This is a genomic window from Bacillus sp. 22446, from assembly GCF_052044955.1.
GTDB lineage: Bacteria > Bacillota > Bacilli > Bacillales > Bacillaceae > Bacillus > Bacillus altitudinis.
In genome coordinates this window covers 1-57,671 of sequence record NZ_JBQEOD010000013.1, presented here as the reverse complement: position 1 = coordinate 57,671, position 57,671 = coordinate 1, and the positions used below count along the sequence as shown (strand labels likewise).

Sequence of the window (57,671 nt, the reverse complement as noted above, 5' to 3'; positions counted from 1 at the left end):
TGACGGACAATGCCCTTTACGCCTTCTTTTTGTAAATAGACTTGGTTATAAAAATGAATGGGAATGATCGGTGCTTCTTCCATCAGAAGTGCCTCGGCATCATGCAGCATACGATTTCTCTTTTGTTCATCTGCTTCTTGGCTCGCCTTTTTGATCAGCTGATCATACGTATCATTTGACCAGCCTGTCCGGTTCATCGCATTTCCTGTTTGGAAGCTCTCTAAGAAATTGATTGGGTCTGCATAGTCAGCTAGAAATGAACTTTGCGAGAATTGGAATTTGAGTGCCTTTTGATCTTCTGCAAACACATTTGCTTCCATGTTTGCAAGCTTCACGTCTACCCCTAGCGCTTCTTTTAATTGCTGCTGAATGGCTTCTGCTTTTTTCTTATTTTCAGGCTTTGTACTATATGTTAATGTGACGGGCGGCAGCTTTGAATAGTTCTCTTCTTTCAACCCTTTTTCTAATAGTTTTACGGCTTCACTCGTATCATGTTTGACAAGGTCGCCGCCAGCTTCTCTGAAATCTTCACCCTTTGAATCTAAAATTCCTGGTGAAACGAAGGCACGTGCTGGCTTCTCTTCATTTTTCGTCACATACTTTACAATATCCTGAGGGTTGATCGCCATTTGAAAGGCTTTGCGAATGTTCTTATTTTGAAAAGGCTCCATGTTGACATTTAGGCGATAAAAAAACAGCCCTGCTTGATCTTCAATTTGCACATCTTTGCTTTTTAACAGGTCTTCACTTTGTTCTGCCGGAACGAAGGCCGTATCTAAATCTCCTGATTGATACATTTGATAATCTGTGTTTCGATCACTGATCATGAGCCACTTCACTTGATCCAGCTTGACCGTTTGTTTGTCCCAATACGTTTCACTTTTTTCCATTGTAAAGCTTTCATCATGCTTCCACTCTGTCAGCTTAAACGGTCCATTACCAACAAAGGTTTTCGCATCCTTGGTCCAGTTCGGATCCTTCTCCGCTACCTTCTCATTCACCGGGAAAAAGGCAGGGTTTGCGGTCATATTTAAGAAAGATTTCTGCGGGTATGCTAGCTTGACCTCTAGCGTTTGATCATTAACAGCCTTGACTTTTACATCTTCTTTCTTCCCTTTTCCGCTGTTAAACGCTTCGCCCCCTTCAATCATATAAGCTAAGAATGCCGCAGAAGAGCCCGTCTTTGGATCTAGCAGCCGCTTCCACGCATATTCAAAGTCACTTGCTTTGACTGGGTCACCATTTGACCACTTAATCCCATCCCTTAAATGGAACGTGTACGTTTTTCCGTCCTTTGAAATGTCCCATTTTTCCGCCATGGCAGCAGATGGTTCGTGCTTCTCATTCAGTCTCGTTAATCCTTCCATTAAGTTATTGAGCCCTTGCCAGGACACATTATTAAAACCAATGGGCGGATCAAATGATGTTGGTTCGTTTTCGTTATTTAATGTCAAAACTTTCTCATCGCCCTTGCTTGAAGATCCTTTGCCTGCTTGCTCATTGGCTGTACATCCTGCAAGCAGCATCACTGCGATAAAGCAAATACTGAGAATCCAACCTGTTTTTCTCATGAAAAACTCCCCCTTTGTGTTGAAGATAAAACCGTTTGCTTCGCTCGTTCATCTTGAAGCCAGCAATGTACTGCATGTGTAGGTGAACGCTGCGTTTCATGCGGCATAATATGATCACACACTTTCATCGCAGACGGGCATCGATCGGTATATGGACAACCTTTTGGCGGAGCAAATAAATCAGGCGGGCTTCCTTCAATAGGAATGAGCTCATCTTTCATATCCAGCCTTGGAACGGATTGCAGTAGCCCTTTTGTATAGGGATGCTGCGGACTGTAAAAGATATCTCGCCTTGTCCCAACTTCAACGATTTTCCCCCCGTACATGACGGCCACTCGATCAGCGACTTGTGCTACGACCCCTAGGTCATGTGTGATTAAAATAATCGTCACGCCTGTTTTTTTCTGAATCTCCTTAAATAGTTCTAAAATCTGCGCCTGTATGGTGACATCTAGTGCAGTTGTCGGTTCATCTGCAATCAGCACCTTCGGCTCACAAATAAGAGCCATTGCAATCACGAGCCGCTGTCTCATGCCGCCGCTGAATTGATGCGGATATTGCTTCAGCCTCTCTTTCGGCTGCGGTATCCCCACCAAATCAAGCATACGAAGCGCCTCTTCTTTCACTTCTTTTTTTGTCAGCTTCTGATGCACTTTTGCAGCCTCCATCAGCTGATCTCCAATTGTCAGTGTCGGGTTGAGTGCCGTCATAGGATCTTGAAAAATCATGGAGATATCGACACCACGTATGCTGCGCATGTCTTTTTCAGATAATGACAGCAAGTTGCGATCACGAAACCAAATTTCCCCTTGATCAACTTGTGCACTGTATGCAGGGAGAAGCCGCATGATACTTTGAGACGTCACACTTTTCCCGCAGCCTGATTCTCCTACAATGGCGAGGGTTTCTTTTTCATACACATCCACATTCACCCCGCGTACCGCTTGAACAGAACCGCCATATGTCCGAAAGCTAACATGCAGATCGATAATCCGAAGCATTTTTTTCATCACGCCATCACCTCTTCATCTTCGGATCAAGCGCATCTTGCAGGCCATCACCTAAATTATTAAAGCAAAACATCGTCAGCGAAATAAAAAATGCCGGAAAGAATAAACGCCACCAGTGACCGTTATCTGACAGCACTGTCGGCAAGGCATCATTGGCCATCACACCCCAGCTTGCAAACGGCGCTTGAATCCCTAAACCGAGAAAACTTAAGAATGCTTCAGCAAAAATCGCTGTCGGTACAGTTAGCGTCATCTGGACAATAATCGGTCCCATCGTATTCGGCAGTAAATTTCTGCGGATGATGCGCAAACTTTTTGCGCCAAAGGTTTTCGAGGCAAGGACATATTCTTGGTTTTTCAGCTGAAGGACTTGACCTCTCACGATTCTTGCCATCCCGATCCAGCCTGTGACAGTGAGCGCCACAATAATAGTGACAAGCCCTGGCCCCATCAGAACCATCAATAAAATGACGACGAGTAAATACGGCAGACCGTAAAGCACCTCGACGATCCGCATCATGACATGGTCATACTTCCCGCCCTTATATCCTGCAATACCGCCATAGATGACACCGATTGCAAAATCAATGAGAGCGGCCATCACGCCCACAAATAACGAAATGCGTGCGCCATACCAAGTACGTGTAAACACATCACGTCCAAGCTCATCTGTTCCAAACCAGTGAGCAGCTGACGGTGGCAAGTTTTGCATGGAAAGCCGCTGTTCTGTCACACTATTCGGTGCAAGGAGTGGGCCTAATATAGCCATGACGAAAAGAAAAATCAGCACCGATAAACTAAACATAGCGAGTTTATTTTGTTTTAACCGTCGCCAAGTATCTGCCCAATACGAAAGTGAGGGTCTTTTAATGGCATGGACTTCAGATGTCTTTTGTTCTTTAGGAGCAAACCATTCATCTGGCACTTCATGCGCTTGATTCATTTGATCATGCTGAAGGTGTATGCTCATGCCTTTCCTCCTTTCTGATGCAGCTGGATCCTTGGATCAAGCAGACGATATGTCACATCTACAATGAAAAGAAGGGTAATTAAGATGATGCTGTAAAAAACAGTGGTTCCCATGATGACAGGATAGTCACGGTTATTAATACTCTCAACAAAGTATTTTCCCATTCCAGGGATCGCAAAGATTTTTTCAATGACAAAACTGCCTGTCAAAATACTTGCGACAAGTGTGCCGAGGATCGTGACGACAGGTAAAAGTGCATTCCGCAGGGCATGTTTAAACACAATTTTATAAGGGGAAAGTCCTTTCGCTTTTGCAGTTCGAATATAGTCCTGCGACAGCACTTCAATCATGCTCGATCTCGTTAATCGGGCAATGATCGCCATTGGACCTACCGCCAGTGCAATGGTAGGAAGCACCATATGCATTGGACTTGTCCACATTGCTGTAGGAAAGAGCTTTACATTCACAGCAAGCTGCTGAATTAATAAGGTAGCAAAGATAAAGTTTGGTATGGATATACCGAAAACAGCAATCGTCATGGCGATATAATCAATCAAGCCATTATGCCGGAGGGCAGCCATGATTCCGAGCAAGATGCCGGAGATGACAGCAATCAAAATAGAGATAAGACCAAGTTCTAATGAGACTGGAAAACCTCTCGCCAATAAATCATTGACACTTTCAGAAGGCTTTTTAATGGAAGGACCAAAATCAAAAGTAACGATGGATTTTAAATAGATCATGTATTGAACATAGAGTGGTTCGTCTAAGTGATAGTAGCTTTCGAGGTTTCGCTGGACAGTTTCGTTTGTATTTCGTTCTTCATTGAAGGGCGATCCTGGGATGACCTTCATTAAAATAAACGTTAAAGTTGTGATGGTTAAAATTGTGGCAATCATGGCAATCAAACGCTTGAGCAAAAAGCTGGCCATCTGCTGTCTCCCCCTCGCTTAACAAAATGTTGTACGTGCGGCAAGCTCTGTCATGACAAGCATCGCTTGGTAGGCTTCTAATATATTCTCTGCTTGGTACGTCACCGTTGTTGTCCCTTCGATGATGGCCGTACCCGGCATTAAATTCGCCCATTCGGCTTGTCCATAATTGGCAAACTCGATTTTCAGCACTGGCTGCTCAGGAGGCGTGAGCGGCTTCATTTGATGAATTTGTTTCATGGCAGCTTCCACTTGCTGCGAGATGAGGGTGCTCACTTTCGCTGGTGTTAAGCATTTCACAGCAGATCTTGAAATGGTTTCTTTCACCGCCACTGTTTTCACGCCAGGCATTAGCTTTTCTGCTTCAAGTGCCGCTTGATCGTCTCCGCATACAAGAATGACCGGAACACCATAATAGCCTGCGACATACGCATTAAAGCCCATTTCACCAATCGGATGATCATTTATGTAAAAATGTCTGACACCAAAAATCATACTGTGAGACATCACACCTTTCATTGATGCCCTCGCATGGTAGCCTAAAAAAACAGCGGCATCATACGTTTGATCTAATCCTTGGACCATTGAATAAGGCTTTACATCACCTGATATGAGAGATGCTTCCTCATGCAATTCTTCAATCAACAGATTATTCATTTTAGAATGGCTATCATTCACTAAAATATCGGTCGCCCCATGTGTAAGAAGAGCTTCTACACAGGCGTTCACTTCACCTGTCATGATTTTTCTCCCGCGCTCATAATTGTGCTGGCGGCTATCAACAAATGTATGATCAGCTAGACCAGTAATTCCCTCCATATCGACTGATAAATAGAGCTTCATCCCCATCCCCCTTTAATTAAACTTAAAATTTGTGTATATTTTTCTAAATTTTCTAAAAAATTATATGAGAACTTGATTGATTTTTCAATACAATGTCTGAAAATAAGGAAATTAGACTCAGGTAATACAGGTCAAAAGCATTGATGCGAAAGGATTTATTTTACAGAAAAAACACCACTAGCTATGTCTTTAGTGGTGTTTGTCTGCTTCATCGATTTGCGATTTTAGCTGCGCATATTTTTTCATCGTTTGTGTAAACAAGTCATCGAACATTTGCGGTGCCTGCTGCTGAATGACTGCAGCCCCCTCTCCTGTAATCCCGCCTTTTGTTGCGACCCTGTTCACCGTTTCAGCAAATGTCAGTCCGCGTTCAACAAGAACCTGACCTGTTCCTAGCAGCGCATATGTTAAAAATTCATAGGCTTCTTCTAAAGAAAGCTCACTATTCCGAACAGCGGCTCTCGCCATTTCTTCAAAGATTGCTGCAATAAAGCCTGGGGAAGAGCTTGTCAAATTACTCGCCGCATCAAACCGGTCCTCTTCCACTTCCCTGACGATACTAAAAGCTGAAAGCAGGTGGTGGAGCCGTTCTTGCGCCTCCTGCCCAGCGGTTTCACCATACGCCACAAGGGATACACCCGTCCCTACGGCTGATGTCAAAGTGGGAATGTATCTAGAAACCGGCTGATTCGTATGTTGCATTAATTTGTCTAACGTGACAGCCGCTGCCACTGATACGATATGAAGAGATGTCTTTGCGGGGCTCAGCTGATCTATGACATCAAGTACAGCAAGCGGTGGTACACAAACAAACACGACATCACATGATGCAGAGATGTCATCTAAAGAGCAAATGTTGACATGCTGGTTCTTCTCTTTCAGCTGTTGCAGCCGCTCCGTTTCACTTCTTGTATGGATCATAAACTGACTGGCATGAAGTACTCCTTTGTCCAGCCATTTTTGCACCATCATATCTGCCATGCTTCCATATCCAATGATTCCAATAGTCTCCACAGTTTAATCTCCTCTATTTTGCTTAGATTCACTACTTATTTTAACAATTTCCCACAATGTTTTCATTTTTATCCCACACTTTTTTCTTACGATAAAGTCAGTATCCACCACATACAGTCAAACATCTTGAACACATACATGTAAAAATCGATGAAAGAGAGTGATCTTAATGACACAACACAAAGATGAAAAACACACTTCTTATGAATTACAAACCATTGAACAGCCGAAAAAAAAGCAGAAGAAGCCAAGTGGCTGGCTGAAGCCATTTGTCAGTGGGATTGTAGGCGGTACGTTAGCGTTAGGTGTTTACGTTCTAACTCCATATGCTCAGCATTCAGAAAATCATTCAACTGATTCGTCAACGAAAACAGCCGCTGTATCGACAAATGATACAAGTACAAATTCGTCAAAAACAACAGCGTCACAAACATCCAATTCGACCAGCAGTATTTCCAGTATGGTCGAAAACGTATCACAAGCCATCGTCGGCATTACAAACTATCAAACACAAAGTCAAACAACCACAGATTTTGGCGATATGAACACACCTTTTGATGGATCACAGCAAAATCAAAACAGCAGCAGTCAAGAGCAAGAAAGCGGTACCGGATCAGGGGTTATTTTTAAAAAATCCGGCAGTAAAGCCTATGTATTAACAAACAACCATGTGATTGAAGGAGCAAGTAAATTAACAGTCTCCTTGCATAATGGCAAGACAGTGGAAGGAAAAGTAGTCGGCTCTGATCCGCTAACTGATCTTGCTGTCGTGGAAATTAGTAGCAGTGGCGTTACAAAAGTCGCTGAACTTGGAGACTCCTCATCCCTTCGTGCAGGAGAAACCGTCATCGCAATCGGAAATCCGCTTGGTGAAGATTTATCAAGAACAGTAACGCAAGGAATTGTCAGCGGTGTCGATCGAACAGTTTCTATGGATACATCAGCTGGCGAAAGCAGTATTAATGTCATCCAAACAGATGCAGCCATTAACCCCGGCAACAGCGGCGGACCGCTGTTAACAACAGACGGAAAGGTTGTGGGGATCACCAGTATGAAAATTTCTGAAACAGGTGTGGAAGGTATCGGGTTTGCGCTCCCAATCAATGATGTCAAACCAATTGCAGAGCAGCTTCTCACAAAAGGAAAAATCGAACGACCTTATATCGGTATCAGCATGCTGGATCTCGAACAAGTACCAGATGCTTATCAGAAGGAAACGCTTGGACTGACAAGCAGTCAGCTGGATAAAGGCGTGTACGTAAAAGAAATCGCTGCTGGCTCACCTGCTGCCAAAGCTGGATTAAAGACAGAGGATGTCATCACCGCCATCAATGGCAAAAAAGTGACAACCGGCAGTGAATTACGTCACGAGCTTTACACGAATGCAAAAGTAGGAGATACCGTCAGCATCACAATCGTTCGTAATGGAACAGAAGAAACAAAACAAGTGACATTAACACAATCTGAATCAAAGCAAGTCAGCTCTTAACGAAAAAAGCAGCTCATAAAAATTGAGCTGCTTTTTTCATGTTCACTTGATTGGGACCAATCTTTGTTCAATTTCTGCTCGTTTGTGCTCTAAAAATGGTGGAAGTGCTAATTGATCACCAAGCTCATCCACGCTTTCATCCACTGTGAATCCCGGGCCGTCTGTTGAGATTTCAAACAAAATGCCGTTTGGCTCTCTAAAATATAGGGCTTTGAAATAAAAACGTTCTACAACACCAGAGTTGGTGAAACCGGCTTTGGCTATTTTATCATGCCATTTTTCAAGCTCTTCTGCGTCCGCTACACGAAAAGCTACGTGATGAACACTCCCTCTGCCAGATCGCTCAACAGGTCCTTCTGCTTTTTCAATGACATGAATCTCTGTTCCAGCTCCGCCTTGTCCTGATTCAAAAATCGTCACGATTTCCCCATCATTTGATTGTTCACGTGCTTTTTCTGTAAAACCAAGGATGCTCGTTAACACACTGATCGTTTTATCTGCTTCTGCGACTGTTAATTCTACTGGTCCCAAACCTCTGATCGCAAAATCAGCAGGAATCTCATCATGCACTGGCGGCTTCGCTCCATCTTGCACGCTTGGTTCTACAGTCAAAAACAGCTTCTGTCCTTCTGGATCTGTAAATTTCAAGGCAGGTCTGCCACCTCTTAAAGAAGCTGTTTCTTTCTTTACACCTTTTTCTTCAAAACGCTTTTCCCAAAAAGTGAGTGCCTCTTCTGAAGTGACAATCAAACCTGTGCGTGAGATCGCATTTGTTCCGTCCAGCCGGCGGGCGAGCATCGGTATTTCAAAAAACGTCAGCTCTGTACCAGGTGAGGCGACCTCATCTCCATAAAATAGATGATACATCGATGGATCATCTTGATTGACTGTTTTTTTCACCAGTTTTAAGCCAAGGATTTGGCGGTAGAAATTAACGTTTTTCTGAGCATTTGCTGTTAGTGCTGATACGTGGTGAATCCCATTTATTTTCATTGTGTTCACTCCTAATATAAAATATCTCGAATTCAAGATAATATCCTTATGAATAAAATAGGTCATTTTAGAAGAAAAGTCAACCATTCGGCTGCATCTTTATTGGATGTTCGGTTTTCGCTCATTAAATTAACATTACATCAAAAATATTCTTATATTGTTCGCTTTTAAGATAACATTCATCCTAATATCTCCAATAAACGAACACTTTTAAATACAAATACGAAAATCAGAAAATTTTTTTAATTCTTGTTTTCCTAAAATCGTATTACAATGAACAAAATACATGTCACACTAACGTACGAAAGTGATGCAGGAGGTCGTGTGTAATGAACAAAGAACAACCAGCGTTAAAACAAGACATCGGCTTATTTTTTGCCCTATCTCTTGTCATCGGAACAATTATTGGATCTGGCGTTTTTATGAAGCCTGGCAACGTCCTTTCTTATTCAGGAAGCTCAAGCATCGCCTTATTCGCATGGCTGTTAGGCGGGATCTTAACCCTTGCAGGCGGACTCACAGTCGCTGAAATTGGTACACAAATCCCACGTACTGGCGGTTTATATGCCTATCTTGAAGAAGTATACGGTGAATTTTGGGGCTACTTATGTGGCTGGGTGCAAATTATTATTTACGGACCAGCGATTATTGGTGCTCTTGGTCTTTATTTTGGTTCATTATTAGCTAATTTATTTTCTCTTTCATCTATATGGGCTACAACCATTGGCATTATCACCGTTCTCTTTTTATGTGTAATCAACATCATGGGAACGAAATATGGTGGTTTTGTCCAAGGACTGACCACGATCGGAAAACTTGTTCCAATTGCAGCAATTATTGTGTTTGGCTTATGGAAAGGAAATGAACATATTTTCACAGCCGTCAATGAGAGTATCGCACAAATGAACTTCGGTGCAGCAATTTTGGCAACACTATTCGCCTATGATGGCTGGATTTTGCTTGCAGCGCTTGGTGGTGAAATGAAAAATCCAGAGAAACTGCTTCCTCGCGCGATGGCAGGCGGTATTTTAATTGTCACAGCATGTTATCTCTTTATTAACATCGCCCTTTTGCATGTGTTACCAGCTGATCAAATCGTTCAACTAGGTGAAAATGCAACAAGCACAGCTGCTACAATGCTCTTTGGTCCAATTGGCGGTAAAATTATTAGTATCGGAATCATCATTAGTATCTTTGGCTGTTTGAATGGAAAGGTTCTTTCGTTCCCGCGTGTCATTTTTGCGATGGCAGAACGAAAACAAATTCCGTTTGCCAAAGCCATTTCACGCATTCATCCTACTTTTCAAACACCTTGGATCGCTGTATTTGTACAGATTTTGATTGCCATTGTGTTTATGATCGTCAGTAATCCCGAGAAGCTGTCAGAAGTTTCGATTTTCATGATTTACATCTTTTATGTGATGGCCTTTTTCGCTGTCTTTAAGCTAAGAAAACAAAACAAGGGAATGAAGCGCGCTTATAGCGTACCACTTTACCCGCTCACACCGATCATTGCAATTATTGGCTCTTTCTTTGTCTTAATCAGCACCATGATCACCGATTGGCAAAGCTGCCTGATCTCCATGCTGATCGGCATTGCTGGACTGCCGATTTATTACTACATGAAAAAAACACAAAATAAAGCAGAGCGCTAAGACAGCCTCTGCTTTATTTTTTATATTGCTTAATGACCTTATAAGATTCGTTTAAATATCTCATCAGCCGGTATGGCTTACTTAAAACCCGGATGGGGAGTCTTGAAATAAATCCATTCAGATTCGCCTTATACTCCTGCGTCATCCGCTTCGGCTTTGTGGCAATTTTTTCATACACTTCTTTGTAAAATTCCTTCATGATGTCGACTTGCACACTGATCTTCTGATGACACTCTGTACACTCAACGCTTTTCATCTGATCATTCACATAAACGATGCTGTGGAGGGTCTCTTCTTGGCACCGAGTACAGTGTAGGTTTGCTTCCATTTCGGTTTTCTTCAAGATACACAGCTCCTTTCTCGTTTGATGTTGCTCTTTTTATACAATACGATGGCTGTCAGCTGTTTATTGGACAGATGCTTCCTTTAAAATAGCTGCCGCAGTCAATTCATCGGTGACGAGCACCTGAATAAAGCCGCCGTTTAAAGCCCCTAAAATACTTTCAGCCTTATGGGTTCCTTCCACAACTGCGATGACTTTTTTCACGCTCTTTAATTGTTCTAACGATAATCCAATCACCTTTTGGTTCAGCTCATCTTGGACTGGTTTCCCTTCCCCGTCAAAGAAACGAAAACCAATATCACCAACAGCTCCTGATTGCCTTAAACCAGACAAATCTTCTTCTTTTAAATAACCGACTGTTTTCAATGTAGAGCCTTTATGCGGATTCCCAATACCGATCAGGGCAATATCAACATTTCTGCCTTCTTCAAGCACAGCTTCTATGTCCTGCATCGCCATCAGCCGCTCTTTTAATTCTTCTGTTTCTAAAATCGCAGGTGCATATAAATAGGAGCACGTACCATTCATCTTCTTTGCCAGCTCATATGCCAGCTGATTCGCGTGAATGTCGACTGCCTGCCTGCCCATTCCGCCCTCTAAAGGAATGACTTTGACATCGTTTCTTCGCTCAAATGGATATTCCTTCACTAGCTCGGCAAGTGTGGTTCCCCATGAAATACCGATTTTCTCAGCGCCTTTCATGTTTTTAGAAAGATAATAGGCGCCCGCTTGACCGACTGCCCGTTTGACCATCTCAGACATTGTCCCGACACTTGGGACAACGACAGCATCCGTTAATTGAAAGGTCGTTTCCAGCTGCTTTTCAAGTTCCACTGTATGAATACTTTCGTCTTTAATGTACACTTCAACGATTCCCACATCTTTTGCTTTTTGTAAGAGCTTTGAAATGACTGGTCTTGAGACATTGAGCTTTTTTGCAATCTCCTGCTGCGTCCACCCGTCTGTATAATAAAGATGAGCAACCTTGACGAGCTGTCGTCTTTCTTCCCAATTCAGCATGTGACATCATCCTTTTAATATACTATGATTACCAGTATACCAAACATTCGTTTCTAATTGGAACAATTGTTATGAAAATAAAAAAAGAGCGATTAACTCTCCGCTCTTTTTCCCTCGCTATATTTAGGCTGATACGTTCTCCCGCCATCTAATAAGAGTATCTGTCCGTGCAAATAGCTTCCCTCGTCACTTGCGAGAAATAAAGTGACTCCAGCAATATCTTCTGGTTTTCCTAATCTCCCGATAGGAATAAGGGATCGAAGCTGACTTTTCTCAAGCTCAGTCGGATAGAGCGTATCAAGCATCTGAGATTCAATGACGCGCGGTGCAATGACATTGATGCGGACATGATGAGAACCCAATTCCTTTACAAGCGAACGCATGAGACCAAATGCCCCGGCTTTTGACGCGTAATACTGGATGCCGCCGCCAGAGCCTGTTATCGCAGATCCTGATCCAATAATGACAACGCTGCCTTCTTTCCGCTCACATAGAGAGGGTGCTAATGCTTTGATGCAATAGAAAAGACCATATAGATTCACAGCCAGTGTCTTTTTCCAAAGTGAAAAATCAACCTCTAAAAAAGGAAGGGATTTCGTCATTCCTGCTGAATAGACAAGATGCCCAATGCCACCCAACTCCCTTTCAGCTGCTGACGCCATTTGCTGAACACTTTCCCACGATGAAACGTCAGCTTGGAACGTCAGCAGCTGAGGATGCTGCTGTTTTAAAAGCGAAAGTCCCTGTTCATCTATATCTGACACAGCTACACGATGCCCTTCTTTTAAAAAACGCTGAGCAATTTCTTTGCCGATTCCTTGGGCGCCACCTACGATGAGAACTGGTTTTTGTTGATTAGCCAGCGCTCTCACCCCCATCAAGCATAATTGCTGCTCCATCTGTAAATGCACCGTACGATGTACTTAAGAAAACCGTCATATGAGCCACCGTCTCCTTGATTTGCTCTTTGTCAGTAAGCAAATGGAGAGGCGGCGGAAGTAGTGCCAATACCCGGATGCCTTTGTCTTTAAATTCGCGCGCTAATCCTTTTGTCATGGCATTCAACATACTATTTGATGTAGCATGTGAGATCCCGCCATCACCTGTTATGCTGCCTGATGAGGAAATATTAATGATGCAGCCCTGCTTCTGATCCACCATATGCCACACAGCGGCTTGACTGGAAAGAAAGACTGTATTTACGGATCTTTCCACTTCATCGACCCATATCTCAGGACTTACGTCATCAATCTCCTCATCTGCTTTTTGCTCGGCTTGATTGACTAAAATATCAAGCTTGCCGCATGTATCGATGACTTGTCTTAGCATAAGCGTAGCATCACGCGGTGTCTCAAGCGGATTGATGACAACAGTCGATTGGCCGCCTAATTTTTCAATGTCTTCGCTTATCGACTTTGCTTTTGATTCATCACCAAAAGCGTGTATGAAAACATGTGCACCTGCCTGGGCCAAAGCCAGGCAGATGGCTTCTCCAAATCCATCTGTGCTATCTGTCACAAGTGCCACTTTCTGATGAAGCTGGACGTGCACACGGATCTCCTCCCTATCCCTTGTTTGGCATTTATTTTCTCAGCTTACTCACAATATCAAGAGCTGCTTCATAAAAGCCTTCTGAGATGGTTGGATGCGGGTGAATCATTTTGGCCATCTCTTCAGCTGTTCCTTCTAAATACATAAATGAGGAAGCCTCTGATATCATCTCCGTTACATGCGGACCAACCATTGTAGCGCCAATGACTTCACCATATACGGTATCGTACACGAGTTTAATAAAGCCGGTTTGAACACCTGCTGCCAACGCTTTTCCACTTGCAGCTAAATCAAATCGCTCTGCCCGCACGTTCAGCCCTTTCGCTTTCGCCTCTTTCTCAGTCAGTCCAACACTCGCTACCTCTGGCAATGTATAAATACATCTAGGAATGATGTCGTGATTCATTCTTTCAGGCTCGCCGCATATATTGCTAACCGCAACAGCTGCCTCTGCCATCGCCGCATGAGCGAGCTGATAGCCGCCGGCTACATCTCCAATTGCATATACACCTTCAGTACTTGTCTTCATCTCATCGTTTACTTTAATAAAAGGACCATCCAGCTGAAGATCAAGCTGACTGACAGCAGAGACATTTGGTCTTCTTCCGACGCAAACTAGCAGTCTTTCAGCCGTAAAGATGTGCGTCTCTCCTTTATCGTCTGTCGCATGAATCGCTTTGACTCCTTCGCTTTCTGTTACCTCTGTCACCGTCGTTTTCTTTGCAATATGGATGCCTTTTTTCTTCAATTCTTTTTCTAGCAATTTCGACGCTTCTTCATCTTCCTGCGGAATAATCGACGGAGCGGCTTCTATAATGGTGACTTTTGATTGGAGACTCTGGAAGATGCATGCCAGCTCAAGACCAATTACACCTCCACCAATGATGACGACAGATGCAGGAATATCTGGGATGTCAAAGATCGTATCACTTGTGTCAAATTGAATCTCTTTGAGCCCTGGAATAGGCGGAATAGCAGGTGATGAGCCAGTGGCAATGATCAGCTCTTTTGTTTCAATCGTTTCTGACCCATCTTGTTTTTCAATGTCAATGCGATTTTTTGTCACAGCTGTGCCTCTGCCGTTATATACATCAATCTTTCCTTGCTTTAATAAAAAGGCGATTCCGCCCCTGAGTTTTTCGATGACATCATCTTTACGTTTTCTCATTTTATCGAAGGAAAGAACCATCTCACCTGTTTCGATTCCCCAGCTTTTTGCTTTCTCAATGGATTCAATGACTTCTGCATGTTTGAGCAGTGTCTTTGAAGGGATACAGCCTCGATTTAAACAAGTCCCCCCTAGAAAATCCTCTTCAATCAATGCAACTTTGTGTCCACGTTCAGCGGCTTGAAGGGCGGCAGTGTATCCGCCAGGCCCTCCGCCAATGACTGTCAGATCATACGTTTTTGTCATCCGATTCATCTCCTACATTAGCAATTCAAATGGTTGTTCAAGCACTTTTTTAAGGTCTGTTAAAAAGGCTGCTGCTGGTGCACCATCTACCACTCGATGATCAAATGATAAACTGACGCCCATCATTGGCCGCACCTGAATTTCTCCATCGATCACTACAGGTTTTTCTTGAATGCGTCCAACGCCTAAAATCGCCACTTCCGGCTGATTAATAATTGGGGTAAACGTGTCAATGGCATACATCCCTAAGTTACTAATGGTAAATGTAGACCCCTTCAACTGGTCTGGCAGTAGCTTTTGATCGCGTGCATTTCGACCAATTTCTTTTGCTTCTTTTGTGAGCTGTTTCAGCCCTTTTTGATTTGCATGAGAGATGACCGGAACCATTAAGCCGTCTTTCACAGCAACCGCAAGACCAATGTGCACATCCTCATGGAAATGGAGCTCATTTTGTTCAAACGTCATATTGATTTGCGGATGGCGCGTGAGGACACTGCTGACCGCATGGATGATGATTTCTGTAAACGACAATCTGTAGCCTGTCTCTTTTTCAATCGCTGGGAGCAGCTGTTTGCGCACTTCTGTTGCTTTTGTCATATCAATTTCACTTGTTAATGTGACGTGCGGCGCTGTAAAGGCACTTTGTGACATGCGATCTGCGATCACTTTTCTCATCCCGGCTAGTTTTTGTGTTCTCACTGGAGCAGCCTCTGCCTTTTGTGCGCCTGCTGCTTTCACGTCACTCTTCATGATTTTTCCGTGAGCGCCAGAACCAGCAACATTCGCTAAGTCGATTCCTTCACGAGCAGCCACTTTTCCTGCAAGTGGTGATACGCGCTGGCCTTCCTCGTTCGTATGAAGGGCCGCTTCGACATCCCGTTTTTGAATTCTGCCTTTTGGTCCTGTACCAGATACTTCGTGAATGGCAACTTGGTGATCTTTTGCCGTTTTTCTCGCTGCAGGTGTTGCGCGTACTTTCTCACCCACCGCTGGTTCAACTTCAGTCGAAACAGATGGTTCAGATGGTGATGACGTTCCGCTGTCTTCAGAAGACGCTTCATCTGACTGCGCTGGCGGCTCGCTCGGTACCTGCTCATTTGCCTCTCCGATATATCCAATGACAGCATTGACTGGAATCTGATCATCTGCTTCGTAATATTTCTTTAGAAAAACGCCATCATCATAGGCTTCAACCTCGATATTGATTTTGTCTGTCATAATCTCAAATAGAGGCTCACCGATTTCAACCGAATCTCCTTCTTCTTTAAACCATTGAAGCAAGGTACCGATCTCCATCGTACTGCTTAGCTTCGGCATAAATATCTCTTTTGGCATGATCTTCTCCCCTTTACTTAAGAGCGCACGAGCTCTTTTGCTGCTTCAATAATATCTGGCACTTGTGGAATGACTGCTTTTTCCAGCGTTGGGTTGTACGGTATTGGGACGGCAAGACCGCCAAGTCGTTTAATAGGTGCATCTAAATAGTCGAAGGCTTCACTTTCCGCTATCATACTGGCAATCTCTCCGCCGTAGCCGCCTCGTTTCACTGCCTCATGCACAACGATACATTTGCCTGTTTTTTTCACAGATTCAATAATGGTTTCTTCATCTAATGGGACGAGCGTTCTCGGATCAATGATCTCGACATCGATTCCTTCCGCTTCTAGTTCCTTCGCTGCTTCGAGCGCTTTGTGCACCATAATGGCTGTTGCGACAATTGTGACGTCCTTTCCGCTTCTCTTCACATCCGCTTTCCCTAAAGGAATCGAATACTGCTCTTCTGGTACTTCACCGATTGTTTTATATAAAAGCTTGTGTTCATAGAAAATGACAGGGTTGTCATCATCCATTGCTGCTTTTAAAAGTCCTTTTGCATCATAAGCTGTTGAAGGCTGAACCACCTTTAGTCCAGGAATATGAGCCATCCACGCTTCTAAGCTTTGGGAGTGCTGCGCTGCGGCACCTGTCCCGGAACCTGCTGGTGTTCTGACAACAAGCGGCACCTTCCCTTTTCCGCCAAACATGTAACGTGTTTTCGCTGCTTGGTTTACAAGCTGATCCATTGCAATTGTAATAAAGTCAGAGAATTGTAGTTCTAAAATCGGACGCATTCCTGTCAAAGCCGCTCCGACTGCGCCTCCTGCGATGGCAGCCTCTGAAATCGGCGTATTGCGGACGCGTTCTGGACCGAATTCCTCGATCATCCCGCGCGTGACACCAAATGCGCCACCGTATACGCCGATATCTTCACCTAAAATGAAGACATCTTGATTTTTTCTCATTTCCTGACTCATTGCTTCTCGAACGGCTTCTAAATATGAAATCTCTCTCACTGTCGTGTTTGTCACGTGATTCCCCTCCTAATTAGGCGTATACATCCTCTAATAGTGTGTCAATTGATGGTTCTTTACTATTTTTCGCAAATTCAACAGATGCCTCGATCTCTTGCTTCGCTTCTTCTTGTAAACGAGCAGCCTGCTCTTCTGTCAGAACATCTAGCTCCATTAAGAGTGACTTAAAGCGTTTAATTCCGTCTTTTTGTCTCCATTCTGTCTCTTCTTCACGTGTACGGTATTTTTTCGCATCACTCTTAGAGTGACCCTTCCAGCGATACGTTTTCATTTCAATGAGTGATGGCCCTTCTCCAGCTCTTGCACGGCTTACAGCTTCATCTACTGTATTCATGATCTCAACCATGTCATTTCCATCAACTGTTTTCCCTGGCATTCCGTAGCTTTCTGCTCTTGTTGAGATGTCTTCAATGTTGATCATTTCTTTCACAGGACCAGACATGCCGTATTGGTTGTTTTCACAAATAAACACAACAGGTAAATCCCAAATGGAAGCAAGATTCAGCGCTTCATGGAAGCTACCTTCATTTGTGGCGCCGTCTCCGAAGAAACAAAGGACCACAAAGCCTTCCTTTTTCATCTTGGACGTGAGCGCCGCACCTGTTGCAAGCGGAATACCGCCGCCAACAATTCCATTTGCCCCAAGGTTTCCTTTTTCTAAATCGGCAATATGCATGGAGCCGCCTTTTCCTTTGCAGTAACCCGTTTCACGTCCGAACAGTTCAGCCATCATTTTATTGACCTCTGCACCTTTTGCAATACAGTGACCATGTCCGCGGTGTGTACTGACAATCTTATCTTCATCCTTTAACACAGCAATAGATCCAACAGCCGATGCTTCCTGTCCAACACATAAATGGGTCGTTCCATGGATTAATCCTTTAGCAAAGAATTGATCGACCTTTTCATCAAAATATCTTACTAACCACATTTGTTTATATAAATCTGCTAATTTCTCATGACTAATCTGTTCAGGCAAAGTGATTTGTTTTTGCATTTCTTCTCTCCCCTTTACATTTGTTCTTATGTGTTACATTTGTAATTATCATACGTTTAACTCTCATTGAAGTCAAGCATTTCCGTTTATTTTTTAAGCGTTTTCATCTTTTTTCAGAAAAAAAGAGAAAGGCAAAGCCCTTTTCCAAAGACCTTCTCTTTCTCTCCATCTCGTACATTCTCATTCATCTGGATACATCATGATTTTGACGCTTTCACCTTCTGGATGCCTAGCACATTCTATCGCCTGACGAAGCTGACTTAATGGATATCGATGCGTAACCATTTTTTCTGTATGAACGACTTTCGCTTTTAAGAGCTCCAGCGCTTCACGATAATGGTATGGATGCGAGGAATAAGCTCCGACTACTTTCACTTCATCATGGAAAAAACGTTCTGCTGGAATGGAGACATCCCCTTTCGGAAAGTGAGCAAAGACCAAAATCGTTCCGCCTCTTGCGACAGCTTGAAATGCTTCTTTTAAAAGCGCACTACTACCCACAGAAATAATGACAAGGTCCGCTCCCTTTCCATCTGTTTCTTTCATGACGCGGTTTTCTACTGGCTCAGATGCTGGATGAAAAGCGACGTCCGCCCCAAGATTTCTTGCTTGAAGGAGCCTGTTCTCATTTACGTCTGTGATCATCACTTTTCCAGCCAAATAATATTTGGCAAGCTGTAATTGAATGCAGCCAATTTGCCCCGCTCCAAGAATCAAGACCGAATCTCCAGGATGAACGGGCGCCCTTTCAAAGCCGTGAAGACAGCAGGCAACCGGTTCGACCATCGCTCCTTGTTCATATGAGACGTCATGTGGGAGCTTACCCATTGTATGCTTAACATGTAAAGCAGGAACACGAATATATTCCGAAAAACCGCCCGGCTCTACATTTGTGGCTGCAAATTGCGGGCACATTGTATAAAATCCTCTTTGACAAAAGTCACATGTAAAACAAGGGACATGATGCGCTACATACACCCTGTCTCCCGTTTGAACATGTGTGACGTGACGGCCTGTTTCGATAATGTCACCAGCGATTTCATGCCCTAGCACTGTGCCAGGAGGTACCGTCTCATGTGTCGCTTTATAAATATCCGTCCCGCATAACCCGCAGGCACGCATTTTTAATAATACTTCGTCGTCACCAATGGCTGGCCGCTTCCGCTCCTCGTAACGAATGTCCTCTGAAGAATAAAAGACAGCTGATTTCATTTAGCCGCATCCTCCTTTTCATCACATGTCGCAAGACTCTGCAAGGATTGAACGAGCTGCTTGTACTCACTCATCTCACTTGAAATCCAGTAGCGTCCGCCAAATATTCGCGCAGGTCCCACTCTGACATATACTTTCCCGATATGAGGATATGGTTTTAAAAACAATTTTCCTTTAATATCGGACACGGCATATGTGTGCCACCTGCCAAAAGCACCTATTTTCAGCTCATCTTCACTAATCATGATATTCGTTGGCTGATTCAGGCCAGTGATGCTAGAAAGCATAAGGATAGGCAGCGTATAGACACCTAACACAGCTAATGGCTCAGGTCCTGCCGACATCAACGTATAAAGAGACCAGAGAAAAAACACACATATTAACAAGGCCGGAAGGAAAATAGAAAACATGGCAGACGTTCGGCTATAAGCATGCTGCTGCATGAGAGCTCCCCCTTTCAAATGACATGGAAGGAGCTTTCGCAGCTCCTCCACGCAATCATCGTTCACTTAATATGATCGATAATTTTTTCAATATCATCTTCAATGCCAAATCCCGTTAAAAAAGATAACGTTTGAATCACAGGCGTTCCTTTTGTATCACTAACAGGCGTTGTCGTTACAATTAAATCAGCACCCTCCGCTTTCTGCGGAACCTCAGATGCCTTACACTGTTCAACGATGACATCGTATCCTTTTTCCTTTAATGTCTCTTCTACCTTTTTTGCCACAACCGTTGACGTAGCAACTGCCGTTCCGCAAGATACTAATATTTTTTTTGCCATGAGAATCCCTCCAGCTCGTTTATTGATCTTTCTGATCTAAGCCCATTTCTTTTGCATACTGCTTTTTAATATCATTTCGCACCCAGTACCAAAGAAGCGCATATGCCAGTGCACAGACAATCGCTGCAATGAAGTAAGGATTGCTCGGATCAAGAAGTCTTACCATGATCCAAGGAATGACGTGTGAACCAAGATCGATACCAGAGATCATATTTGCCCCTTCTGGGAAGTCGAAACCAACTGCTTTCCCCATTGTTGTGGCGAGTGGTGCAAGGTTCGTTGCAATGAAGAAAACAATCATTAAGGTAAAAATACTGTTAATGAGGCCGCGAATAATATTCCCACGAGCGGCTGCTACTGCCCATACTACTGTAAATGGCAGAACCGATAAGTCTGCAAACGGCAGCATACCATTGTAAGGAAGAACGACAGCGAGCAAAATGGTGATTGGCACCATCAAAAGGGCTACAGCCATATTCGCTGGATGACCAATGACAATCGCTGTATCCAAACCAATATAGACATTTTTTCCAGGGAAACGCTTTTGAATATAAGAACGAGCACCCTCAGAGATTGGAATAAGTCCTTCCATTAATAAAGCAACCATTCTTGGCATTAACACAAGCACTGCAGCCATTTGAATTCCAAGGGTCATGACACCTTTTGCATCATAGCCCCCAAGAAGACCAATAATGATACCAAGTATAAGACCCATCACAAGCGGTTCACCAAAGATGCCAAAACGTTTTTTCAAAGTTTCTGGATCCGCATGAATTTTGTTTAGACCAGGGATTTTATCAATCACGCGGTTTGACGCATACATGAGCGGAGCGAAGTTGACCGTTTCAGCATGAGCCATCGATACGCCTTTTAATCCGAAATGGTGTTCAATCGTCGGTGCCGTCCAATCGGCGAGTTTTAGTGTAATCGCAGAAACGATTAAACCAACGGCAAGAGCTAAGAACATATTATGATAAGCGTAGTAAGTAACAGAAGCAGCGAAAATCAAATGCCAGAAATTCCAAATATCCACATTCAATGTTTTCGTAAAGTTAACAGACAGCAAAATGACATTTAACAAGAGCACAAGAGGAATCATCAAAGGGGCAACAGGTGTACCAAATGAAATGGCGGCTCCAATCGGCCAACCGACATCTAAAATATCAAGCTTTAATCCAAGAGAATTGACCATGGCTTTGGCTGCTGGTCCAAGACCGCTTACAAGTAAATTAATGACCAGATTGACCCCGACAAATCCAATTCCGATGGTAATACCTGCACGGAAGGATTTTTTAAATCCTTGCCTTAAAATCATACCGAATAACGTCATAATAATTGGGAGCATAATTGTTGGCCCTAAGTCTAAGATGAAATCGACGGCTTGCTTGATCATACATCCACCTCCTGATTTTAAATAAAGCGCTTACATTATGTCGTGAATAGCTATTGGTTTAATTCTTTTTGAAGTACATCAACGGCTTCTTCATACGATGTCATGTGAGATAAACTTGTCATTACTTCTTCTTTTCTGAAAAGCGTCATCAGTTTCTCTAACATCACAAGCTGTTTACTAGGTTCAGAGATTGCCAGAACGAACACAATTTTGGCTTGAACTGTCTCATGAGGGCTTCCCATCTTATGAAAAATAACAGGTTCTTTTAATGTCGCTACACTGATCGCCGGTTTGTTTACATGTTCAGGATCTGTATGGGGAATGGCTACCCCAAAGGTCGCAAGAGGAAGACCGGTCGGATATGTTTTTTCTCTTTCAAGCACTGCTGGTAAAAAGCTCGATTTAATATACCCTCCAGTTTCTAACCTTTCTGCTAAATAGGCAGTCACCTCCTCACTTGAAGATGCTTCGTATTGCAGCTCAATCAGCTGTTGATCTAACTCAAACAAGCTGTTCAAACAACCACCCCTTTCATTTGGTATAAATATGAACACATGTAACAAAAAGAATGAACATTTTAAAATAGAACCTTTTGTAAAGCGCTTACAAACAAATGTGTTATAAAATGTTCAATACTGTTACCTTTGTAAAGATATTATAATATTCAAAATTATAAGTCAATGTTCCTAGGAAAATTTTTATAAAAAAAGATGCAGCTTTTTGCCGCATCTCTTTCATTACATCACATCAACTTCTTGTTAAATATGGCTTCCTATATCTAAAAATTCAGCTACAAAAAGGTTGTCTGTCTGCTCTGTCATTTCTTTTTTTGTGCCGATTTTTTCGATTCTGCCCTCATTCATCACTACAACACGATCAGCGATATCAAACGCTTCTTCTTGATCATGCGTCACAAAGATGGTCGTCATTTGAAATTCTTGATGAACTTTTTTCAGCCAATGTCTTAATTCTTTTCTCACCTTTGAATCTAGTGCACCAAAAGGTTCATCTAAGAGAAGAGCTTTCGGTTTAACGGCTAGAGCACGTGCGAGTGCTACACGTTGCTTTTGTCCACCTGACAGCTGCTCTGGATAACGGTGTTCATACTGCGTTAATTGAACAACTTTCAGCAGCTCATGCACCCGCTCTTTGATGTCTTTTTTAGGCAGCCTTTCTCCTCTAGGTTTCATCTTCAATCCATAAGCCACATTATCAAATACCGTCATATTTCGAAAAAGCGCATATTGCTGAAAGACAAAACCAATTTGCCGTTTTCGCACTGGAATGTGAGTATAATCTTGTTCTCCAAATAAGATCTGCCCTGTATTCGCATCATCAAGCCCTGCAATAATTCTTAATAAAGTCGTCTTACCTGATCCAGATGGTCCTAGTAAGGATATTAATTCCCCATTTCCGATCGTCAAATCCACGTTTTGCAAAACCTTCGTCTGCCCAAATTGCTTTGATATTTGTTTCGCTGTAATCCCCAAGGCTGATCCCTCCATTTATTTTGAACGCTTGCCAAGCCTGTGATCTCTCTGCTGAATGATCTGCTTGATGATTAATGTGATGACCGCAACAAACGCCATGAGAGAGGCCACGGCAAAAGCCGCTTGGAATTGATACTCGTTGTATAGAATTTCTATATGAAGCGGCATTGTATTTGTCATTCCGCGGATATGACCGGATACAACTGACACTGCACCAAATTCACCAATCGCCCTTGCCCCTGCTAAAATGGCGCCGTAAAAAAGGGCCCATTTTATATTTGGAAGTGTCACAAGGAAAAAGGTCTTCCACCCACTGGCACCAAGCGTAAGCGATGCTTCTTCCTCATGAATGCCTTCATTTTGCATAAACGGAATTAATTCTCTCGCAACAAAAGGAAATGTCACAAAGATGGTCGCAAGAATCATCCCCGGTACAGAGTAAATCACTTTCCATCCATTTGCTAATAGCCACGGTCCTAAAAGTCCATTTGAACCAAATAAAAGTACAAATATAAGTCCTGCAATGACAGGTGACACCGCAAACGGAAGATCAATGACAGTTGTTAACAAACGTTTTCCCGGGAAATGAAATTTTGTGATGAGCCAAGCAGCACTGATCCCAAAAATCATTTGAAGCGGCAATGTGATCATCACAATGAAAACAGTCAATTTAATTGCCGCAAGCGTGTCTGGATGTGAGATGGCAAGAAGATAAGAACTCCATCCTTTCTCAAAAGCCTTTGAAAACACAGCAATCAACGGCATGAGTAAAAACAAAATCAAAAAAGCATACACCACACTAATCAACATACGCTTCACCGCTTTTGATTCCGTCACAGGACTCCTGTACTTGATGCGGTGCTCTTTAAGAAGCTCCCTTTCCAATCGTCTCACCTCACTTCCACTTGTTTTTTCCGCTCGACAAACCACTGCAATCCGTGAATCAATAACAAAATGACAAATGATAAGAGCAGCATGAAACAGGCAATGGCTGCGGCTCCTTGATAATCATACTGCTCAAGCTTAGACATGATCATCAGTGGTGTAATCTCTGTTTTAAACGGAATATTTCCCGCTATAAACACAACGGAGCCATATTCACCGAGTGCTCTTGCAAATGCCAGAGAAAATCCAGTCATTACCGCTGGAAACAAGGCAGGCAGCAGTACATGAAAAAAGGTCTGTTTTCTTGTAGCACCAAGTATGGCTGCGGCCTCTTCCACTTCCTGCTCAAGCCCCTCAATGACCGGTTGAACCGTTCTTATGACAAATGGAATGCCAATAAAAATCAGTGCCAAAATAATCCCGAGCGGGGTGTATGCCACCTTCACATGCAAAAATTGCCCAATCCACCCATTCGGAGAATAAAGAGTCGTCAAAGCGATGCCAGCCACTGCCGTTGGAAGAGCAAACGGCAAATCGATGAGGGCATCCAGGATGTTCTTTCCTGGAAACGAGTACCGCGTGAGAACCCATGCGATCAGTACACCGAAACCTGCATTGATGAGTGCAGCTGCAAAAGAAGTCGTAACCGTAAGCTGCAGCGACTTTAGCACCCGCGCATCACTAAAGACATTCCAAATTCCTTCTGCTCCTAATGAAGCCGTCCAAATAAATACCATAGATAAAGGAATCACGACAATCGCACTGACATAACCAAGTGTCACTCCGAGACTCAGCCCGAATCCAGGCAATACACGTTTTCTTTTATTGACGGCAGTATAGCCTTTCTTCATCACGTCGCCCCCTATTTTTGTCCGCTATATATTTGATCAAATAATCCGCCATCATCAAAAAATCTTTTCTGCGTCTTTCGCCATCCGCCAAATGCCTGATCAATGGTCACCATATCAATCTCTTTAAATTGATCTTTATATTTGTTTAGCACTTCTTGATTTCTTGGTCGATAATAGTTTTTCGCCGCAATTTCCTGTCCTTTTTTAGAATACAAATAATCTAAATAAGCCTTTGCCACTTTCTCTGTTCCTTTTCGTTTCACATTTTGGTCGACAACGGCAACGGGCGGCTCTGCTAGAATACTAATGGAGGGACTGACAATCTCAAATTTGTCTTTGCCTAATTCATGCAGTGTCAAATAGGCTTCATTTTCCCAAGCAATTAAAACGTCACCAAGACCGCGCTCGACAAAAGTTGTTGTGGCGCCACGAGCACCTGAATCGAGCACCTCGACATGCTCATATAACTTTTTCACAAAATCCTTCGTTTTTTCTTCATCCCCATGAAAGGTTTTATCGGCATATGCCCATGCGGCTAAATAATTCCATCTTGCACCGCCTGACGTTTTTGGATTAGGTGTGATGATGGATACACCTGGCTGAATCAAGTCATCCCAGTCTTTAATTTTTTTGGGGTTCCCTTTCTTCACAAGAAACACAATAGTAGACGTATAAGGTGTGGACTGATTTGGAAATTCTTTTTGCCAATCCTTTGAAAGTAGCCCTCGATCTGCAATGGCATCAATGTCGTACCCAAGAGCAAGTGTAGCCACGTCTGCTTCGAGTCCATCAATAATCGATCTCCCCTGCTTACCTGATCCTCCATGAGACTGCTGTATCGTCACATCTTCACCGGTTTTGTCTTTCCAATAAGTCTGAAAGGCTTGATTGTATTCCTGATACAATTCACGGGTAGGATCGTATGACACATTCAACAGCTCAATCTTTCCCTTTTGATTTGAGGCTTCATTCGCATTTGAGCATGCAGCACTTGTGATGATGAAAAGTGTCATCGCAATAGAAATCCATATCCATTTTTTCATGTTATCCGCTCCCTTTCACATTGAATAGTGACACCAACCTTGCCGTTTTCAGTTCTATACGCAAAAAAGGCCCTCAGCGATTGAAGTACAAAAAAGTTCTGTACGTCAATGCCAAGAGCCTTCGGTTGTCCGATCAGCTATGTATGATTGATGTTAGTCTATATATTATTCAAACTATTCACAGGTGTCAACTGTGTTTTTATTTTAATGAAAACTAAAAAGAAACGCCTTCTTGATGAGGCGCTTCTTTTCCCGGGAAATGCTATTGATCTGCAGCTACCTTTAGATTGACACCAACAGCAGTTCCATTTCTCGTTGAATCAGCTACTCCAGTAAATGTCCCTGCTTTTCGATCAATCAGTAAAGCTTGCACATTCCCTATATCAATAGGGGAACTGCCAAACTGGTGACCCATATCATTTAACTTTGTTCTTACATCTAGAGGGACACCTACTTCATAACGATACGAAGTTAAGCTGTTTGTGTAGATTCTTGGCTCTTCTACCGCATCCTGTAGCTCCATGTCATATTCAAGTAAATTGAGAATCGTCTGTGAAACAGAAGCAATGATCGTCGTTCCACCAGGAGACCCAACAGTCATGACAGGCTCTCCATCTTTAAAAATGATCGTCGGGGTCATACTTGATAATGGACGTTTATTGGGCTGGACTTCATTTGCCCCGCCAGGTCTTGCATCAAAATCAGTCAGTTCATTATTTAAGAAAAATCCATACTCTGGAACAAGTATCCCTGTACCAAATAATTGTTCAATGGTAGTGGTGAATGACACAACATTTCCCCACTGATCTGCAACAGTAAAATGGGTCGTCTCACCAATGGTTTTATCTTCTGGCTGAGGAACAATTGGGGATGGGTTTTTCTCATCCTCATATGCCCAAGGATCTCCTTCTTTCGGGCTGCGATTCATTTGATCTAATTGAATGAGAGAGGCTCTTTCTGAAATGTAATCATCGTCTAGTAGTCCTTTTAGTGGAACATCTACGAATTCGGGGTCGCCGGCATATGCGGCTCTGTCAGCATAGGAGAGGTGCATTGTTTCAGCAAGCAGCTGATATTTTTCGAATGATTTGGGGTCATACTGAGACAGGTTAAAATGGTCAAGTATTTTGAGAATTTGTAGCATAAACACCCCGCCTGAGCTTGGTGGAGGCATGCTTGCAAGCTGATATCCTTTATAGTCTCCCCAGATTGGCTTGTCAGTCTTGACTTCATAACGTTTGATATCTTTTGAAGTCATCGTCCCGCCAAAATCTTGAACTGTATTTGCAAGTGCCTTTGCTACTTTTCCTTCATAAAACGCTTTGCTTCCTTTTTTCGCAATGAGTTTAAATGTTTTTGCAAGACCTGGCTGGACAAGCAGATCTCCTTCTTCGAGCGGCTGATCATTTGGAAGAAAAATTGGCGCTGCGGCCGTTTTTTTCAATTTTCCTTGGTGATCATCAATCGCATTTGCCAAGACAGAATCAATTTCAAAACCATCTTCTGCAAGTTGAATGGAGGGCTCAATCAATTCCTTCATAGAACGAGTACCCCACTTATCTAATGCAGCTTCAAGACCTTTTACAGTCCCTGGAACACCTACCGCATTTCCATGTGTAGATCGCTCAGCAAACGGAATCACTTTTCCATCATCTGTTAAAAACATGTCAGGTGTTGCGCCCTGTGGTGCTCGCTCTCTGCTATTGATGATGGATGTTTCCTTTGTCTTCCCATCATAAACCATCATAAATCCGCCACCGCCAATTCCAGACATCATTGGCTCTGTTACGTTAAGTGCGTACTGAATGGCAACAGCAGCATCCACTGCGTTCCCACCTTTTTTCAATACGTCAGCACCAATCTCCGATGCAAGCGGATGTGCAGTAGCCACCATACCATCTTTGCCAACAGCTACTTTATTCCCATGAGTTTCGTTTGCAGTGACTTGGCTGACCGGCAGGAAAAACGAGAAAACAAACAGACATATGGACAAAACAGTTAGAGAAATGCGTTTCATGAACAACACCCCTTCCATATTCTTACTTTGACCTTACCGACTTCTTGACCAGAATACAATAGATTATTCTAAAATTTCAAAATTTTTCATTATATCATCCTATATCTGCCAAACAAAACGCATGTTTTCAAAACATATGACATGCACAACTCGTAGTAACAAAGACATATGTCTTCCAAGTTTGAAACTTCACGATATAATAAACTCATAACAAAGGGGGAAAAAGAATGAACCACAAAAGCACTTTATTTTGGGAATCTTATTGGGAAAAGAAATCAGAAAAAACTCCTGATCACGCCTCTGTTTCTGCTTGGGCATTTGGCGCAAATCCAGATCACTTGCTTGACCTTGTACAACAAGGAAAAAAAACAGCCACTTGTTCTGGATACCTTTTTTACGAAAAAGAACAAGAGCCTCTTCCAAAACCCGGTCAATATGCGGTCATTTTGGACAGCCAGGAGGAACCAAAAGCCATCATAGAGATCACGCAAGTAGATATCATGCCAATGAATGAGGTTCCTGAATCATTTGCAAAAGCAGAAGGTGAAGGCGATCTTTCATATGACTATTGGTACAAAGAACATGAAGAATTTTTCACAGAAGCCCTTGAGCCGTACGGATTAACATTTAAGGAAGATATGCTTCTTGTTTGTGAGCGATTTAAGCTTGTTTATTCAGCTTCTTAACTTTTAAGCGGTGCCAAAAATGGTCCGCTTTTTTGCTTTCTTTTCCCCTTTCTGAAAAAGGTGAGTTGAGATCACATCTTTAGGTCAGAATAAGATCAAATAGAAAAAGTGAAGAAATTTTCGACTACACCTGTTTTTTTTCGACAAAAGAATATATAATTATTTGATGTGTGCATTGTCTCATTTATACAATGGAGGGTTTTTACATGTTAAAAAGGAAAAAAGACAAGTTTTCCGTCTTGTTAACGGAAATTGCTAAAAATTTAGATGAAACTGCTGAGTATTTTGTTAGCTATAAAGTAACAAATCAAACCACTCTGAAAGAATTTTCTGACACATTGAAGGAATATGAGACAAAAGGTGATAATCATGTTCATACCATGATTAAAGAGCTGAACAAAGCCTTTATTACACCGATTGAACGTGAAGACATTCTTCAATTGACGAATAGCCTCGACGATGTTTTAGACGGCATTGAGCATTTTTCAGCAACTTTAGAAATTTATTCAATTACAAGCTCTGACGAACATATCGACAAATTCAGCCACTACATCAGAGAATGTGCGAAAGAAATTTTAACGACTATTGAATTACTGGCTGATAATCGCTTGAAAGATATTCATCCGCACGCAATCAAAATTAAAGAGATTGAGCATAATTGTGACAATCTTCACCGCAAATCACTAAAGAACTTGTTTGGAAAAGAAACAGACCCAATTAAGGTCATTCAATACAAAGAAATTTACGAAACACTTGAAGAAATCGCAGATTCCTGTCAAAGTGTTGCCAACAATCTAGAAACAATCATTATGAAGAATGCGTAACGGGGTTAGTTAAACATGGATACATTACTCATCCTTACCATACTTATTGTCATTTGTGCACTTGCTTTTGATTTCATTAACGGATTCCACGATACAGCAAATGCCATTGCTACTTCAGTTTCAACAAAGGCGTTAAAGCCAAGACATGCTATTATTATGGCAGCGTTTATGAACTTCTTAGGAGCAATGACATTTACAGGTGTGGCGAAGTCCATTACAAAAGACATCGCAGATCCTTTTACACTTCAAAACGGATCTGTCGTCATTTTGGCTGCTTTAATTGCAGCCATTACTTGGAACTTGCTTACTTGGTATTACGGGATTCCGAGTAGTTCTTCACACGCACTGATCGGGTCAATTGCAGGAGCTGTTATTGCCTCCGCTGGTTTTGGCGCTTTAAACTATTCGGGATTCATTAAAATCATTCAAGCACTATTGCTTTCACCTATCCTGGCTTTTGTTTTGGGATATATCGTGTATACCATTATCAAAATTTTATTCCGAAACAACAATCTCGCAAAAACAAATAAACAATTCCGACGTGTTCAAATTTTAACGGCTGCACTGCAATCGTATACCCACGGAACAAACGATGCGCAAAAAGCGATGGGAATTATTACGATGGCTTTAATTGCAGGTAATTTGCATACAACAGACGACATTCCTTTCTGGGTACAATTCTCTTGTGCGCTTGCAATGGGACTAGGTACGTCTATTGGCGGCTGGAAGATTATTAAAACAGTCGGCGGTAAAATCATGAAGATTCGTCCAGTAAACGGAGTATCTGCAGACTTAACGGGTGCAGCTATTATCTTCGGTGCAACATTTATTCACTTACCGGTTAGTACCACTCACGTGATCTCATCTTCTATTCTAGGTGTAGGATCTGCACATAGAGTAAAAGGAGTCAACTGGGGTACGGCAAAACGTATGCTTGTCACTTGGGTGATCACATTACCGATTTCGGGAACTCTAGGGGCACTTATATACTTTGTGTTAAATGCGATTCTCTAATATCAAAGACCTGTCTAACAGGTCTTTTTTTATTTGTTTGCATCCTCAAATGCTCTTTTTCTGCAAGCCATTTTTTCATGAAGCAGGGTTTCCAATCATATCCATAGAAATAAATAAGTATCCATCTGTCTATGGGAGAGAAGAACATGCTATTATTTTTTCAATTGACTGTTTGGTTATTGCTAGGTGCTCTTGCTGTATATGTATTTGCGGTATGGCGCTTTGAACAAAAAGTAAAAGAAAAGATGTTTGCGATTCGTAAAACGTGGTATTGGATTTATGTAGCGGGTGCTGTTGTGTACTGGACAAATGACCCTTCTTCAATCTTCACCGATTGGATGCACTACCTGATTATTGCTGTTTTTTTCGCATTAACTGATGCCTTTATTTTCCTCAGCTCCTATATTAAAAAACTCGGAAATCATGAACTTGAAACCGACACCCATCAACTCCTAGAACAAAATAACGACCTGCTTCATTCTTACCTCAATAAACTAAAAACGTACCAATACCTATTGAAAAACGAACCGATCCATGTATATTATGGAAGTATAGAAGCTTATATAGAGGGAATTGAACGACTGATCTATTCTTTTGCAGAAAAAATGAATATTCAAGCAGTTCTTTGTCCTTATGATACGCAGGAGCAAAAAGATGACCTGCTGCGGACACTTGATCAGAGAGCGCTCATTCAAGCAAAGCTTGACAGGCAGGAAGTGTATTACGATGATTTCGGCAAATTGGTTCTCATCCCGTTTTCAGTAGCGGATGCACACTTTGTGATTAAGCTGACCTCTGAGGAAATTGTCACTGAATTCGACTATTTATTAATGACTTCACTTACAACGATTTATGACCTAATCTTGCCTGACGAAGAGGAAGGTGATGAAGATGGAACACGCACTTCAAGGGGATAATAACAATCGCAAGAAAAACCCATTTAAGATTTTAAAGAAAAAGCGCCATATTAGTATGGCTGATTACAAAGTAAGTCCCCATACGGAGCGTATTTTCAAAAAGAATGAACAGCTCCTAGATGAGTATAAAAATAAAAAAGCTTGATTACACTAAAGGACGCGGAACTTCATCCGCGTCCTACTTCCGTTTTCACATCTACTTGCATACAATAAAACCAACTGCTGCAACGATTGAGGTGCCAATATGAAAAAGAAACTTAAACAATTGAGGTATGTTCAGTTTGCTGAATTTAAGCCATCCCCTTATGTCTGCCGATTACATGAAAAAAGTGAAGCCGTCATTCAAGCGGCCAAAAAGAAAGACTCACTGATTTAATAGTTGAAGCAACTTCACTTTTGTTTTAGGACCGTATACTCCATCACTTGTTAGACCATTCATCAGTTGAAATCGCGCGACGGCATTGGCTGTTTTTTCCCCATAAACGCCATCAATGCCCTTATCTACAGCTGTTTTGTCAGGATAAAAATACACAGCAGCAAGCGCTTTTTGGACGAGACGTACATGCTCCCCTTTTGTCAGAGGTGATGTCACCTTTAACACCCCATCCGGAAGTTCATAACTGAGCTTTTCTTCTGCATGATAAATCTTGAGAACTTGTCCAACTCGAATCATGTTGGGGTCACTAATCTGATTCCATGTCTGTAAATCACTCACTGTGACACCATGGGCTTTGGCAATACTCGTTAGCGTATCCCCGCTTTTCACCACATATGTGATAACCGTTTCCGGATCACCTGCAGTCTCAATTCCTCTTTTAAATTCATCCCATGTAGCTAGTAGCAGACGTGGACATGTTTTTCCTGACCAATGCTGATGCGTCACCACATTTGCTAATGGAATGCCATGTTCTTTTAAAAGCTTTTGAATAAGCCACTGGGCATGTTTGACAGCTTGTTGAAAGTTTCCATCCTCATTTTCACAAATTTCAATGCCAATCGATTTTCGGTTGCCATCTCCATGTCCATCCCCAGCATGCCATCCATTTTCATTTAAAGGGAGATGCTGAAAAATTTCCTTGTCATCCACTGTAAAGTGCCAGCTTACCTCTGTTGTTGAGCGTTTGACATATGCCGCGTGACTTTTTGCGTCAGCTCCCTTAGATGTATTGGCTGTGTTATGCACAGTTACATAAAGCGGCGTCATAGCATATCCTGGCCGATTTCCGTTTCCAACTGGAATAAAATCTTGATAAATTTGTACCATGTTTTGCACTCCTTTTTGTTAAATTGATGTTTGATCTTGCTCATCAATCGGTGGCAAACGTAAGACAAATTTGTTTGTTTTCGTCATAAGACTATGGTAAAATTTGAATTCAATCGCCGTTTTATCTTTGTAAAAAATAAAAAATTAGAATAAAAAACAGGAAAAACTTCCAATTTTCTTTGATTTTATGTTAAAATTGTTAAAAATAAGCCGATATAAAAAGTAAGCGATAGCTTTATTAGCCATTTAGTCCTATATGGACTTTTCTTTTACGGCAAAAATAGAACATACGTTTGTATGGAGGTTTTGACATGACTTATTTTTTAACCCATTTAGAAGAAGATATTAAACGGTTATACACTCAACTGCAAATAAGCGGTCCTGCCTATGTAGACATGCATAGGATCGCAGCTGAATTTCATGTATGGGTACACTACGAGGATACTGGCAGCATGATGATCAAACATCAAGGTCTTTACAGTATTATTTTAAACAGAGCCTTATCGTCAGAAGAACAGTGGCAGGATTTCGCCCACGAGCTTTGTCATGTGCTAAAGCATACAGGCAACCACTTTAACATGCACAAGCTCTTTCGAGAACTGCAAGAGTTTCAAGCAAAACAATTCATGTATCACTTTTGTGTTCCGACTTTTATGCTGCTGCAAATGACGCTCCCAAACCTTAGGCAGCAAGCCATTTTGCATATTGCTCAAACATTTCATGTCACTCGGGCTTTTGCTGAAAAACGGCTTGCTCTATTTGAACAGCGAAGAGCCGGCATTCAATTTCAAAAAGAATTTACTTCTTATTTAATGAGAGCCGGCAAGGTCGCAGAAAATGAAGCTGCGTATCAAACAAAAGCGTCAGCACACGTGACGTCAGAAGTTTATTCATAAAGGCTTAACACTTGTTTCAGTACATTTGTGTATTGATAAAATTGTTCGGTTTGTGTATCACGCCTACGGCTCCGCCTAAAGTCTTGAAAGAAAGCTCTTCTCTGAGCTTGGCTAATTTCAATTTGAACACTTTTTCCTGTGAGGCATTGATTATTAATATTTTGAGGATGTGTTCCAGCAAATTGATCCGATTCAGATAAAAGTAAGGCATGGAAGCCATTTTGTGTGAGATACTTCACTGTTTCAGCAGCTTTTTCCCTGTCGGTACCGCCAACTAAAGTTTGTAGGACGTCTGTTTCTCCATAGCCGTGGAGTGCAAACGTATAATGATGTGTATGCACTTGAGAAAGACAAATCGGCTCATCAAAACGTGTGCTCGTAATATGAAGAACATGATTGCCTTTCACTTTAAGGCCCTCGAATAAATACATAGAATAATCGGTTGCTACTTCATGGACCAGCTCGCTCACGCCAGATTCAATTCCTCCCGCATGAGGTGACAGGACGAGAAGCTGATCCCCTTTCCGCTGATGAAGAATTTGATAGTCGATCCCTTTTCTTTCATGAGCGGAAAGCTCTTCATAATTTTGATACGTATCTATGATTTGATTCATTCCATCTGCCCCATTTCTCTATATGAGCATAAGTCTACTGATCGCAAATTCTTTTGTAAAGTGTTTTCGAATAACCAGTGTGATCTGAATGCATCCTTAAATTTTCCTTATCTTTACGGGCTAACTGTTGAATGTTGAGAAAAAATGACCGATAATTGAAATGAATAGAACTTTTGGACTATATGAATCTTTTTGTAATCTCTCTCATATATTAGAATATTGCGATCTACACCTGGAGGAATTCATGTTTAAAAAGAAAACCACCATCATCCTTGCCATCTTATGTCTTAGCTTCGCCGGAATTATTTACTGGAAATGCTTCTCTCTTCAAGGCGTGTCTCACGGCACATTCATTCGCTCGATATCATCACCTGATGGAACCTATACCATTAACACATATCGACATAGCGGAGGAAAGCTAAAAGAGAATGCGGTCAGAGCAGAAATTGAAAACAAACTCACCCACCACAAAAAAACAATCTACTGGAAGTACCCTGATAAAGATCCTCTGATCAAATGGGAAAATGCACAGCTCGTTCAAATTGGACATGAGTTTTTAAATGTGGTCAAAGGTGAAACATACGATTATCGCTTTGATCAGAAAAATAGAAAATAACGAGCCAGCAAAAAAACGAACCCTTTTTGGATTCGTTTTTTACGTTGACATCACCTTTTGCATAAATTCTTTCATTTCTTTGCTAACCGTCGTCAACCTGTCTACAATTTCACTAAACTCCGTCACTAATAAAGCCTGTTCTGAAGATGACCCTTTCATATGGCCCATACTCTCAAGTAATGTATGTATATTAGAGGAAATCCCTTGCAATGAGCTTTCTATGTTTTCTGTTGCACGTGAGGTTTCGCTTGAGAGCTTTTGAACCTCGCTCGCTACCACACTAAAACCCGCTCCCTCTTTCCCTGCCCTGGCCGCTTCAATTGAAGCATTCAACCCTAGCAAACTCGTTTGCTTAGAGATACCTTTGATCATTTTTGTAATATCTGAAGTTTTTTTCGAGCTTTCAAGTGTTTGCTGTGTTTGGAATGTCATTTCCTCACTTGTCGCAGAGAGCTCTTCTGAATGAGCCGCCACCACATGTACCTTTTCTTGAATACTTTGAATGATGTCATTCAATGACTCCATATACGCCTCAAGTTCTATTTGATTTTTAAGTGGAAAACCTAAAGCAATTGCACCAATGACTTGGTGATTTTCATCGAAAATCGGCAATCCCATTGCATTTAAAGGGTCCCATACACCGATTCAGGTACAAATGTACTTGATGTTTCGCCTCTAAGCGCATTTTTCATATTCTGATCATCTGGTTTAATGGGATCTCCTGTCCGTATTTGAAAATCCACATCTTTTGATGGCAAATACAGCAAGAATTTTTCTCGATCAATGACCCCCATCGTCACTTCATCTTTTAAAATCTTCATCATATATGGTGCTGCGGTTACAATACTCTGTAGTATATCCATTCCCTCTACCCCCTTAATGTATTTATCGGTCATTCCTCTTAAATTTGATTATTATTTTTTAAAATTAATGATCAAGATTGAAGTTTTTTTATATTTACGAGTAAAAAGTATGACAATTCCTTTCTATATTCAAAAAAACGAGAATTTGCTATACTTAGAAAATCAACATATGATGAAATGGTCATGTAACCATTTGATATATTCACTGGAGGCGCATGTTGTGACACAACCCATGAAGTATGAGCGGGCGATCGTCATCGGAGGCGGAATAACGGGAATGCTCGCTGCAAAGGTTTTATCAAGTTTTTACCTTGAAGTATTGATTATTGAAAAGGACGAATTGCCAGACGCTCCTGAAAATCGTCTTGGCACGCCTCAAGCTTTTCATCCACATAGAATGTTGCCACTAGGCAAACAAATCGTGGAACGTCTATTTCCTGGTTATACAAAAGAATTACTCGAAATGGGCGGGTACAACACATGGCATCAGACATCTCGATTTATGACAAAAGATGGCGAGTTAGTACTCACCGATACTGAAGAAACAGCTGTCACACGACGTGCCATGCTAGAGTGGGTGCTGATGCAAAGAATGTTACGTGAGGATCGTGTTCAATTTTTAGAAAAACATGAAGCGATCGCTCTTCTTTTTGAAGAAGAAACGACTAAAGTGAGTGGATTACAGGTCAAAGATCGGAGGATAAAGCCTGGAATCATCAACAAAATGAGTGCGGACATAGTCATTGATACGTCTGGAAGAATGTCTAAATTGCCAAAATGGCTGAAAAGCGCAGGACGAACCTTGCCTCAGACAGATGAGCTAATCGTGTCTCTTGGCTATAGCACGAGATACTACCAAATACCATCTGAGGCACCGAACCTAGAACCAATGGTCATCGTTGGACAGCCAAATAAAAAAATTCCAACAGGACTGTTTGAACGAGTAGATCATGATTTAGCAGCGGTTCTTCTCTCTGCAGCTGGCGGCTCTCATTATCCAACAACGGACGCTGATCAGTTTGATGTAGAGACCGCTAGGCTGACCAATCCCTCGATAGCAGAAGCCATCACTCATTTAATTCCCTATACGAAACCAAAAGGATTTAGAGTTCCGGCTTGTGTCAGAAACCACTATGAACAAATGGAAGATTGGCCAAGCGGCTTATTGGTCATGGGTGATGCCTTATGCACATTAGATCCAATACATGGTCAGGGAATGACAAAGGCAGCTCTTGAGGCACAGACACTTGAGCGTATGCTCAAACAAGCACAAGAAGATGGGCTTATTTCTTTTGAACGGCATACCTTACAACAAATGCAGCACGCCAATGAGCTTGGCTGGTGGCTTTGTGCAATTGCGGATATGGCTTGGGAAGGCGTTGAATTAAAAGGAACCCCCATTCCCCATCTGACATTTGTACAAGAATTTTTCAATTATTATGTACAATATGCCGTTCAAACAAAACAACCTAAATGCCTTGAGGCTTATCATCGTATGCATTCGTTCTTAATAGAACCGAGAAAAATCATCAACCTAGAGCAGCTGCAAGACATGATTCAAGCTGACTCCACTGGTGAGGTCGGCCACTGGTGGCATAGGTGGGATCAAAAGAATGATGAATTAAATCGAGCTTTCTTCTATGAAGCTGTTCCAGACTTTCAATTACATCAATTGCTAAAATCAAACTAACATAAAAAAAGCCCCTCAACGGGGGCTTTTAATTAACGTAATAATTGAAGTACGTTTTGTGGCTGTTGGTTCGCTTGTGCAAGCATAGCTTGAGAAGCTTGAGAAAGAATGTTGTTCTTTGTGAACTCACTCATTTCTTTCGCCATATCAACGTCACGAATACGAGACTCAGCAGCTGTTAAGTTTTCAGCAGAAGCACTAAGGTTGTTGATTGTGTGCTCTAGACGGTTTTGGACTGCACCAAGCTTAGATCGCTGAGCAGACACTTGCTTAATAGCTGTTTCAATAATACCAAGTTGTGCATCAAATCCAGCAGCTTCCTCGCCATCTTCACCACTTGCACTAATAAATTTTGTCACATCGATTCCAGCAACAGAACCGGCTCCATCTTCACCTTCAGCCGTCCCATCTGTACCTAAAACTGAAGCACCCATGTTTTCGATGTTAAGTGTAATTTGTTGTGTTGCGTTTGCACCGATTTGGAATACAAGGCTTTGTGCCTCACCACCGTCATCAGCACCCTTAGACGAATAAGTTCCATCTAATAATTTCTTCCCGTTAAACTCTGTACGAGTAGAAATACTTGTAATCTCATCTTGCAAGTTTGAGATTTCATCTTGAATGGATGCTAAATCTTCTTCCTGCTGTGTACCTGTGTTCCCAGCTTGAACAACTAGCTCACGAATACGTTGAAGTATCGCATGAGATTCAGTCAATGCGCCTTCAGCCGTTTGAATAAGAGAGATACCATCTTGAGAGTTTTTAGTAGCCATTTCTAGACCACGGATTTGACTTCTCATTTTTTCAGAGATCGCAAGACCTGCTGCGTCATCCCCTGCGCGATTAATGCGAAGACCAGAAGAAAGTTTCTCCATGTTCTTTTGGCTTGAACCGTTGTTAGTAGAAAGACGATTCAATGTGTTAAGTGCTGCGATATTGTGGTTAATTCTCATATTAAATGACCTCCATGTGTTTGAACCAATTAGACATCCATGTCTAAAAGTTCTAAATTAGAATTTTTCCGTAAGCCTTACAATCCATTTATCGAACTTTAATGGAATATGTTTAACAAAAAAGGAATAAATAAGGGAAAAGTCTCATTCAATATGATCGTTTCGCTAGAGTATGCCAAATTTAAAGGTCGTTTTTCATGATTTAATAGAGGGATTAAAGAATCACAAGTGAAGAGAAGGAGAAAAAGCGAAGAAAAAAGAGCATAAAAAAAAGCCCCATTAAGGGGCCTTTCATTAACGTAGTAATTGAAGTACGTTTTGTGGCTGTTGGTTCGCTTGTGCAAGCATTGCTTGAGAAGCTTGAGAAAGAATGTTGTTCTTAGTGAACTCACTCATTTCTTTCGCCATGTCAACGTCACGGATACGAGACTCAGCAGCTGTTAAGTTTTCACCAGAAGCACCAAGGTTGTTGATTGTGTGCTCTAGACGGTTTTGAACTGCACCAAGTTTAGAACGTTGTTTAGAAACTGCTTCAATTGCGCCATCTACGATTGCCAATTGGAAGTCATATCCGCCATCAGCATCAGCCTCAATTGTTGCGAAATCTGTTACTTTAAGTGCAGAAACAACTTTTGTTGCATCTTCTGGGTCGCTACCAAGTTTATCAGCAGACATTGCTTCGATGTGAACAGATAACTGTTGAGCACCATTAGCACCAATTTGGAAAGTTAGTTTTTTAGGATCTGCTCCAGTTGCACTGAAAGAACCATCAAGTAGTTTCTTTCCGTTAAATTCTGTACGGTCAGAGATACCATTCTTGTCAGAACCGTTTCCAATCTCTTGTACTAGTGCATCGATTTCTTCTTGGATAGCACCAAGATCTGTATCATCTTGAGTTCCAGTGTTTCCAGCTTGAACTACAAGCTCACGTACACGTTGAAGAATTGCATGAGTTTCAGTTAATGCACCTTCAGCTGTTTGGATAAGAGAGATACCGTCTTGTGCGTTTTTAGTAGCCATTTCTAATCCGCGGATTTGTCCACGCATTTTTTCAGAGATTGCAAGACCTGCTGCATCATCTCCTGCACGGTTGATTTTAAGACCAGAAGAAAGTTTCTCCATGTTCTTTTGGCTCGCACCGTTGTTTGCAGACAAACGGTTTAATGTGTTAAGTGCTGCGATATTGTGGTTAATTCTCATTTCCTATTACCTCCATGTATGTGGGACCTGACAGACGTCCTTGTCTGAAAAAAGTCCTTTATTCTAGGGCTTATCAACCCTGACAATTCTATTATCGGACGTGGTTATGGGATGTTTAGCAGATTTTTAAAAAAATATCTTATTTTTTTATGATGTTCATCCTAATTTTAACAATAATGTAAAATAAAAAAAGCTGCTAATCTATTATCAGCAGCTTTCATTTTATCAATATTGCTTGATATCAAACATTAAGATATTTTGGTACACCACGTAATCTTTCTTACTTGTGAAAGGTCCTTTATTGTGTTCATCATTGATCTCATAAAAGTTCATTCCGATTCCAAAGCTTCTTTCTTTATACCAGTTAAGAAAATCGTTGATTTCTTTCATTGAGAGCAGATAATCCTTTTGTAACCCATTGATCATGGTAATAGAAAGTATACCTTTCGAAGTTTCTTCTCCGGGTTTTGTTCCGTCTTGATCTTTTGGTTCTCCCGTTGTTCCGTCATCTGGCTTTGTTCCGTCCTGATCTTTTGGTTCTCCCGTTGACCCATCACCAGGGTTTGTTCCATCTTGATCTTTTGGTTCTTCCGTTGTTCCGTCACCGGGATTTGTTCCATCGTGGTCTTTTGGATCTTCCGTTGTGCCATCACCTGGCTGTGTCCCATCTTGATCCTTTGGGTCTTCTGCTATCCCATCATCTGGCTTTGTTTCATCCTCAGTCACTTGTAAGTCTTTTAATGAAATAGAAATCACGGATCTGTAATCACTTTTCACAGAAAGATGTCTCATAGATTCCGAATAGTTACGTCCGCCAATGACATACAATTGGTCATCAACAATTGCTGCGACAGCTGATACTCTACCTTCTGGTAAATCATATGCTGAATTTTTAAATTGGCCATCTTTTGGATTGAAAATCTGAACTTTGTTTACCATATTTTTTGAACTATCACCATATAATTGCCCACCAATAATCAAGAACTTGCCGTTGTAAGTTTCATAGGAGGGTTCATATGTATAAGATGTTAACTGAACATCAATTAATCTCTTCCAAGTATCTGTTGAAATATCATACTGAAACAAATACTTTTCTCTACTATGCCCTATCGAATTTTCGCCACCTGCAACATATATATTTCCGTCAATTGCAGAAATGGCTCTCCCATTCCGAGATGGTAAACCCGATGAGTTCAAGCTCTTCCATTCACCAGAGATTGTATTGTATTCATAGACATTATTCTTATATGAGTTTTTTGAAGATACAATATATATCTTCTCTTTCACTGCAACTGCTTGTAAAGTTCCTTTACTATAAGCTGAAAAAACCGGCTCTCTTGGAATTCGAATCGGCTCTTCAGCCCACTGATCAAGTTCTGCATCATAAATATCTATAGTGTTATAAGCTACTTCTGTCTCTTCATTAATTCCACCTATTAGATAGATTTTTTTACCTACAGTAGCGTAAGTACCGCCTGTTCTATTTCTTGGCATACTGGCTTTCTCTTCCCAAACATCTTTTTTTGGATCATACATAAATGTTTGGTTATTCAACTTATTTTTTTCACTTGCTCCACCAAATACATAAATTTTCCCATCAACGACTCCCACACCAGCATTAATACGTTCTTCTGGTAAATCAGCTCGTTTCGTCCATCCAATTGAATTTTCTGCATTTGCTTTAAATGGACTAAGAATACTCATTAATAGGAGTACCGTGATAAATAATAAAAACCTTTTTTTCATTTTCTATTCCTCCAACTCGTTATGTTCCCTCCTTTTATCGTTCTATTTTTTACAAAGTTTACAATTTAAAGAAGTTTTAAATAAAACTTTATATACATTCAAAATGTTGTGGGCTAGAGATGCGGCCTAAGCATTACCTTTTCATAATCGCTTCTTCATCTTTCAACTGAATCATAAGTGAGGATTGAATATATAATAAATTGATAATACGTCGTGCCATTTCTGAGGGAGATGCATTGTAGTCATTTCTGATCCATTCAATGATAAAACCAAAGATGCCATATGAACGATATTGGACAAAATAACTGTCGTTGATTTCTGCATACTGATCACTCACAAACGACATTCTATTTTGGAAAATATATTGTATTTTCTTAAGCAATTGTTCTTGTATGTGGGGAATTCGGTCTTCCATCACTAATAAATCATAATAGTCGCGATTTTCAACGATATATTGAAATACATCGGTGCCCTCTGGTTTCATGCGAGTTAAATCCAACAGTGGATTTTCACGAGTCGGCTTACAAAATTCATATTCGAAATCGACCATTTCCCGGTGAATAACATCTGCTGCTAATTCATCTTTACTTTCATAATGCACATAAAACGTCGTCCGATTATAGTTTGCCTTTTCCACAATATCCTTCACTTTTACGTGCGAATATCCTTTTTCTTTTACTAGTATTTTGAATGTTTGACGAAGTGTTTCTTTTGTTCGCTCAACACGGCGATCCTCTTTTTTGATCATGGGCCCCTCCTTTAGACACTTTTTAATAAATGTTGATTAGATATACATAAATTTATTTGTGTTGAAAACCTATACAAAAAAGATTTTTTGCTGATTGAAACGGAAAATCTTTCGTCCTACAATCAACTTAGTCATAAAGAAATGAATTTTTTGTGACATTTGATCTAACCTTTCTTCAGAATATCATACTATACAAAAAGTGAGGGCACATGATATGGAAATTCAAGCGATGGTCACACAAATGAAAAAGATTTCGAGAAACAAACACTATTACTAGATGATCCAAAAGCAGATGAAGTGCTTGTCAAAATCGTTGCATCTGGTGTTTGTCATACGGATGCCACTGTATTAGATGGCACGCTTCCTGTCCCACGTCCTGCTTTATTAGGACATGAAGGCTCTGGCATTGTCGTAAAAGCAGGTTCTAATGTCACAACCGTTCAAGAAGGGGACCACGTTGTACTAGGTTTCGCTTATTGCGGTCATTGCCATAATTGTCTTGGCGGGAACGCTGGTGGATGTGAAAACATGATTCCACTGAATTTTTCTGGTCGTAATAAACATAATGAAACGCCTATCCATACACATGATCATCAAGATGTATCACAATTTTTTGGTCAATCGTCATTTGGTACATATGCAACGGTTGATGAGAAAAATGTGGTGAAAGTAGACAAAGAAACTGATTTACGTTATTTAGGACCATTCGGTTGCGGCTTAATGACTGGGAGCGGTACTGTCTTAAATTCACTTGCTCCAGCTCCAGGTACAAGCTTTGTTGTGTTCGGTACAGGCGCTGTTGGTTTAAGTGGGTTAATGGCAGCAAAAATTGCAGGCTGTGATCCGATTATTGCCGTTGATATCCATGATAGCCGCCTTGAACTAGCAAAAGAATTAGGTGCAACACATGTCATCAACAGTAAACATGAGAACCCAGCTGAAAAAGTGAAGAAAATCACAGAAGGAAAAGGGGCACATTACTCATTTGAAACAACTGGAGTACCAGAAGTCACGCTAGCTGCCCTTCACTGCCTGCGTGTCAAAGGAACTTGTGCAACAGTAGCAGTAGGAAAGCGCGATTTAACGTTTAATGTGACCAATGATCTCATGCTCAATGCGCTCACGTTAAAAGGTGTGATAGAAGGCGATGCCGTTCCTCAACTAGTCAAGTTCTTTAAAAATGGACAATTCCCAGTTGAGAAACTAGCAAAATTCTACGAATTAGAAGAGATTGAACAAGCTTTTGAAGATTCTAAAAATGGATCTACGATTAAACCAATTCTTATTTTAGATAAAGAGTATCGAGCTTAAGCCGAAATAAGACGTGAAACTCAAAATCCCCCTTTATAAAGGGGGATTTTTGCAATTTCATGCTGTCCTTACCTTCACACATACATCACCGGCGTCGATATTTTAATAATCTTCCCGCCTCGACGATAAAACCTTGGAACACGGCGGCTTAATGTTGCAATGACTTCATAGTTAATCGTATTGAGCATTTCAGCAATTTCATCAACAGAAATTTCTCCGCCCTTTTGACGGCCATAAATGACGACTTCCTCGCCTTGCTTTGCTTTCATCTCTCCTAAGCTGATCATCGTCATATCCATTGTGACTCGGCCCGCAATTGGCATTCGTTCTCCGCGGAAAAGCATAAACCCTCGATTGGATAAAGCACGTGAGTACCCATCTGCATAACCAATCGGTATGGTCGCAATGACTTCGTCAGGCTTTGCCACATAGGTTGCCCCATAGCTGACCGTTCTTGGCTTTGTCACCATTTTCTTCACGAACGCAATCCTTGCTTTTAAACTGAGAGCGGGCTCTAGCTGAACAGCGTCTAAGCTTTCAATGTATTGCGAGGGATACAATCCATAAAGTCCGATACCAAGCCGGATCATATCGGCACTAAATTCAGGAAACGCAATCGAAGCAGCTGTATTGTTCATATGTACGGTCGGCAGTTTGATCCCTTCTTCTTTCAAAAACCGAAGGAAATCAATGAAGATGCTGTGCTGAAGCAACGTAAAATCAGGATCAGGCTCATCCGCAGTGGAGAAATGCGTAAATATTCCATCCCACCTCAGGTTTTCACTCTTTTCAAGCGCCTTCACCACCGCTAACAGCTCTTCCTTTGTCCGTACACCTAATCGCCCCATCCCTGTGTCAACATTGACATGAATCCCAAGCCGGCGCTGGCTTTCTTCTTCAGCTAAGATCTCATTTGCTTGAGCAATCCAGTCTTCACGAAGGCCAGATAGATCAATTCTCCAGGCCGCAGCCCTTTTCACACAGTCGAGCGGGGTAAATCCAAGAACCAAAATTGGCGCTTCAATTTTTGCTCTTCGCAGCACAATGCCTTCCTCTAAGCTAGCAACTGCAAGTTCTGTCGCACCGCTTTCTAGTGCCTGCCGCGCTACCTCCACTGAACCGTGTCCATAAGCATTCGCCTTCACGACAGCCATGATCTTACTTTTTCTTGGAATATGCGCTTGAATCGCTTCGATATTTCTTTTAATCGCATCAAGATTGACTTCGATCCAGACTTCCCTGCAAAGCTTTTGCATGTATGTTTCCTCCTCATCACATGAGTCATTTCAATATCAATGTTCGTTTTCGTGTCTAGTCTATCTTTATTCATTTTTGAGAAAAACATTCAACTACAATGACTGGACTGGCTTTAACTTGATTGAGATAAAAAAAGAAACCACATCAAAATGTGATTTCTTCTTTATGAACAGGAATTTAGTTAATATACAGATTTCATCATCGAATTAATTTGATGATAAATTTCCTCCAAATTTTCTCGTTCAATTAAATATTCAGCGGTGCTCTTACGAACTGGCACATCAAATTGCAGGAAGGTGATCGTGATCGTTGATGCTTCTTGATCATTCATCGTTAATCTTAATTGAAGTGTAGAAATCTCTTCATTATTATCACTCTCAGTAGAATGTTCAATCGGTATACCATCTTCTAACATGTCAACTTGTTTCAACTCTTGCAAGGAAAGTTCAGTGACTTCAAACCTGAATTTCTGAGATGAGCCGCCAGGTTGATGTGTAATAAAGCGCATTTTCTTTCGCTCGTCATCAATCGCAAAACCTTTATCAACATTTTGCGAAAAGATGTATGTTGAGGACTGAAATCCGTCTTCATGAAAGAGCATCATCATCTTATCTAATAAGATGTTTGGATCATTCTTTTCTTTTTGTCTTTGCAGCCTTCCCGCTATGAATAAAATGACCATTCCCCCAATAATGCTAAAAGCCGTTCCCAACCCATTACCTACATCTACGAAAACAGTAAAGCCTAAAATAGCAACAATAAAAGCGATTACAATTCCTATGATGAATATCACACCATGCTCCTCCTGACATGACCTTTCATTGTTTTAGCCATAGTATATCATTTGGATCAAGTGCTTCAACGAAAAGATTTTATTGGTTTTTAAATGAAAAAAATCTACTATAGACTAAACAGATGCTATATTTATCTCACTCTTTAAATAGAAAGGATCTTTAGTAAATGAACCTCTACTCGACAGACGAAATCATTGATGCTTTATATAAAGCCTGGTCCTCTCAATCTAGTTCAAAATGGAGTAAAGACAACCCAGCAAACGGACAATGTGGCGTCACTTCTTTAGTTGTCCATGATCTTTTAGGCGGAAAAATAAACAAGACCTCATTACCCAGCGGATGGCACTTTTACAACGTAGTGAATGGAACAAGAATTGACTTTACTTCTTCACAATTCTCTGAAGAAATTTTTTATATGGATGTACCTTCAAATCGGGAAGAAGCATTTCAAGATACGAATAAGGATCAATATCGTTATTTAAAGGAACGAGTCCTAAACTATTTAAACGTGTAGATTTTATATTCATGAAAACAGACCACAAGAGGTCTGTTTTCATGAAAGTTAGATAAAATGTTTAAAAGATAGGCAGTAAGAATTCACACACCTTATCTTCGCCTTCATCTTCTCTATATCTCTCCATAATAGGTGCATGGCGTATGTTCAATTGATTGTGTTGGATCATTTGAGGTAATTGTCTCCAAAACAAATTCACTTTTTCGGCTGTATGTGTCACCGTAAACACAGCATACTTTCCTCCTTCAACATGACCAGTCTGAACAAGTTGATCTTTGGAGAAATCTCTATTTGTCATGAACATTAGGTCATATCTGCAATTTTCAGGTAAAGTTCTTGCAGGATCATCTTGAGGGACACCGTATATGCCATGCTTCTTTAATTCATCATTGAATTGATGTTCGTTGATCCATTTTTTAAATTTCTTCATCATCTCCACATTCTCTTTACTGCCATACGGTCCTATATTTCTCATATACACCATTTTCATATTCGTTAACATTTCAATTTTGTAATTCATGATTCTCCTCCAACTCTTATTGGAAGATTGGCCAATCATTCCTTACATCCAACGGTAACACCCTTTAAAATATAATGCATTAGGATATTAAAAATAATGGAATCTCATATTCTCATTCATAAGATGTCCAATTTTTAAGCATAAAAAAGAACGGATTTTAGCCGCTCATTTGTTATTGATTTTCATTTGAAGAAATGGCTTTTAGAAACTGACAATCAAAAAGGCCCTATAAAGGGCCGTGTGAATGATAGATAACATGACTTCTATTCATAAATAAGCACCCAGTACTTCGCCCCAGGCTCCCCTTCCTCTACAACAGCCTTCCATCCTCTTTTTTGATAAAAAGACAAAGCTTTGTGATTTTCGGATACACATTTGAGGGTGACTGGTGTTCCCAAAACTTTTATAGCTTGCTTGAGCAGCTGATCGCCAGCCCCTTGACCAGTAGCTTCTGGATGTACAAACAAGAGATGAATAAAATGATCTGGCACATATAATGAGATGAATCCAAGGATTTTATTGTTCTCCTCAGCTAAGAAAATTTGCTCTTCCTGCGTATCTTGATCAAAATCTTGGAGTTTGATTTCTTCTGTATTGAGCCAGTGAAAGCTCTGACGTCGGGATTCTAAATAGATTTGTCTTAATTGTGGATAATCTTCTATGCTTGCTTCTCTAATAAACATCGCAACATCTCCTATGTTTTTCATTTGAATGTTAATTCGCTTCTAAAATGTGTTTTGCCTGTGTTCTGCCTGCAAATAACAATTGATCACTGAACTGCTAGTCATTGACAGCACGCGCAAGAGCAATTGTACCAATCATGCTGCTTACTAGTGCGTAACTCTTAGAGTGATCTATGTTTCCCGTATCGGCTATAAACGCCATAAACCGTTTCAATTCATCGGTATAAGCTTTCCGTACCTCTTGCGATAATTGAGCAATCTCCCCTGCCAGTGCAGGCAGTATACAGCCGACTTCCGTCTGATCACGGTGAACGGAACTTAAATAAAATTCAATGATCGTCTGAATTCGAGGCTGATCTGCCTTCTTGTCTGCAACACTTTGCAGCAGCTTGATCGTATCCGTAATAGCAAAATGAAAAGTCTCTATCACCAACTGATCTTTGTTCTTAAAGTGAGCGTAAAACCCTCCATGAGTTAGACCTGCCCCTTTCATAATGTATGGCAAACTGATATTACGGACCCCATTTGTTCGAAATGCTCGTGCAGCACTTGCGATGATCTGCTCTCTCACTTTTGACTTATGACCTTTCGGATAAGGCATCCTCTTTTCTCCTCCTTCATTATGTGAAATGATCATGGAGGCTGCAGAAATGGCCACTCGTAAAGTTGAAAAATTTCTTTCACGATAATTCATTCAGGTGCATCTTTTAAAGATTGAGCAAAATAATCGTCATAGCCTACTTAGAAATAGGCTATGGCGATTTCAATTGAGTGATGAAATAAAAGCAGCGGTATACTGATCTTTAATTGGATACCTCATCACGTTTTTTTCCTAACTTCATAGATAACTGCACGCCAATCATCAGCATCACGATGGCGAGCATTGCGACAATAGCAGCTTGAAAATGTCCGCTGATATCGAAAATCAAACCGATTAAAAATGGACCAAATCCTCCCATGATGTACCCGCCCATCTGTGACATCGCTGACCATGTACCGGCTTCTTCTGGTGTACGCGTTTCAATAATAGGCAGCATAAGCGCCAAAGGAAATAATCCACCTGCTCCAATCCCCAGAAAAATAACAGCTGGCAGGATCGGCATTGGCAGTAGAAGGAATATGAGGCCAATCAGCTCTGACAAACTGCATAAGATCAGAAATAATTTCGGCTTTCCTAGACGATTGACGATGTTTGGAACGAGTAATGCCACCGGAATCTGAATGAGTGTAAATATCGTAAGCAGCATGGCGGCATACTGCGGACTATTCCCAAAATCAAGCGCAATGGGTGAAATCCACGCTGTTAACGAATAGAACATGCTAGACATAAAGCCAAAGAACAAGGTGAATTGAATGGCTTTTTTGTTTCGCAGCGGTAATCTCAGTGGCACGTCTGCAAGATCCGCTTGTTGGTTTTGACGAGCTAGACCGAGCCATAAAATCATGGCAATAACGCCTAAAATCGCCCAGCAGGATAACGCAAGTGGAAGGTTATGCTCACTGCGAAGGTAAATCGGAATGGTCAAGCCCGAAGCAAGTGCAGCTCCAACTGTCATCGATATAGAGTACACACTGACAATCCCAGGACTTTTCGGGAAATACTTTTTAATAAAACTAGACAACAATGGTCCGGCAAAACTAATTCCAACTCCTCCTGCAAAAGCAGTCATGAGAAGGATGGTAACTGTTTGACTTGTACCACGCAGTCCAGTCGCAATTGTGATAAGAAAAATCGAGAAAAAAAGGGTTCTCTCTAATCCAAACCGGCGGCTTAGTTTCGTTGCTACAGGGGCAAACACTCCCATGCACAAGACCGGCAAAGTGGTTAAAAGACTTGCCGTGAGTGCACTAACGCCAAGGTCTGATTGAATCATGCTCATCATAGAAGCTACGGATGTAATGATTGGGCGCAAGTTTAAGGCAGCTAAAAATAAAGCGGCTAAATAAAATATTTTTTTTATCAATACTCTTCTTCCTCTCTCATCTTGTTGAGGTTACTATGAGTATAAATCCGCTTCATTCATTGATCAATACAATAATTCGTATTATGATGATAGGAAAATACTATCATTAATGAAAGGATGGCATATGGATACTCGTCACATTACCTATTTTATGGCTGTATTCGATCATTTACATTTCACAAAAGCTGCAGAGCAACTAGGTATATCACAGCCTACATTAAGCCAACAGATTCAGCTGCTTGAAGCTGAAGTTGGGATGCCGCTTTTTGACCGAATCGGTAAAAAAGTAGTTGCAACTGAAGCTGGTACGCTTCTTTATCAATATGGCATGAAAATGCTTCAGGCTGAACGAGATGCAAAAAATGCTATGAAAGAACTGTTATCTGAACAGCGAGGTACCGTTCGGCTTGCCGTCCTTCCCTCTGATCTTGACTTTCAGCTTGTTCCGCTTTTTGTAGAATTTAAAACGCTGTATCCAGAGATCAACCTAAAGGCTTTTTCGACCATCTTTGTTCGTGACGAGGTGCTCTCACATAAAGTCGATATCGGAATTGGGCTGCGCGGGCCTGCGGATAAACGACTGATTCAAATTCCACTTGGCGATGAGCCCTACGAATTGTTTGTTCATTCAGACAGTGAACTGGCAAAAAGGCGTGAAGTGACGCTAAAAGAGCTGACAAAGCATGCACTGGTCATGTATCCAAAAGGCTATCTAGGAAGAGATTTGGTCGATGACGTATGTAAAGAACACGGTTTTGAATTGGACACGGTCATGGATGTTGGGTCTGCCACTTCATTATTGCAGTTGGTTGAAGCCGGGATCGGCGCCACCATCCAGCCAAGAGGGCTGTTAAAGCAACATTCAGCATGGCCTAATATTGTCTCTATCCCTATTTCTGCCCCTGCTCCTGTTCGGCATCTTGAATTAACGTATTATGCCGATCGATTTGTGACCAAAGCGCAAAAACAGCTATCTGAATGGCTAATAGACTTTTTTAAATCAAGAACAAACTAAAAAGTGAGGGTAACACATGAAGAATGCAAACAGCATATTTACAAGAACAAACCGGGTTGTGATTCGCCAGTTTGATCAGCAGGATATTGAAGCATTTTATCAATACCGATCAAATCCCTCTATTGCCACATTTCAATCCTGGGAAAACTACACGCACGAAGACGCTGAATCATTTGTACAACACCAAATGACGCAACAACCTAATCAACCAGGGACGTGGTTTCAATATGCGATTGCCTTATCTGAATCCAATCAGCTGATAGGAGATTGCGCCATTCATACACTCGGCAGCGAGCCTAGAATCGTTGAAATTGGATTTACACTCGCGCCTGAATTTCAAGGAAAGGGCTATATTCATGAAGCCTTGAATTCAATGATCGAATATATTTTCACTACATTGAACAAGCATAAAATCATTGCCTTTACAGATGTACGAAACGAAAAATCTATTCGAGTGCTGGAACGTTTAGACATGAGACGCGAAGGACATTTGCTACAAAATTATATGTCAAAAGGACATTGGGTCGATGAGTATCAATATGCTATTCTTCAATCCGAGTGGGCCGCGAAGCGTCATTAATCATTTATTTCCTATTTAAAATCCCTAAATAGGCGCTCCACGGTCCTACATCGGTTCGATATCGTTCCGCCATGACCCGAACAATTTGGGAGATATGGGTGAAATCATGGACAACCCACGTAGAAAGTAATTCGCTCACTTGCACGACGCCGAATTCTGGATGGACGCCCTTTTTCTCTAGATCAAGACTTGAATGTGTCATACGCTGAATGTATGCCACATTCTCCATCCGCACATGATGAAACTCTGCTAGTGCTTGTTCTATCTGTCTTTCAGTTTGATTCAAATGGGCGTAGCGGTCAAATGCAGGAAATGGGGTATTCTCTCCATCAGCAAGAATGACATTTAATCGTGGAATCCAGTTGAATTTCTCTGCTTCAATCAAATGTTCAATGACTTCAACGGGATTCCACGTTCCCTCCCCTTCACGACTGTGAAGCCAATCCTTCGATAAACCTGACAAAAGACTTTCTAATGTACGAGGAGTTCGACTCAACATATCTAAAGCTTCATCCAAATTGAAATTCATATGGTAGCTCCTTTATCAATTTTTCTTTATTCTAATGTTTTTTGATTAGATTGCAACTCATACTGCAAAACAGATAAAGAAGAAAATAAAAGGTGCTTTTGATCAACCTTCTATATACAAATAGAACTTTTCTATAACACTCACCATCCTTTCTTTTTTTATAATAGAAAAAAATGAAATGTGGTGATATTGATGTCTACAACGATTGGGATTATGGGTGGTATGGGCCCTTTAGCGACGATTGATCTGATGAAAAAAATCATTTCTCATACACCAGCTATTAAAGATCAGGATCATTTACATGTAATTGCTGATAATGATCCGCAAATCCCTGATAGAACCAATGCCATATTTGGGAAAGGCGAAGATCCTACAGAATATATGATTGCATCAGCTAAAAGATTAGAACGCGCTGGAGCGGACTTTATTCTGATTGCATGCAATACCGCTCACTTCTTTTTAGAAAACGTACAACAATCCACTCATATCCCTATCATGAATATGCCATTAGAAACCGCAAAGCACCTGAACAAACATCACTATACGTCTGTGGGCTTACTATGTACTGATGGCACATTAAAAACACAGCTCTATCAAAAGGCTTGTGCCCATCACAAGATTGATGTCATGACTCCTAGTGAAAATCTTCAGAAAAACGTGATGAATGGGATTTATGCCGTGAAAGCAGGGAAATTGAGTAAAGGCGAAAGTGAACTTGCGTTAGCTGCAGAAATTTTAATCAATCAAGGAGCAGAAGCCATCATTGCCGGCTGTACAGAAATTCCTTTAGTTCTAAGGTCAACCAAAGCTGTGAAAGTGATTGACCCTACTGTCATTTTGGCGAAAGAAGCTGTAAAATTAGTGTATGAGCTTGAAAAGCTAAACATTTAAAGAACGTCATATAAGGGGATAACATGAATATTGAGAATATAGAAGCGTTTATTTATGTATGCCAGCTAGGCAGTATCAATAAAGCTGCAGAAGCACTGTATTTAACCCAGCCTTCTGTTTCGGCACGTATTCAATCGTTAGAAAAAGAATTAGACCTGAAATTATTTGATAGACAGAGAAATAAACTATCTCTGACGGAAAAAGGTGAACAGTTTTACCCGCATGCCAAAAAGATTCTCCATTCTTATCAAGAAGCAAAGCATAGTCTCAAACAAACGATGATCCCTTATGAATTGACGATTGGATGCGCATCCTCTATTTCCAATAATCTATTGCCTAACATATTGCCCGCCCTAAAAGAAAAATACGAAAACCTGAAAGTGAAAATTGTAACAGGACATTCAAAGGATGTTGTCCAAAAAGTGATTAACAACCAAGTAGACTTTGGCATTGTCAGGACTGAAACACATCCTCAAATTGAATCAATCCCGATTTTCAGCGATCCAATCGGGCTGTTCGTCCCAACTCATCACCCGCTCGCCAGCCTAGGCAACATCAATATGAATGAACTAGAAGAACAACCTTTTATTTTCTTTGACTATGGGTCATTTGATTGGTTGATGCTTCACCGATTATTTCAAAAAAACAACATTACACCGAACATTTCCATTGAGGTTGATCATATGGAAACTGCAAAAAATTTGGTACTGCAAGGAATGGGACTATCGTTTCTTCCTCATCATTGTGTTAGAAATGAAGTAAAACAAGGAACATTAAAACAAATTTCTATCGATCCATCTATCAATTTCAACATCAATATTGAGTTTATCTATAAAAAGGGAAAATCCAAATCCGTTTTCATTGATCAACTCAAACAATTTTTTCATGAATTAGATTAAAAAAAGCCCTTTTTGGGGGCTTTTTTGGATTCGTTCTGATTGATTAGCTTTCGTTTGCCAACATGTATGCGGCAGATTCATGCATATCTTTCAATCCTGATCTCTGTGCGTACTCGGCCACAGTGATCGCACTTGTCGTCAAAAGTTCTATTATATGTTCATCCATTCCTGACCAAGTTCTCCCGCCTGCTTTTTCATACGCATGGATAAGTTTCGTTAATCCTTCTTTCCCAAACAGAAGTTGATGCGACAAAAAGTCGGCAGATACATCACCAATCCCCACTTCAGACCAATCAATCACACCGGTAACACATTGATTTTCATCAATCAGAATGTGGCCAGGATGCAAATCTCCATGCTTCACTCCCACAAAAGGCGGCCATAAAGAATCTTTAGCTAGCCATTCTTGCCAACGCTCCCATAAACGGCTGTTAATGGTGTATTGCGATTTGACACGTTCCATTCGCTGTTTCATTGATCCTCTTAATTCATGTGCACTGATCATCTCCACACCGATCGTTTTAAAAGGCTGTTGATCTAAGGAATGTACATTCGCTAAAACTCTTCCTAATGATTCATAATAAGCTTGCGGTACATTCGTTTGGTCAAAACTCCACACATAAGATTGCTGTTCCACATCAATACTAGCTGCCGGTACCCCCTCTAATTGTTTATAAGCAATCAGATTTTCTGTAAAGATAGACCAATTAGGATCCTGAAAGTGAACCTGCTTACTCATATGATCTAATGTCTTTTTTTCTTGTAAAGTATGTTTCATTGATTCAGGTCTGCGATGCATTCTTAATATCCATTGATCACCATGTATATCTTCGACGTGTGCGACACGGAAATCCACACCTGATTCATTTATTTTGATGGTACTCTCTAAAATCTCTAATCCGTGATGTTTGGCTAACTGCTTTAATTCCAGTCTATTCATATCCATTCCTCCAATTGCTCATTTAGTCATGATCAATAGGCGTCAAGAATATCATCACAAAACCCACAAGCAGGCCACTTTCTGTGGTCAGAGTAAACAAAGCTAGATTTATGCCTTTCTTTGCATCATAAAAAACATACAAAAAAAAGACAGATCGATTAGCTGCCTCTTTTCTAGTGAAATTGCATACTTTCCCGCTGAAGATCATTAAAAATGTGCAGACTACCCCGTTTACTCCGTTTGATGAAAACAGAGCCTTTGAACATATGAAATTACTGATTGTTCAAAGTTTTCTGGCGTAATCTTCCTGAATGCATCATCTTTAACCATCCTCCTCTTTATCATATAAATTTACTATACTTTATTTAAATATGACTTTCAATAAGATGACAAAAAGAAGGATTTAAAATCATCAAACACCCTTTAAATTACATAAAATGAAATAATTTCATTTTTCTGTGTTATGATGGTTATTGATTCTTCTGTCTAATATAATTTATTAAACTCAAAAACCCGATGTACTATGAATTTTGAGTGTATGAGAGACAATGAGAACAAATCAAATGTAGCTAAGTCATTTAAAAGGAGAATGGATATGACTCATTTAGAATTCGCATTCGGATTGCTTCCAGTAAGTATGATCATCGCTTCTTTTATCGTCACATTGTTTGTACAAAAGGTTTATTTCATGCCAGTTGTAAGCTTTATCATTTTGCTCATTCTGACATTTACACTTTTTAATGTCTCTTTCTTTGGCTGGGCTGTTGTTTACACTTTGGGCTCATTCATTGCTTCATATATAGCATTATTCATTATGAAAATTTCAAATAAAAAGAGATCATAAACTACATTCGAAAAGCCCTAGAAAGGGCTTTTCATCTTTCACTATCGTTTTTTCACTGGATGAATGTCCCCTCCCAAAAAGGCGATATTCGGATCTCCACTATTTTCTAGAAATTCAGCCATTTCTTGCAGCTCTTGATTAATACGGTCATTCCTTGGCATATCTGGGTTTAACAGAAGGTTGGAGTGAATAGCAGTAGCTGTTTCATACAAGACATGTTGATCTTTTATCTGTTGAATGCACTGTTTCATGCGCAAGAAAAACCATTCGATCTCTTCAATGTCTTCCATCGGATAATGTGCCATTTTGAAGAGATTCTGCTGACAAAGGTCTCCTCTCTCAAAAATGTGTTCAAGCTCTTCTTTACTGATATATAAATCCGAAGCTTCCTCCTCAATCTCTATTACTTCAACGATGGCGTCGTCAGCTGTGTATAACCGCTCAACAAATTCATCGAAACTATCTGCCAGCTTAAAATCTACTTCCAGCTCTAAATCGAAATAGTGAATTGGAGGATGTTCCTTCGTTTCTCGATAATCCATGGCGATCCATGTATCTTCTTCTCCGCTGATGAAAATAAGTCCCTCGGGCAGCTCCAATTCATCACTTAACTGAGCGCTATTCATAATTCCATCATCATTGGCGATTCCTCTTAGATGGTCGAATTGAACATGATCCTCTGCCCATGAATTCGGCCGATCGGTTGGAAAAGCATTACGAACTGTAAAACCACCATTCCATTCTAAAATGAGTTTTTTGTATGTATCAGGTAAAGTGACACCAAGTGTTCCCTCTGCTTCACGAATTTGTTCCTCATCTATCTTTTCTAACGTAAAAGGACTCTCTTCTTCTTTCTCCCAGAATGATTTCAAAGTGGTTGCCTCCTCGTATCTATCTGAGATAAGTATAACATTGACCAACTGTTCATTTACTCATTCTACTTCATAAAAAAACAGACTCTTAAAGTCTGTTTTAATCTTGTCTATACGTTTTCAGAGGTTGTATTTCGATCAATCATAGTCGTGTTTCGATATGATTTTTGTTCCTCCATTGTTGTATTCCGAATTGATTTCGTTTCAATGATTTTTAAAGTTTCTGCTGTTGAAACACTTAACAATACAATGGATACAATGATTAGTAATTTTTTAATAATCATACAGACACTCTCCTTTTTGAATATCATTTTGAGCCTTAAGAGCCTTTCTGTAATATTCGGCAGCTTTTTCAAAGTCCCCTTTTTTTTCATAAAATAACCCGACACTTTGAGCAAATGCTTCCACATACACATGTAGTTTCTTTTCTTCAAAAATATCAAACACTTCTTTCAAAGCTTGTTCATTAGTATCCATATAAATAGCTTTTAATGCTTTAAATAACAAGACACTTAGCGAATCATTTACCTTTGAGGAATATATAAGTCCATCTTCAACGAGCAGATCCGCTTCATCACTTTGATTAGACTTGTACAGCGACCAACATAAACTAAATAGAGTGATTGGCTTTATGTCACTATTTTCCGAAGAAATGACATCTAACACTTCTTTATAATGCTTTATTGCCTCTGTATACTTTGATTGCCTATCATATGTATTACCAATATTTAATAATGTTTTTGCTACTAAACGTTGATCGTTTGCGCCCACAGCAATTGAATAAGCAGTCTTTAAATGTTGCAACGACTTTTCATATCTCATGAAATCATCATAATTTCCTGCAATGACAATTAGACTTTGAATTTGGCGAACTTTATACTGCTCATGTTCTTTATAAATATCTAGTGCCTTTATGATGTGATGCATAGACACATGCGTTTGCTTCATAATATAGTAGGCCTCAGCCACCTTGAAGTGAAACTCCGCTTGCTCAATATCATCGACAACCAGTGCAAGCTGCCTTTCAGCGATCTTGTAATATTGAATAGCCTGTACATATTCTTTCTTACTAAATTCATGCATTCCTCTAAAAAAAGCATTGTAATATTGCAACATACCGGAAAGTTGATGATTAGAATTCTCAATTTTATCAACCAATTCAGAAACAGAAGGAGATCGTTTTTCTGAAGGTTTAATATAATCGAGCATAAGCTGATGGCGAAAACACATCAATTGATAATAAATGAGCAGATCTTGCTCCTCTTCCATTCGTTCAATTTCTCGTTCGACCTCAGCTTTCAATATCTCTGCATCTGGTACACTGAATTGTCGAATCATTTTATACCATTCATTGATTTTCACACCTACATGTGAAGAAAGAACTTTCTCCATCCCTTATCCCCCTTCCACTGAACTCCCTTATATGACATTTATTATCACATACAAGAATTTACAAAGCACCGAAAAGAAACCGCAAAAAGAACAAATATAGCCTTAGTAAACCTTTGGAACATTTTCATTCTCATCACAAAACAAAAAGACAGACTCATTTCAGTCTGCCTTCATCTTCTAGATTTCCATGAGCATACCTTTTGTCTTCAGGTAATTTGCATTGAATCATTTAACCACTCTTCACAATGTTCAATAAGCCACCTCAAATATTCCACATATTGACCGGCATGATAACCGTCACAAACAGCATGATGTACTTGAATGGCGACTGGCAAGATGATTTTTCCTTCTTCCACCTTAAATTTACCTAAGGTAAATATAGGCAGTAAATAAGCTTCATCTGTAGATACATTAAGGTTAAAAGAAGTAAAATCAATCCACGGCAGACTTGAAATATTGAACATGTTTTCTGGCATATGAGGTTTCGGAAATAGGCTGCTGCTTTTGCTGTAAGTGTCCATGTCCGCTACACAGCTTTTATAAAACCGACCAAAGTTTTCGTCATAAGGCGTCCAAATACTTGAAAACGTCTTTGTTTCTTTATTTAAAATCGTATAACTAGGATGGAGAATCTCCCAGTAACCAAGTGCATCGTTCACTTGATCCATCCGAAACTCAGGAATTTGCTGCACAGCTCTTGCTAACAAATAAATTTGCACAGGATATACTTTTAGCCTTTTTTCTTTTAATATTGCATACAATTTCGTGATGTCTAGATCGATCACCAGACTATATGTGCATCGGGTT

Annotated in this window: 60 protein-coding genes and 2 pseudogenes (1 of these 62 running past the window's edge); 18 read left to right on the top strand and 44 right to left on the bottom strand. The window is 40.8% G+C overall.

Annotation, left to right across the window (positions count from 1 at the left end; genetic code table 11):
* The 6 genes from ACTJJD_RS18190 to proG all read right to left on the bottom strand — a co-directional run.
* Positions 1–1,571, bottom strand: partial view of a peptide ABC transporter substrate-binding protein gene (locus tag ACTJJD_RS18190; protein ID WP_284565010.1) — the 5' portion only. It extends 49 nt beyond the left edge of the window; the window shows 1,571 of its 1,620 coding nt (coding positions 1–1,571); the start codon lies at positions 1,569–1,571; its stop codon lies beyond the left edge, outside the window.
* Positions 1,568–2,581 carry an ABC transporter ATP-binding protein gene (locus ACTJJD_RS18185; RefSeq protein ID WP_138825625.1) on the bottom strand — a complete coding sequence of 338 codons (1,014 nt, stop codon included), beginning with the start codon at positions 2,579–2,581 and terminating at the stop codon, positions 1,568–1,570. The genes ACTJJD_RS18190 and ACTJJD_RS18185 overlap by 4 nt, the downstream gene beginning before the upstream one ends.
* A gap of 7 nt (positions 2,582–2,588) precedes the next feature.
* Positions 2,589–3,551 carry an ABC transporter permease gene (locus ACTJJD_RS18180; RefSeq protein ID WP_217815690.1) on the bottom strand — a complete coding sequence of 321 codons (963 nt, stop codon included), beginning with the start codon at positions 3,549–3,551 and terminating at the stop codon, positions 2,589–2,591.
* Positions 3,548–4,483, bottom strand: a complete 936-nt coding sequence (locus tag ACTJJD_RS18175) for an ABC transporter permease (RefSeq protein ID WP_008346233.1) — start codon at positions 4,481–4,483, stop codon at positions 3,548–3,550. Before ACTJJD_RS18175 ends, ACTJJD_RS18180 begins: the two co-directional genes overlap by 4 nt.
* An 18-nt stretch (positions 4,484–4,501) precedes the next feature.
* Entirely contained in the window at positions 4,502–5,326 is an 825-nt protein-coding gene (locus ACTJJD_RS18170) for a M55 family metallopeptidase (RefSeq protein WP_008346235.1), read from the bottom strand.
* Positions 5,327–5,515: 189 nt separating this feature from the next.
* Positions 5,516–6,340, bottom strand: coding sequence for a pyrroline-5-carboxylate reductase ProG (proG, locus tag ACTJJD_RS18165; RefSeq protein ID WP_281215404.1), 825 nt, complete (start codon positions 6,338–6,340; stop codon positions 5,516–5,518).
* Positions 6,341–6,509: 169 nt separating this feature from the next.
* Between proG and ACTJJD_RS18160 the strand changes: the two genes are divergently transcribed.
* Positions 6,510–7,829, top strand: a complete 1,320-nt coding sequence (locus ACTJJD_RS18160; protein ID WP_440608732.1) for a S1C family serine protease — start codon at positions 6,510–6,512, stop codon at positions 7,827–7,829.
* A 42-nt stretch (positions 7,830–7,871) separates the two neighbouring features.
* Here ACTJJD_RS18160 and ACTJJD_RS18155 read toward each other — a convergent pair whose 3' ends face one another.
* On the bottom strand, positions 7,872–8,822 hold the full coding sequence (locus ACTJJD_RS18155) for a ring-cleaving dioxygenase (RefSeq protein WP_440608731.1): 951 nt from the start codon (positions 8,820–8,822) through the stop codon (positions 7,872–7,874).
* A 329-nt stretch (positions 8,823–9,151) separates the two neighbouring features.
* Here ACTJJD_RS18155 and ACTJJD_RS18150 point away from each other — a divergent pair, with 329 nt between their 5' ends.
* A complete protein-coding gene (locus ACTJJD_RS18150) occupies positions 9,152–10,477 on the top strand; it encodes an APC family permease (RefSeq protein WP_281215407.1) in 1,326 nt (441 codons plus the stop codon).
* Between the two features lie 13 nt (positions 10,478–10,490).
* On the opposite strand, the gene ACTJJD_RS18145 is transcribed toward ACTJJD_RS18150, so the two are convergent.
* The 18 genes from ACTJJD_RS18145 to ggt all read right to left on the bottom strand — a co-directional run bounded on the left by ACTJJD_RS18145 (position 10,491) and on the right by ggt (position 27,828).
* Positions 10,491–10,820, bottom strand: a complete 330-nt coding sequence (locus ACTJJD_RS18145) for a hypothetical protein (protein WP_008358910.1) — start codon at positions 10,818–10,820, stop codon at positions 10,491–10,493.
* A 63-nt stretch (positions 10,821–10,883) separates the two neighbouring features.
* The gene (locus ACTJJD_RS18140; protein WP_007498849.1) at positions 10,884–11,840 is read right to left on the bottom strand and encodes a sugar-binding transcriptional regulator; all 957 of its coding nucleotides are present in this window, start codon (positions 11,838–11,840) and stop codon (positions 10,884–10,886) included.
* A 92-nt stretch (positions 11,841–11,932) separates the two neighbouring features.
* The gene (locus ACTJJD_RS18135) at positions 11,933–12,718 is read right to left on the bottom strand and encodes an SDR family NAD(P)-dependent oxidoreductase (RefSeq protein WP_281215446.1); all 786 of its coding nucleotides are present in this window, start codon (positions 12,716–12,718) and stop codon (positions 11,933–11,935) included.
* Complete coding sequence (locus ACTJJD_RS18130; protein WP_210552404.1) at positions 12,696–13,391, bottom strand: SDR family NAD(P)-dependent oxidoreductase; 696 nt, start codon at positions 13,389–13,391, stop codon at positions 12,696–12,698. Before ACTJJD_RS18130 ends, ACTJJD_RS18135 begins: the two co-directional genes overlap by 23 nt.
* A gap of 31 nt (positions 13,392–13,422) precedes the next feature.
* Positions 13,423–14,805, bottom strand: a complete 1,383-nt coding sequence (gene lpdA / locus ACTJJD_RS18125) for a dihydrolipoyl dehydrogenase (RefSeq protein ID WP_281215408.1) — start codon at positions 14,803–14,805, stop codon at positions 13,423–13,425.
* Positions 14,806–14,817: 12 nt separating this feature from the next.
* On the bottom strand, positions 14,818–16,140 hold the full coding sequence (locus ACTJJD_RS18120; protein ID WP_440608730.1) for a dihydrolipoamide acetyltransferase family protein: 1,323 nt from the start codon (positions 16,138–16,140) through the stop codon (positions 14,818–14,820).
* Positions 16,141–16,157: 17 nt separating this feature from the next.
* Entirely contained in the window at positions 16,158–17,138 is a 981-nt protein-coding gene (locus ACTJJD_RS18115; RefSeq protein WP_026050078.1) for an alpha-ketoacid dehydrogenase subunit beta, read from the bottom strand.
* 31 nt (positions 17,139–17,169) lie between these two features.
* Entirely contained in the window at positions 17,170–18,153 is a 984-nt protein-coding gene (pdhA, locus tag ACTJJD_RS18110; RefSeq protein WP_008346257.1) for a pyruvate dehydrogenase (acetyl-transferring) E1 component subunit alpha, read from the bottom strand.
* A gap of 180 nt (positions 18,154–18,333) precedes the next feature.
* Positions 18,334–19,365: an alcohol dehydrogenase catalytic domain-containing protein gene (locus tag ACTJJD_RS18105; protein WP_017367078.1), complete on the bottom strand. Its 1,032-nt coding sequence runs from the start codon at positions 19,363–19,365 to the stop codon at positions 18,334–18,336.
* The gene (locus tag ACTJJD_RS18100; RefSeq protein ID WP_008346260.1) at positions 19,362–19,808 is read right to left on the bottom strand and encodes a hypothetical protein; all 447 of its coding nucleotides are present in this window, start codon (positions 19,806–19,808) and stop codon (positions 19,362–19,364) included. The genes ACTJJD_RS18105 and ACTJJD_RS18100 overlap by 4 nt, the downstream gene beginning before the upstream one ends.
* 62 nt (positions 19,809–19,870) lie before the next feature.
* Positions 19,871–20,149, bottom strand: a complete 279-nt coding sequence (locus ACTJJD_RS18095) for a PTS sugar transporter subunit IIB (RefSeq protein WP_017367077.1) — start codon at positions 20,147–20,149, stop codon at positions 19,871–19,873.
* Positions 20,150–20,168: 19 nt separating this feature from the next.
* Positions 20,169–21,542 carry a PTS galactitol transporter subunit IIC gene (locus ACTJJD_RS18090; RefSeq protein WP_007498866.1) on the bottom strand — a complete coding sequence of 458 codons (1,374 nt, stop codon included), beginning with the start codon at positions 21,540–21,542 and terminating at the stop codon, positions 20,169–20,171.
* Positions 21,543–21,592: 50 nt separating this feature from the next.
* The gene (locus tag ACTJJD_RS18085) at positions 21,593–22,060 is read right to left on the bottom strand and encodes a PTS sugar transporter subunit IIA (protein ID WP_008346265.1); all 468 of its coding nucleotides are present in this window, start codon (positions 22,058–22,060) and stop codon (positions 21,593–21,595) included.
* 240 nt (positions 22,061–22,300) lie between these two features.
* Positions 22,301–23,032, bottom strand: a complete 732-nt coding sequence (locus tag ACTJJD_RS18080; RefSeq protein WP_017359151.1) for a sulfate/molybdate ABC transporter ATP-binding protein — start codon at positions 23,030–23,032, stop codon at positions 22,301–22,303.
* Between the two features lie 15 nt (positions 23,033–23,047).
* Positions 23,048–23,917 (bottom strand): sulfate ABC transporter permease subunit CysW, encoded by an 870-nt coding sequence (cysW, locus tag ACTJJD_RS18075; RefSeq protein ID WP_440608734.1) that lies wholly within the window; start codon positions 23,915–23,917, stop codon positions 23,048–23,050.
* 5 nt (positions 23,918–23,922) lie between these two features.
* Complete coding sequence (gene cysT, locus ACTJJD_RS18070) at positions 23,923–24,768, bottom strand: sulfate ABC transporter permease subunit CysT (protein ID WP_440608729.1); 846 nt, start codon at positions 24,766–24,768, stop codon at positions 23,923–23,925.
* 11 nt (positions 24,769–24,779) lie between these two features.
* Positions 24,780–25,811: a sulfate ABC transporter substrate-binding protein gene (locus ACTJJD_RS18065; RefSeq protein ID WP_440608728.1), complete on the bottom strand. Its 1,032-nt coding sequence runs from the start codon at positions 25,809–25,811 to the stop codon at positions 24,780–24,782.
* A 262-nt stretch (positions 25,812–26,073) separates the two neighbouring features.
* Positions 26,074–27,828, bottom strand: coding sequence for a gamma-glutamyltransferase (gene ggt, locus ACTJJD_RS18060; RefSeq protein WP_035700423.1), 1,755 nt, complete (start codon positions 27,826–27,828; stop codon positions 26,074–26,076).
* A 227-nt stretch (positions 27,829–28,055) separates the two neighbouring features.
* Here ggt and ACTJJD_RS18055 point away from each other — a divergent pair, with 227 nt between their 5' ends.
* The 6 genes from ACTJJD_RS18055 to ACTJJD_RS18030 all read left to right on the top strand — a co-directional run bounded on the left by ACTJJD_RS18055 (position 28,056) and on the right by ACTJJD_RS18030 (position 31,645).
* The gene (locus ACTJJD_RS18055; protein WP_284565004.1) at positions 28,056–28,514 is read left to right on the top strand and encodes an ASCH domain-containing protein; all 459 of its coding nucleotides are present in this window, start codon (positions 28,056–28,058) and stop codon (positions 28,512–28,514) included.
* Between the two features lie 206 nt (positions 28,515–28,720).
* Positions 28,721–29,338 (top strand): DUF47 domain-containing protein, encoded by a 618-nt coding sequence (locus ACTJJD_RS18050; RefSeq protein ID WP_017359157.1) that lies wholly within the window; start codon positions 28,721–28,723, stop codon positions 29,336–29,338.
* 15 nt (positions 29,339–29,353) lie between these two features.
* A complete protein-coding gene (locus ACTJJD_RS18045) occupies positions 29,354–30,352 on the top strand; it encodes an inorganic phosphate transporter (protein ID WP_024719592.1) in 999 nt (332 codons plus the stop codon).
* Positions 30,353–30,498: 146 nt separating this feature from the next.
* Complete coding sequence (locus ACTJJD_RS18040) at positions 30,499–31,269, top strand: type II toxin-antitoxin system SpoIISA family toxin (protein ID WP_024719591.1); 771 nt, start codon at positions 30,499–30,501, stop codon at positions 31,267–31,269.
* Entirely contained in the window at positions 31,238–31,414 is a 177-nt protein-coding gene (locus ACTJJD_RS18035) for a type II toxin-antitoxin system SpoIISB family antitoxin (RefSeq protein ID WP_008346289.1), read from the top strand. Before ACTJJD_RS18040 ends, ACTJJD_RS18035 begins: the two co-directional genes overlap by 32 nt.
* Positions 31,415–31,513: 99 nt before the next feature.
* On the top strand, positions 31,514–31,645 hold the full coding sequence (locus ACTJJD_RS18030; RefSeq protein ID WP_255290884.1) for a hypothetical protein: 132 nt from the start codon (positions 31,514–31,516) through the stop codon (positions 31,643–31,645).
* On the opposite strand, the gene ACTJJD_RS18025 is transcribed toward ACTJJD_RS18030, so the two are convergent.
* Positions 31,634–32,533, bottom strand: coding sequence for an N-acetylmuramoyl-L-alanine amidase (locus ACTJJD_RS18025; RefSeq protein WP_017359601.1), 900 nt, complete (start codon positions 32,531–32,533; stop codon positions 31,634–31,636). The genes ACTJJD_RS18030 and ACTJJD_RS18025 overlap by 12 nt on opposite strands.
* A 311-nt stretch (positions 32,534–32,844) precedes the next feature.
* Between ACTJJD_RS18025 and ACTJJD_RS18020 the strand changes: the two genes are divergently transcribed.
* A complete protein-coding gene (locus ACTJJD_RS18020; RefSeq protein ID WP_008346294.1) occupies positions 32,845–33,429 on the top strand; it encodes an ImmA/IrrE family metallo-endopeptidase in 585 nt (194 codons plus the stop codon).
* Here ACTJJD_RS18020 and ACTJJD_RS18015 read toward each other — a convergent pair.
* Entirely contained in the window at positions 33,420–34,043 is a 624-nt protein-coding gene (locus ACTJJD_RS18015) for a poly-gamma-glutamate hydrolase family protein (protein WP_024719586.1), read from the bottom strand. The genes ACTJJD_RS18020 and ACTJJD_RS18015 overlap by 10 nt on opposite strands.
* A 244-nt stretch (positions 34,044–34,287) precedes the next feature.
* Here ACTJJD_RS18015 and ACTJJD_RS18010 point away from each other — a divergent pair, with 244 nt between their 5' ends.
* Entirely contained in the window at positions 34,288–34,659 is a 372-nt protein-coding gene (locus ACTJJD_RS18010) for a DUF5412 domain-containing protein (RefSeq protein WP_017359605.1), read from the top strand.
* Between the two features lie 39 nt (positions 34,660–34,698).
* On the opposite strand, the pseudogene ACTJJD_RS18005 reads toward ACTJJD_RS18010, so the two are convergent.
* Positions 34,699–35,522 (bottom strand): annotated as a pseudogene (locus tag ACTJJD_RS18005) (methyl-accepting chemotaxis protein).
* A gap of 220 nt (positions 35,523–35,742) precedes the next feature.
* Here ACTJJD_RS18005 and ACTJJD_RS18000 point away from each other — a divergent pair.
* Positions 35,743–37,212 (top strand): NAD(P)/FAD-dependent oxidoreductase, encoded by a 1,470-nt coding sequence (locus ACTJJD_RS18000; RefSeq protein ID WP_217967323.1) that lies wholly within the window; start codon positions 35,743–35,745, stop codon positions 37,210–37,212.
* Between the two features lie 32 nt (positions 37,213–37,244).
* Here the strand turns inward: ACTJJD_RS18000 and hag (ACTJJD_RS17995) are convergent, their stop codons facing one another.
* From hag (ACTJJD_RS17995) to ACTJJD_RS17980, 4 genes are all read right to left on the bottom strand, one after another.
* On the bottom strand, positions 37,245–38,165 hold the full coding sequence (hag, locus tag ACTJJD_RS17995; protein ID WP_041092274.1) for a flagellin Hag: 921 nt from the start codon (positions 38,163–38,165) through the stop codon (positions 37,245–37,247).
* 294 nt (positions 38,166–38,459) lie between these two features.
* A complete protein-coding gene (hag, locus tag ACTJJD_RS17990; protein ID WP_138825599.1) occupies positions 38,460–39,365 on the bottom strand; it encodes a flagellin Hag in 906 nt (301 codons plus the stop codon).
* 225 nt (positions 39,366–39,590) lie between these two features.
* A complete protein-coding gene (locus tag ACTJJD_RS17985) occupies positions 39,591–41,111 on the bottom strand; it encodes a Kelch repeat-containing protein (RefSeq protein ID WP_217967324.1) in 1,521 nt (506 codons plus the stop codon).
* Positions 41,112–41,244: 133 nt separating this feature from the next.
* Positions 41,245–41,859, bottom strand: a complete 615-nt coding sequence (locus tag ACTJJD_RS17980) for a TetR/AcrR family transcriptional regulator (protein WP_058213846.1) — start codon at positions 41,857–41,859, stop codon at positions 41,245–41,247.
* Between the two features lie 297 nt (positions 41,860–42,156).
* On the opposite strand from ACTJJD_RS17980, the gene ACTJJD_RS17975 reads away from it, so the two are divergent.
* Positions 42,157–43,170, top strand: coding sequence for an NAD(P)-dependent alcohol dehydrogenase (locus ACTJJD_RS17975; protein WP_346394716.1), 1,014 nt, complete (start codon positions 42,157–42,159; stop codon positions 43,168–43,170).
* 74 nt (positions 43,171–43,244) lie between these two features.
* Here ACTJJD_RS17975 and alr read toward each other — a convergent pair whose 3' ends face one another.
* Complete coding sequence (gene alr, locus ACTJJD_RS17970; protein ID WP_025207190.1) at positions 43,245–44,426, bottom strand: alanine racemase; 1,182 nt, start codon at positions 44,424–44,426, stop codon at positions 43,245–43,247.
* Between the two features lie 182 nt (positions 44,427–44,608).
* Complete coding sequence (locus ACTJJD_RS17965; RefSeq protein ID WP_156060661.1) at positions 44,609–45,220, bottom strand: hypothetical protein; 612 nt, start codon at positions 45,218–45,220, stop codon at positions 44,609–44,611.
* A gap of 167 nt (positions 45,221–45,387) precedes the next feature.
* On the opposite strand from ACTJJD_RS17965, the gene ACTJJD_RS17960 reads away from it, so the two are divergent.
* Positions 45,388–45,735, top strand: a complete 348-nt coding sequence (locus ACTJJD_RS17960; protein WP_039168782.1) for a YunG family protein — start codon at positions 45,388–45,390, stop codon at positions 45,733–45,735.
* A gap of 61 nt (positions 45,736–45,796) precedes the next feature.
* Here the strand turns inward: ACTJJD_RS17960 and ACTJJD_RS17955 are convergent, their stop codons facing one another.
* The 4 genes and pseudogenes from ACTJJD_RS17955 to ACTJJD_RS17940 form a co-directional block, all read right to left on the bottom strand.
* Positions 45,797–46,255: a GyrI-like domain-containing protein gene (locus ACTJJD_RS17955; protein ID WP_039168785.1), complete on the bottom strand. Its 459-nt coding sequence runs from the start codon at positions 46,253–46,255 to the stop codon at positions 45,797–45,799.
* 263 nt (positions 46,256–46,518) lie between these two features.
* The gene (locus ACTJJD_RS17950) at positions 46,519–46,938 is read right to left on the bottom strand and encodes an N-acetyltransferase family protein (RefSeq protein WP_440608727.1); all 420 of its coding nucleotides are present in this window, start codon (positions 46,936–46,938) and stop codon (positions 46,519–46,521) included.
* 31 nt (positions 46,939–46,969) lie between these two features.
* Positions 46,970–47,539, bottom strand: a pseudogene (locus tag ACTJJD_RS17945) (TetR/AcrR family transcriptional regulator).
* A gap of 202 nt (positions 47,540–47,741) precedes the next feature.
* Positions 47,742–48,899, bottom strand: a complete 1,158-nt coding sequence (locus ACTJJD_RS17940) for an MFS transporter (RefSeq protein WP_138279264.1) — start codon at positions 48,897–48,899, stop codon at positions 47,742–47,744.
* 112 nt (positions 48,900–49,011) lie between these two features.
* Here ACTJJD_RS17940 and ACTJJD_RS17935 point away from each other — a divergent pair, with 112 nt between their 5' ends.
* Both ACTJJD_RS17935 and ACTJJD_RS17930 read left to right on the top strand, forming a co-directional pair.
* Positions 49,012–49,917, top strand: coding sequence for a LysR family transcriptional regulator (locus ACTJJD_RS17935; RefSeq protein WP_019743043.1), 906 nt, complete (start codon positions 49,012–49,014; stop codon positions 49,915–49,917).
* Positions 49,918–49,933: 16 nt separating this feature from the next.
* On the top strand, positions 49,934–50,497 hold the full coding sequence (locus tag ACTJJD_RS17930) for a GNAT family N-acetyltransferase (RefSeq protein WP_035700391.1): 564 nt from the start codon (positions 49,934–49,936) through the stop codon (positions 50,495–50,497).
* A 4-nt stretch (positions 50,498–50,501) separates the two neighbouring features.
* On the opposite strand, the gene ACTJJD_RS17925 is transcribed toward ACTJJD_RS17930, so the two are convergent.
* Positions 50,502–51,026 carry a DinB family protein gene (locus tag ACTJJD_RS17925; RefSeq protein ID WP_144684625.1) on the bottom strand — a complete coding sequence of 175 codons (525 nt, stop codon included), beginning with the start codon at positions 51,024–51,026 and terminating at the stop codon, positions 50,502–50,504.
* A 192-nt stretch (positions 51,027–51,218) separates the two neighbouring features.
* On the opposite strand from ACTJJD_RS17925, the gene ACTJJD_RS17920 reads away from it, so the two are divergent.
* Entirely contained in the window at positions 51,219–51,917 is a 699-nt protein-coding gene (locus tag ACTJJD_RS17920) for an aspartate/glutamate racemase family protein (RefSeq protein ID WP_035700385.1), read from the top strand.
* 23 nt (positions 51,918–51,940) lie between these two features.
* On the top strand, positions 51,941–52,816 hold the full coding sequence (locus tag ACTJJD_RS17915; RefSeq protein ID WP_079919374.1) for a LysR family transcriptional regulator: 876 nt from the start codon (positions 51,941–51,943) through the stop codon (positions 52,814–52,816).
* Between the two features lie 43 nt (positions 52,817–52,859).
* On the opposite strand, the gene ACTJJD_RS17910 is transcribed toward ACTJJD_RS17915, so the two are convergent.
* On the bottom strand, positions 52,860–53,756 hold the full coding sequence (locus ACTJJD_RS17910; RefSeq protein WP_440608726.1) for a macrolide 2'-phosphotransferase: 897 nt from the start codon (positions 53,754–53,756) through the stop codon (positions 52,860–52,862).
* 595 nt (positions 53,757–54,351) lie between these two features.
* Here ACTJJD_RS17910 and ACTJJD_RS17905 point away from each other — a divergent pair.
* Positions 54,352–54,600 (top strand): DUF2651 family protein, encoded by a 249-nt coding sequence (locus ACTJJD_RS17905; RefSeq protein ID WP_440608725.1) that lies wholly within the window; start codon positions 54,352–54,354, stop codon positions 54,598–54,600.
* A 41-nt stretch (positions 54,601–54,641) separates the two neighbouring features.
* Here ACTJJD_RS17905 and ACTJJD_RS17900 read toward each other — a convergent pair whose 3' ends face one another.
* From ACTJJD_RS17900 to catA, 4 genes are all read right to left on the bottom strand, one after another.
* Positions 54,642–55,472: an SMI1/KNR4 family protein gene (locus tag ACTJJD_RS17900; RefSeq protein ID WP_440608724.1), complete on the bottom strand. Its 831-nt coding sequence runs from the start codon at positions 55,470–55,472 to the stop codon at positions 54,642–54,644.
* Positions 55,473–55,582: 110 nt separating this feature from the next.
* Complete coding sequence (locus ACTJJD_RS17895) at positions 55,583–55,756, bottom strand: RapH phosphatase inhibitor (protein WP_217967346.1); 174 nt, start codon at positions 55,754–55,756, stop codon at positions 55,583–55,585.
* Positions 55,746–56,864, bottom strand: coding sequence for a Rap family tetratricopeptide repeat protein (locus ACTJJD_RS17890; RefSeq protein ID WP_440608723.1), 1,119 nt, complete (start codon positions 56,862–56,864; stop codon positions 55,746–55,748). Before ACTJJD_RS17890 ends, ACTJJD_RS17895 begins: the two co-directional genes overlap by 11 nt.
* A 206-nt stretch (positions 56,865–57,070) precedes the next feature.
* Positions 57,071–57,671 (bottom strand): type A chloramphenicol O-acetyltransferase (gene catA / locus ACTJJD_RS17885; protein WP_440608722.1); only part of this gene is annotated, 601 nt, incomplete at its 5' end.

Excerpts from the sequence above, each read along its gene's own strand:
- ACTJJD_RS17890 (WP_440608723.1), bottom strand. The coding sequence starts at position 56,864 with ATGGAGAAAGTTCTTTCTTCACATGTAGGTGTGAAAATCAATGAATGG.
- ACTJJD_RS18020 (WP_008346294.1), top strand. The coding sequence starts at position 32,845 with ATGACTTATTTTTTAACCCATTTAGAAGAAGATATTAAACGGTTATAC.
- lpdA (WP_281215408.1), bottom strand. The coding sequence starts at position 14,805 with ATGACAAAAACGTATGATCTGACAGTCATTGGCGGAGGGCCTGGCGGA.
- ACTJJD_RS18010 (WP_017359605.1), top strand. The coding sequence starts at position 34,288 with ATGTTTAAAAAGAAAACCACCATCATCCTTGCCATCTTATGTCTTAGC.
- ACTJJD_RS18065 (WP_440608728.1), bottom strand. The coding sequence starts at position 25,811 with ATGAAAAAATGGATATGGATTTCTATTGCGATGACACTTTTCATCATC.
- ACTJJD_RS18095 (WP_017367077.1), bottom strand. The coding sequence starts at position 20,149 with ATGGCAAAAAAAATATTAGTATCTTGCGGAACGGCAGTTGCTACGTCA.
- ACTJJD_RS17925 (WP_144684625.1), bottom strand. The coding sequence starts at position 51,026 with ATGAATTTCAATTTGGATGAAGCTTTAGATATGTTGAGTCGAACTCCT.
- ACTJJD_RS17920 (WP_035700385.1), top strand. The coding sequence starts at position 51,219 with ATGTCTACAACGATTGGGATTATGGGTGGTATGGGCCCTTTAGCGACG.
- ACTJJD_RS18170 (WP_008346235.1), bottom strand. The coding sequence starts at position 5,326 with ATGAAGCTCTATTTATCAGTCGATATGGAGGGAATTACTGGTCTAGCT.
- ACTJJD_RS17935 (WP_019743043.1), top strand. The coding sequence starts at position 49,012 with ATGAAAGGATGGCATATGGATACTCGTCACATTACCTATTTTATGGCT.
- ACTJJD_RS18055 (WP_284565004.1), top strand. The coding sequence starts at position 28,056 with ATGAACCACAAAAGCACTTTATTTTGGGAATCTTATTGGGAAAAGAAA.
- ACTJJD_RS17950 (WP_440608727.1), bottom strand. The coding sequence starts at position 46,938 with ATGTTTATTAGAGAAGCAAGCATAGAAGATTATCCACAATTAAGACAA.
- pdhA (WP_008346257.1), bottom strand. The coding sequence starts at position 18,153 with ATGCAAAAACAAATCACTTTGCCTGAACAGATTAGTCATGAGAAATTA.
- ACTJJD_RS17960 (WP_039168782.1), top strand. The coding sequence starts at position 45,388 with ATGAACCTCTACTCGACAGACGAAATCATTGATGCTTTATATAAAGCC.
- ggt (WP_035700423.1), bottom strand. The coding sequence starts at position 27,828 with ATGAAACGCATTTCTCTAACTGTTTTGTCCATATGTCTGTTTGTTTTC.
- ACTJJD_RS17895 (WP_217967346.1), bottom strand. The coding sequence starts at position 55,756 with ATGATTATTAAAAAATTACTAATCATTGTATCCATTGTATTGTTAAGT.
- ACTJJD_RS18155 (WP_440608731.1), bottom strand. The coding sequence starts at position 8,822 with ATGAAAATAAATGGGATTCACCACGTATCAGCACTAACAGCAAATGCT.
- ACTJJD_RS18045 (WP_024719592.1), top strand. The coding sequence starts at position 29,354 with ATGGATACATTACTCATCCTTACCATACTTATTGTCATTTGTGCACTT.
- ACTJJD_RS18140 (WP_007498849.1), bottom strand. The coding sequence starts at position 11,840 with ATGCTGAATTGGGAAGAAAGACGACAGCTCGTCAAGGTTGCTCATCTT.
- ACTJJD_RS17905 (WP_440608725.1), top strand. The coding sequence starts at position 54,352 with ATGACTCATTTAGAATTCGCATTCGGATTGCTTCCAGTAAGTATGATC.
- ACTJJD_RS18160 (WP_440608732.1), top strand. The coding sequence starts at position 6,510 with ATGACACAACACAAAGATGAAAAACACACTTCTTATGAATTACAAACC.
- cysT (WP_440608729.1), bottom strand. The coding sequence starts at position 24,768 with ATGAAGAAAGGCTATACTGCCGTCAATAAAAGAAAACGTGTATTGCCT.
- ACTJJD_RS17910 (WP_440608726.1), bottom strand. The coding sequence starts at position 53,756 with ATGAATAGACTGGAATTAAAGCAGTTAGCCAAACATCACGGATTAGAG.
- ACTJJD_RS18040 (WP_024719591.1), top strand. The coding sequence starts at position 30,499 with ATGCTATTATTTTTTCAATTGACTGTTTGGTTATTGCTAGGTGCTCTT.
- ACTJJD_RS18050 (WP_017359157.1), top strand. The coding sequence starts at position 28,721 with ATGTTAAAAAGGAAAAAAGACAAGTTTTCCGTCTTGTTAACGGAAATT.
- ACTJJD_RS17985 (WP_217967324.1), bottom strand. The coding sequence starts at position 41,111 with ATGAAAAAAAGGTTTTTATTATTTATCACGGTACTCCTATTAATGAGT.
- ACTJJD_RS17915 (WP_079919374.1), top strand. The coding sequence starts at position 51,941 with ATGAATATTGAGAATATAGAAGCGTTTATTTATGTATGCCAGCTAGGC.
- ACTJJD_RS18175 (WP_008346233.1), bottom strand. The coding sequence starts at position 4,483 with ATGGCCAGCTTTTTGCTCAAGCGTTTGATTGCCATGATTGCCACAATT.
- ACTJJD_RS17980 (WP_058213846.1), bottom strand. The coding sequence starts at position 41,859 with ATGATCAAAAAAGAGGATCGCCGTGTTGAGCGAACAAAAGAAACACTT.
- ACTJJD_RS18185 (WP_138825625.1), bottom strand. The coding sequence starts at position 2,581 with ATGAAAAAAATGCTTCGGATTATCGATCTGCATGTTAGCTTTCGGACA.
- ACTJJD_RS18180 (WP_217815690.1), bottom strand. The coding sequence starts at position 3,551 with ATGAGCATACACCTTCAGCATGATCAAATGAATCAAGCGCATGAAGTG.
- ACTJJD_RS18090 (WP_007498866.1), bottom strand. The coding sequence starts at position 21,542 with ATGATCAAGCAAGCCGTCGATTTCATCTTAGACTTAGGGCCAACAATT.
- ACTJJD_RS17930 (WP_035700391.1), top strand. The coding sequence starts at position 49,934 with ATGAAGAATGCAAACAGCATATTTACAAGAACAAACCGGGTTGTGATT.
- ACTJJD_RS17955 (WP_039168785.1), bottom strand. The coding sequence starts at position 46,255 with ATGAATTACAAAATTGAAATGTTAACGAATATGAAAATGGTGTATATG.
- ACTJJD_RS18150 (WP_281215407.1), top strand. The coding sequence starts at position 9,152 with ATGAACAAAGAACAACCAGCGTTAAAACAAGACATCGGCTTATTTTTT.
- alr (WP_025207190.1), bottom strand. The coding sequence starts at position 44,426 with ATGCAAAAGCTTTGCAGGGAAGTCTGGATCGAAGTCAATCTTGATGCG.
- ACTJJD_RS18105 (WP_017367078.1), bottom strand. The coding sequence starts at position 19,365 with ATGAAATCAGCTGTCTTTTATTCTTCAGAGGACATTCGTTACGAGGAG.
- ACTJJD_RS18135 (WP_281215446.1), bottom strand. The coding sequence starts at position 12,718 with ATGGGGGTGAGAGCGCTGGCTAATCAACAAAAACCAGTTCTCATCGTA.
- ACTJJD_RS18120 (WP_440608730.1), bottom strand. The coding sequence starts at position 16,140 with ATGCCAAAAGAGATATTTATGCCGAAGCTAAGCAGTACGATGGAGATC.
- ACTJJD_RS18035 (WP_008346289.1), top strand. The coding sequence starts at position 31,238 with ATGAAGATGGAACACGCACTTCAAGGGGATAATAACAATCGCAAGAAA.
- hag (WP_041092274.1), bottom strand. The coding sequence starts at position 38,165 with ATGAGAATTAACCACAATATCGCAGCACTTAACACATTGAATCGTCTT.
- ACTJJD_RS18025 (WP_017359601.1), bottom strand. The coding sequence starts at position 32,533 with ATGGTACAAATTTATCAAGATTTTATTCCAGTTGGAAACGGAAATCGG.
- hag (WP_138825599.1), bottom strand. The coding sequence starts at position 39,365 with ATGAGAATTAACCACAATATCGCAGCACTTAACACATTAAACCGTTTG.
- ACTJJD_RS18015 (WP_024719586.1), bottom strand. The coding sequence starts at position 34,043 with ATGAATCAAATCATAGATACGTATCAAAATTATGAAGAGCTTTCCGCT.
- ACTJJD_RS18030 (WP_255290884.1), top strand. The coding sequence starts at position 31,514 with ATGAAAAAGAAACTTAAACAATTGAGGTATGTTCAGTTTGCTGAATTT.
- ACTJJD_RS18100 (WP_008346260.1), bottom strand. The coding sequence starts at position 19,808 with ATGCAGCAGCATGCTTATAGCCGAACGTCTGCCATGTTTTCTATTTTC.